General features: G+C 63.0%; 49 protein-coding genes and 1 riboswitch (2 of these 50 running past the window's edge). Of the genes, 30 read left to right on the top strand and 19 right to left on the bottom strand.

The features are described from left to right. Positions 1-1,594 carry the 5' portion of a DNA helicase RecQ gene (recQ, locus tag ACXJKE_RS16930; RefSeq protein WP_457281762.1) on the bottom strand. It extends 299 nt beyond the left edge of the window, so only the first 1,594 of its 1,893 coding nucleotides appear in the window; it begins with the start codon at positions 1,592-1,594; its stop codon lies off the left edge, out of view. A gap of 117 nt (positions 1,595-1,711) precedes the next feature. After that, positions 1,712-2,104 (bottom strand): rhodanese-like domain-containing protein, encoded by a 393-nt coding sequence (locus ACXJKE_RS16925; RefSeq protein ID WP_457281761.1) that lies wholly within the window; start codon positions 2,102-2,104, stop codon positions 1,712-1,714. Between the two features lie 179 nt (positions 2,105-2,283). Here ACXJKE_RS16925 and ACXJKE_RS16920 point away from each other — a divergent pair, with 179 nt between their 5' ends. Then, positions 2,284-3,330: a homocysteine S-methyltransferase family protein gene (locus ACXJKE_RS16920; RefSeq protein WP_457281760.1), complete on the top strand. Its 1,047-nt coding sequence runs from the start codon at positions 2,284-2,286 to the stop codon at positions 3,328-3,330. 244 nt (positions 3,331-3,574) lie between these two features. Then, positions 3,575-4,558 carry a Bug family tripartite tricarboxylate transporter substrate binding protein gene (locus ACXJKE_RS16915; protein WP_457281759.1) on the top strand — a complete coding sequence of 328 codons (984 nt, stop codon included), beginning with the start codon at positions 3,575-3,577 and terminating at the stop codon, positions 4,556-4,558. Between the two features lie 70 nt (positions 4,559-4,628). On the opposite strand, the gene ACXJKE_RS16910 is transcribed toward ACXJKE_RS16915, so the two are convergent. After that, positions 4,629-5,237, bottom strand: coding sequence for a Crp/Fnr family transcriptional regulator (locus tag ACXJKE_RS16910; RefSeq protein WP_457281758.1), 609 nt, complete (start codon positions 5,235-5,237; stop codon positions 4,629-4,631). A 93-nt stretch (positions 5,238-5,330) separates the two neighbouring features. Then, positions 5,331-5,427, top strand: a riboswitch (S-adenosyl-L-homocysteine riboswitch). A gap of 15 nt (positions 5,428-5,442) precedes the next feature. Here ACXJKE_RS16910 and metH point away from each other — a divergent pair. The 7 genes from metH to ACXJKE_RS16875 all read left to right on the top strand — a co-directional run bounded on the left by metH (position 5,443) and on the right by ACXJKE_RS16875 (position 24,896). Further along, positions 5,443-8,262: a methionine synthase gene (metH, locus tag ACXJKE_RS16905; protein ID WP_457281757.1), complete on the top strand. Its 2,820-nt coding sequence runs from the start codon at positions 5,443-5,445 to the stop codon at positions 8,260-8,262. 98 nt (positions 8,263-8,360) lie between these two features. Continuing rightward, positions 8,361-8,543 carry a hypothetical protein gene (locus ACXJKE_RS16900; RefSeq protein ID WP_457281756.1) on the top strand — a complete coding sequence of 61 codons (183 nt, stop codon included), beginning with the start codon at positions 8,361-8,363 and terminating at the stop codon, positions 8,541-8,543. A 301-nt stretch (positions 8,544-8,844) separates the two neighbouring features. Next, positions 8,845-9,645 carry a glycine zipper 2TM domain-containing protein gene (locus ACXJKE_RS16895; protein ID WP_457281755.1) on the top strand — a complete coding sequence of 267 codons (801 nt, stop codon included), beginning with the start codon at positions 8,845-8,847 and terminating at the stop codon, positions 9,643-9,645. Between the two features lie 177 nt (positions 9,646-9,822). Further along, positions 9,823-11,034: a M23 family metallopeptidase gene (locus ACXJKE_RS16890; protein WP_457281754.1), complete on the top strand. Its 1,212-nt coding sequence runs from the start codon at positions 9,823-9,825 to the stop codon at positions 11,032-11,034. 67 nt (positions 11,035-11,101) lie between these two features. Next, positions 11,102-12,427 (top strand): HdeD family acid-resistance protein, encoded by a 1,326-nt coding sequence (locus ACXJKE_RS16885; protein ID WP_457281753.1) that lies wholly within the window; start codon positions 11,102-11,104, stop codon positions 12,425-12,427. 629 nt (positions 12,428-13,056) lie between these two features. Beyond that, on the top strand, positions 13,057-20,760 hold the full coding sequence (locus ACXJKE_RS16880) for a beta strand repeat-containing protein (protein ID WP_457281752.1): 7,704 nt from the start codon (positions 13,057-13,059) through the stop codon (positions 20,758-20,760). Continuing rightward, positions 20,757-24,896, top strand: coding sequence for an OmpA family protein (locus ACXJKE_RS16875; RefSeq protein WP_457281751.1), 4,140 nt, complete (start codon positions 20,757-20,759; stop codon positions 24,894-24,896). Before ACXJKE_RS16880 ends, ACXJKE_RS16875 begins: the two co-directional genes overlap by 4 nt. A gap of 43 nt (positions 24,897-24,939) precedes the next feature. On the opposite strand, the gene ACXJKE_RS16870 is transcribed toward ACXJKE_RS16875, so the two are convergent. Continuing rightward, complete coding sequence (locus tag ACXJKE_RS16870; RefSeq protein ID WP_457281750.1) at positions 24,940-26,484, bottom strand: YifB family Mg chelatase-like AAA ATPase; 1,545 nt, start codon at positions 26,482-26,484, stop codon at positions 24,940-24,942. Between the two features lie 581 nt (positions 26,485-27,065). Here ACXJKE_RS16870 and glnK point away from each other — a divergent pair. The 8 genes from glnK (at position 27,066) to ACXJKE_RS16830 (ending at position 34,432) form a co-directional block, all read left to right on the top strand. Beyond that, positions 27,066-27,404, top strand: a complete 339-nt coding sequence (gene glnK / locus ACXJKE_RS16865; protein WP_077591625.1) for a P-II family nitrogen regulator — start codon at positions 27,066-27,068, stop codon at positions 27,402-27,404. A gap of 32 nt (positions 27,405-27,436) precedes the next feature. Further along, entirely contained in the window at positions 27,437-28,975 is a 1,539-nt protein-coding gene (locus ACXJKE_RS16860; RefSeq protein ID WP_457281749.1) for an ammonium transporter, read from the top strand. Between the two features lie 225 nt (positions 28,976-29,200). After that, positions 29,201-30,127, top strand: a complete 927-nt coding sequence (locus ACXJKE_RS16855) for an SMP-30/gluconolactonase/LRE family protein (RefSeq protein WP_457281748.1) — start codon at positions 29,201-29,203, stop codon at positions 30,125-30,127. Positions 30,128-30,208: 81 nt separating this feature from the next. Then, complete coding sequence (gene glcE / locus ACXJKE_RS16850) at positions 30,209-31,330, top strand: glycolate oxidase subunit GlcE (RefSeq protein WP_457281747.1); 1,122 nt, start codon at positions 30,209-30,211, stop codon at positions 31,328-31,330. Positions 31,331-31,333: 3 nt separating this feature from the next. After that, entirely contained in the window at positions 31,334-32,110 is a 777-nt protein-coding gene (locus ACXJKE_RS16845) for a YoaK family protein (RefSeq protein WP_457281746.1), read from the top strand. 4 nt (positions 32,111-32,114) lie between these two features. Then, positions 32,115-33,350 carry a glycolate oxidase subunit GlcF gene (glcF, locus tag ACXJKE_RS16840; RefSeq protein WP_457281745.1) on the top strand — a complete coding sequence of 412 codons (1,236 nt, stop codon included), beginning with the start codon at positions 32,115-32,117 and terminating at the stop codon, positions 33,348-33,350. Positions 33,351-33,545: 195 nt separating this feature from the next. Further along, positions 33,546-33,920, top strand: coding sequence for a VOC family protein (locus ACXJKE_RS16835; RefSeq protein ID WP_457281744.1), 375 nt, complete (start codon positions 33,546-33,548; stop codon positions 33,918-33,920). A 5-nt stretch (positions 33,921-33,925) separates the two neighbouring features. After that, a complete protein-coding gene (locus ACXJKE_RS16830; RefSeq protein WP_457281743.1) occupies positions 33,926-34,432 on the top strand; it encodes an EVE domain-containing protein in 507 nt (168 codons plus the stop codon). Here ACXJKE_RS16830 and ACXJKE_RS16825 read toward each other — a convergent pair whose 3' ends face one another. The 4 genes from ACXJKE_RS16825 to ACXJKE_RS16810 all read right to left on the bottom strand — a co-directional run bounded on the left by ACXJKE_RS16825 (position 34,433) and on the right by ACXJKE_RS16810 (position 36,816). Then, complete coding sequence (locus tag ACXJKE_RS16825) at positions 34,433-34,966, bottom strand: N-acetyltransferase family protein (RefSeq protein ID WP_457281742.1); 534 nt, start codon at positions 34,964-34,966, stop codon at positions 34,433-34,435. 5 nt (positions 34,967-34,971) lie between these two features. Further along, positions 34,972-35,556, bottom strand: coding sequence for a helix-turn-helix domain-containing protein (locus tag ACXJKE_RS16820; protein WP_457281741.1), 585 nt, complete (start codon positions 35,554-35,556; stop codon positions 34,972-34,974). Positions 35,557-35,636: 80 nt separating this feature from the next. Then, a complete protein-coding gene (locus ACXJKE_RS16815) occupies positions 35,637-36,329 on the bottom strand; it encodes a penicillin-insensitive murein endopeptidase (RefSeq protein ID WP_457281740.1) in 693 nt (230 codons plus the stop codon). A gap of 10 nt (positions 36,330-36,339) precedes the next feature. Beyond that, entirely contained in the window at positions 36,340-36,816 is a 477-nt protein-coding gene (locus ACXJKE_RS16810) for a hypothetical protein (protein WP_457281739.1), read from the bottom strand. A 55-nt stretch (positions 36,817-36,871) separates the two neighbouring features. On the opposite strand from ACXJKE_RS16810, the gene ACXJKE_RS16805 reads away from it, so the two are divergent. Next, a complete protein-coding gene (locus tag ACXJKE_RS16805; protein ID WP_457281738.1) occupies positions 36,872-37,564 on the top strand; it encodes a helix-turn-helix transcriptional regulator in 693 nt (230 codons plus the stop codon). Positions 37,565-37,581: 17 nt separating this feature from the next. On the opposite strand, the gene ACXJKE_RS16800 is transcribed toward ACXJKE_RS16805, so the two are convergent. Genes ACXJKE_RS16800 through lplT form a run of 3 tightly spaced genes read right to left on the bottom strand, consistent with a single transcriptional unit; the run spans position 37,582 to position 40,339 of the window. Then, positions 37,582-38,076: a glutathione peroxidase gene (locus ACXJKE_RS16800; RefSeq protein ID WP_457281737.1), complete on the bottom strand. Its 495-nt coding sequence runs from the start codon at positions 38,074-38,076 to the stop codon at positions 37,582-37,584. A gap of 47 nt (positions 38,077-38,123) precedes the next feature. Next, positions 38,124-39,044 (bottom strand): DMT family transporter, encoded by a 921-nt coding sequence (locus ACXJKE_RS16795; protein WP_457281736.1) that lies wholly within the window; start codon positions 39,042-39,044, stop codon positions 38,124-38,126. 14 nt (positions 39,045-39,058) lie between these two features. After that, positions 39,059-40,339, bottom strand: coding sequence for a lysophospholipid transporter LplT (gene lplT / locus ACXJKE_RS16790; protein ID WP_457281735.1), 1,281 nt, complete (start codon positions 40,337-40,339; stop codon positions 39,059-39,061). Between the two features lie 189 nt (positions 40,340-40,528). Between lplT and alr the strand changes: the two genes are divergently transcribed. The 3 genes from alr to ACXJKE_RS16775 are packed head-to-tail and all read left to right on the top strand — an operon-like array spanning position 40,529 to position 42,642. After that, positions 40,529-41,623: an alanine racemase gene (gene alr / locus ACXJKE_RS16785; RefSeq protein ID WP_457281734.1), complete on the top strand. Its 1,095-nt coding sequence runs from the start codon at positions 40,529-40,531 to the stop codon at positions 41,621-41,623. Positions 41,624-41,662: 39 nt separating this feature from the next. Continuing rightward, a complete protein-coding gene (locus ACXJKE_RS16780; RefSeq protein ID WP_457281733.1) occupies positions 41,663-42,124 on the top strand; it encodes an RDD family protein in 462 nt (153 codons plus the stop codon). A 50-nt stretch (positions 42,125-42,174) separates the two neighbouring features. Next, positions 42,175-42,642 (top strand): N-acetyltransferase family protein, encoded by a 468-nt coding sequence (locus ACXJKE_RS16775; RefSeq protein ID WP_457281732.1) that lies wholly within the window; start codon positions 42,175-42,177, stop codon positions 42,640-42,642. Positions 42,643-42,660: 18 nt separating this feature from the next. On the opposite strand, the gene ACXJKE_RS16770 is transcribed toward ACXJKE_RS16775, so the two are convergent. The 4 genes from ACXJKE_RS16770 to ACXJKE_RS16755 all read right to left on the bottom strand — a co-directional run bounded on the left by ACXJKE_RS16770 (position 42,661) and on the right by ACXJKE_RS16755 (position 46,183). Then, positions 42,661-43,554: an NAD(P)-dependent oxidoreductase gene (locus tag ACXJKE_RS16770; protein WP_457281731.1), complete on the bottom strand. Its 894-nt coding sequence runs from the start codon at positions 43,552-43,554 to the stop codon at positions 42,661-42,663. A gap of 46 nt (positions 43,555-43,600) precedes the next feature. Continuing rightward, on the bottom strand, positions 43,601-44,575 hold the full coding sequence (locus tag ACXJKE_RS16765; protein ID WP_457281730.1) for a 2-dehydropantoate 2-reductase: 975 nt from the start codon (positions 44,573-44,575) through the stop codon (positions 43,601-43,603). Positions 44,576-44,696: 121 nt separating this feature from the next. Continuing rightward, entirely contained in the window at positions 44,697-45,683 is a 987-nt protein-coding gene (locus ACXJKE_RS16760; protein ID WP_457281729.1) for a Bug family tripartite tricarboxylate transporter substrate binding protein, read from the bottom strand. Positions 45,684-45,775: 92 nt separating this feature from the next. Then, a complete protein-coding gene (locus ACXJKE_RS16755) occupies positions 45,776-46,183 on the bottom strand; it encodes a 5-carboxymethyl-2-hydroxymuconate isomerase (RefSeq protein WP_457281728.1) in 408 nt (135 codons plus the stop codon). Between the two features lie 98 nt (positions 46,184-46,281). Here ACXJKE_RS16755 and radA point away from each other — a divergent pair, with 98 nt between their 5' ends. The 7 genes from radA to waaF all read left to right on the top strand — a co-directional run bounded on the left by radA (position 46,282) and on the right by waaF (position 51,834). Next, positions 46,282-47,661, top strand: a complete 1,380-nt coding sequence (radA, locus tag ACXJKE_RS16750) for a DNA repair protein RadA (RefSeq protein ID WP_457281727.1) — start codon at positions 46,282-46,284, stop codon at positions 47,659-47,661. 20 nt (positions 47,662-47,681) lie between these two features. Next, entirely contained in the window at positions 47,682-48,470 is a 789-nt protein-coding gene (locus ACXJKE_RS16745) for a metallophosphoesterase family protein (protein WP_457281726.1), read from the top strand. Between the two features lie 169 nt (positions 48,471-48,639). Next, entirely contained in the window at positions 48,640-49,074 is a 435-nt protein-coding gene (locus ACXJKE_RS16740; protein WP_457281725.1) for a glycerate kinase, read from the top strand. A gap of 111 nt (positions 49,075-49,185) precedes the next feature. Then, entirely contained in the window at positions 49,186-50,124 is a 939-nt protein-coding gene (locus ACXJKE_RS16735) for a branched-chain amino acid transaminase (protein ID WP_457281724.1), read from the top strand. 26 nt (positions 50,125-50,150) lie between these two features. Beyond that, positions 50,151-50,378 carry a zinc-finger domain-containing protein gene (locus ACXJKE_RS16730; RefSeq protein ID WP_457281723.1) on the top strand — a complete coding sequence of 76 codons (228 nt, stop codon included), beginning with the start codon at positions 50,151-50,153 and terminating at the stop codon, positions 50,376-50,378. Positions 50,379-50,399: 21 nt separating this feature from the next. Continuing rightward, the gene (locus ACXJKE_RS16725) at positions 50,400-50,786 is read left to right on the top strand and encodes a hypothetical protein (protein ID WP_457281722.1); all 387 of its coding nucleotides are present in this window, start codon (positions 50,400-50,402) and stop codon (positions 50,784-50,786) included. Further along, positions 50,776-51,834: a lipopolysaccharide heptosyltransferase II gene (gene waaF / locus ACXJKE_RS16720; protein WP_457281721.1), complete on the top strand. Its 1,059-nt coding sequence runs from the start codon at positions 50,776-50,778 to the stop codon at positions 51,832-51,834. The genes ACXJKE_RS16725 and waaF overlap by 11 nt, the downstream gene beginning before the upstream one ends. 5 nt (positions 51,835-51,839) lie before the next feature. Here waaF and ACXJKE_RS16715 read toward each other — a convergent pair whose 3' ends face one another. The 4 genes from ACXJKE_RS16715 to ACXJKE_RS16700 all read right to left on the bottom strand — a co-directional run bounded on the left by ACXJKE_RS16715 (position 51,840) and on the right by ACXJKE_RS16700 (position 56,478). Beyond that, positions 51,840-52,463: a carboxymuconolactone decarboxylase family protein gene (locus ACXJKE_RS16715; protein ID WP_457281720.1), complete on the bottom strand. Its 624-nt coding sequence runs from the start codon at positions 52,461-52,463 to the stop codon at positions 51,840-51,842. 311 nt (positions 52,464-52,774) lie between these two features. After that, positions 52,775-53,998: an ATP-binding protein gene (locus tag ACXJKE_RS16710; RefSeq protein WP_457281719.1), complete on the bottom strand. Its 1,224-nt coding sequence runs from the start codon at positions 53,996-53,998 to the stop codon at positions 52,775-52,777. A 158-nt stretch (positions 53,999-54,156) separates the two neighbouring features. Further along, a complete protein-coding gene (locus tag ACXJKE_RS16705) occupies positions 54,157-54,873 on the bottom strand; it encodes a response regulator (protein ID WP_457281718.1) in 717 nt (238 codons plus the stop codon). Between the two features lie 192 nt (positions 54,874-55,065). Continuing rightward, complete coding sequence (locus ACXJKE_RS16700) at positions 55,066-56,478, bottom strand: AmpG family muropeptide MFS transporter (protein ID WP_457281717.1); 1,413 nt, start codon at positions 56,476-56,478, stop codon at positions 55,066-55,068. A 25-nt stretch (positions 56,479-56,503) separates the two neighbouring features. Here ACXJKE_RS16700 and ACXJKE_RS16695 point away from each other — a divergent pair, with 25 nt between their 5' ends. Further along, on the top strand, positions 56,504-57,346 hold the full coding sequence (locus ACXJKE_RS16695; RefSeq protein ID WP_457281716.1) for a M48 family metallopeptidase: 843 nt from the start codon (positions 56,504-56,506) through the stop codon (positions 57,344-57,346). Between the two features lie 20 nt (positions 57,347-57,366). Beyond that, positions 57,367-57,671, top strand: partial view of an HPP family protein gene (locus ACXJKE_RS16690; protein WP_457281715.1) — the start only. The gene runs 853 nt beyond the window's last position; the window shows 305 of its 1,158 coding nt (coding positions 1-305); its start codon is at positions 57,367-57,369; its stop codon lies beyond the right edge, outside the window.

Raw genomic sequence — 57,671 nt, 5'->3', positions numbered from 1 at the left:
CGGCGCCGGCCGACTGCTCGCGCAGCATCACGCTGACTTCGCCTTTGAGCACCTGGCGTGCATCAGGCAACAGCTGCAACGTGTTGAACGCATCGGGGTCGACCCGCACCATGCCCTTGGCGATCAATTGGCGTAACACGCCACGCCACTGCACTTCGGACAGGTCGGCGCCAATGCCGAAGGTGCTGAGCTTGTCGTGGCCGTACTGCAATACTTTTTCGGTCGCCTTGCCGCGCAGGATGTCCATCAGGTGGCCTGCACCAAAGCTGATGCCGCTGGCCTGCTGCACGCGGTAAATGCAACTGAGCATCTTGCGTGCGGCTTCGGTCGCGTCCCATACCACCGGCGGCTGCAGGCAGTTGTCGCAGTTACCGCAAGGCTGACTGTCTTCGCCGAAGTAATGCAGCAGGCTGACACGCCGGCAACGCGTGTCTTCAGCCAGCGTCAACAAGGCATCGAGCTTGCCGCGCATGACCTGCTTGAACTCTTCGCTGGCGGCTTCGCTGGTGTCTATCATGCGGCGCTGGTTCACCACGTCCTGCAGGCCGTACGTCATCCAGGCGTTGGCGGGGAGGCCGTCGCGGCCGGCACGGCCTGTTTCCTGGTAATAGCCTTCGATGTTTTTCGGCATGTCCAGGTGCGCGACAAAACGCACGTCAGGTTTGTCGATGCCCATGCCGAAGGCAATCGTTGCGACCATCACTGTGCCTTCCTCGCGCAGGAAGCGGTCTTGCCGCTGCTGGCGCAGGGCACTGTCCAGACCCGCGTGGTAGGCCATGGCCTTGAGGCCGGCGTCCTGCAGGGCCTCGGCAATTTCCTCCACGCGTTTGCGTGACTGGCAATACACAATGCCGGCTTCTCCGGCATGTTCGCTTTCAATGAATCGCAGCAGCTGGCGCGTGGCGTCGGTTTTTTCGACGATGGTGTAGCGGATGTTCGGCCGGTCAAAGCTGCTGACGAATGCGCATGCGTCTTCCAGCTTGAGCCGCTCGATCATGTCCTGCCGTGTCAGCGCATCCGCGGTCGCCGTCAGCGCGATACGCGGCACGTTCGGGAAGGTTTCGTGCAGCAGGCTCAATGACCGGTATTCGGGCCGGAAGTCGTGACCCCACTGGCTCACGCAATGCGCTTCGTCAATCGCAAACAGGCTGAGCAGGCCGCGTTCATGCAGGGAGCCGAGCAGGCCTTTCATGCGCGGGGTGTTGATGCGCTCGGGCGCGGCGTAAAGCAGCGTCAGCTCGTTGCGCAGCAATTGCTTTTCAAGCTGGCTGCTTTCTTCAAAGCTTTGTGTCGAGTTTAAAAATGCGGCGGACACGCCGGCCTCATGCAGGGCGCCCACCTGGTCATGCATCAGCGCAATCAGCGGCGAGATCACCACCGTGACCCCGTGGCCGGCGTTTTGCCGCACGATGGCCGGGATCTGGTAGCACAGTGATTTGCCTCCGCCGGTGGGCATCAGTACCAGGGCATCGCCGCCGCGAACTACATGGTCCACGATGGCCTCCTGCGGGCCGCGGAAGCTGTCGTAGCCAAAAACCCGGCTGAGCACGTCCAGGGGTGTCGGCAAAGGCGCAGAAATGGGCAGTGAAGACAAGGTGTTAAGCCGGAAAGTCGGAGTGGTGAAAATGAGCGCTATGAAAATAGGAGCTGCTTGCGCAAGATCCATAAGGGCTGGAGGCCTGTTTGATACATAAATAGCGGGGAAAACCGGCTACATCTGCTCCCAGGGCAGGCCGTCAAAGCGCCAGCCGGAAAGGGTGGAGCGCTGGAACTGTTCGTCGAGCTCACCTTCAAAGCCGTGCACCACATGCTGCACATCAGAGAAGCCGGCTGCTTCCAGTGCCTTGCCGGCGTCCAGCGTGCGTTTGCCGGAGCGGCAGATCAGCAGCACCGGCTGCGCCTTGCCGGCGGCCTCGCGCGCCACGGCGTCGGCGAACTTTTGCGGGTCCGGCTGCAGGTCGGGGTATTCGTACCACGGTACGTTGACCACGCCCGGTGGGCGGCCCACATACAGCGACTCGATCTCCATGCGCACGTCCACGAACAGCGCGTCGGGATGCGCCTGCAACCAGGTCCAGGCTTCTTTGGGTTGAAAGTTTTTCATGTTCAGGGCAATACCCCTATTGTCGTCTAACGCCCCACGCTTTTCACTTCGTGTAATGCGCTGCCCCCCAAGGGGGCGCTGCGCCTGCGGCCCGGCAAAGCCGGTTCCGCAGCCCCTGCTGGTTGAAGAGAACCCATCGAAGTCTGCTGAAAAAGCTGCCGCGCCTTAAAATCGAGGCCATGAAGCCAATCATCTACACACGCGGCCAACAACTGCCGGCCATCCTGGAACAGCGTATCGCCATCCTCGACGGTGCGATGGGCACCATGATCCAGCGCTTCAAGCTCAACGAGGCCCAGTACCGCGGCGAACGCTTCAAGGACTTCCACAAGGACGTGAAGGGCAACAACGAGTTGTTGAGCCTGACGCGCCCCGACGTGATCCAGGACATCCATGAGGGCTACCTGGCTGCGGGCGCCGACATGATTGAAACCAATACCTTCGGCGCGACTACCGTGGCGCAGGCCGACTACGACATGGCCGACCTGGCCGTCGAGATGAATTACGAGTCGGCCCGCATCGCCCGTGCCGCGTGCGACAAGTTTTCAACACCCGACAAGCCGCGTTTTGTCGTCGGCGCCCTCGGCCCCACGCCGAAGACGGCCAGCATCAGCCCCGACGTGAACGATCCGGGCGCGCGCAACACCAGCTTCGAGGAGTTGCGCAAGGCCTATTACGAACAGACGGAGGCGCTGGTCAAGGGCGGCAGCGACGTGCTGCTGGTCGAGACCATCTTCGACACGCTCAATGCCAAGGCGGCGCTGTTTGCCATTGACGAATACTTCGACAACTCCGGCGAGCGCCTGCCCCTGATCATCAGCGGCACCGTGACCGACGCTTCGGGCCGCATCCTGAGCGGGCAAACCGTGACGGCCTTCTGGCACAGTGTGCGCCATGCCGCACCACTGGCAGTCGGCCTCAACTGCGCACTGGGCGCCACCCTGATGCGCCCCTACATCCAGGAGCTGGCCCGCGTGGCCGGCGACACCTTCATCAGCTGCTACCCCAATGCCGGCCTGCCCAACCCCATGAGCGACACCGGCTTTGACGAAACACCCGACGTGACGTCCCGCCTGCTGCGCGAGTTTGCCGAGGAAGGCCTTGTCAACATCGTGGGCGGTTGCTGCGGCACCACTCCGGATCACATAGGTGCCATCGCCCATGCGGTTGCGCCGGTCGCCAGCCGCTCCCTGCAGCGCGGCGCCTTCTACAAAGAGGCCGCCTGAGGGCAGCGCTGCCCCGTATCACTTCCGGGTGATGCCGTCGGGTGGCCGAAAAAGCCGGTTCTCTGATGCGCGTGTACTTAATAAGTATGCATATGAGATGACGTGCCCGGCGATGTCCCGAAAAGTCATATTTCGCGGCTATAGTCAGGCCCCTTTGCCGAACCCTGTTTTCATTCTCCGGCGCTGCGCCCTGCAGCGTTGATGGTTCGGCAAAACAACGCAACACAACACAACCAAGGAAATCATGAAGGTGGGTTTATTCATCAAGGCCGCAGCGGCATTCACGTTGGCGATGACGGCTTTCGCAGGCCATGCACAACTGTCGCCCCAAAAACCGGTGACGATCGTCGTGCCCTATCCAGCCGGCGGCCCGCTGGACAACGCTGCGCGCATCCTGGCCGAGAAGCTGCGTCCCCTGCTCAAAACCGAAGTCACGGTTGACAACCGGCCGGGGTCCGGCGGAAACGTGGGTGCGGCCCTCGTCGCCAAGGCGCCTGCAGACGGCCATACGCTGGTGATGGGGGCGGTGGCCACCCATGCCATCAACCCATGGCTCTACCCGAACATGCCCTACGACGCATTGAAGGACTTCACGCCCATCACGTTGGTGGCGCGGGTGCCGAACGTGCTGGTCATGAATGCCGAGACGGCCAGGCGGCTGAAAATCAAGGACACCAAGGACCTGATTGCCTACGCACGCAAGAATCCCGGCCGGCTGAACTATGCCTCCGGCGGCAATGGAAGCGCCGGCCACCTCGCGGGCGAGCTGTTTAAAAGCCTGGCCAAGATCAGCGTGGTGCACCTGCCTTCCAGCGGCTCGGCCCAGGCGCAGGCTGGCCTGCTGTCCGGCCAGACCGACCTGATGTTCGACAACCTGGCCTCTGCCAGCGCCAACATCAAGTCGGGCAAGCTGGTCGCTTTTGGCGTGACCACCATCAACCGCTCCAGCAGCTTCACGGAAATTCCGACCATCAATGACGTGTTGCCCGGCTTTCACATCAGCACCTGGTTCGGCATCTTTGGCCCGGCCAACCTCCCCAAAGCCACGGCAGACCAGCTGCAGAGGGCATTCGCCGACGCGCTCAACACGCCCGATACCGCAGAAAAGTTTGCACGCATGAGCGCGACCCCCAGCCCCATGAGCTCTGCCGACTTTGCCTACATGGTGATGAAAGAGCACGCCGATTATGGACGCCTGATCAAGGTCGCCAAAATCAAGCTCGACTAAATCGAAAGGGCGGAAAGGGCGGAAAGGGCGGCTAGCCTGGCGCCTTCCCCGCTTTTCTGCCAGACGGAAATCAGCCCGGCATCAGCCGGTCGATTTCCTGCTGCATGGCTTGTACCAGCTGGCTGTACATCTTGAGTTTTTCGCTGGTGTCGCGCAGCCGTTCGGCGATGCGCAGCGAAACGGCAAACATCAGTTTGGCCGCAGTCACCGGTTGCTCTTCCCCCATTTTTTCAAGCGCTGCGCGCGACAGCACGGCGCAGCTCACGTCGCTGCTGGCAGTGCATGACGCCAGCCGCGCCTGGCCGTCGACCAGGCCCATTTCGCCGATCAGGCTGCCGGGGCCCAGCACCGTGATGGTGACCGGCGTGCGGCGGCTGACCACAATGCTTTCGACAGTGACTTCGCCTTCGAGCAGCAGCACCATATAACCGGTATCGCTCTTGTCGCCTTCGCGGATGAAGGTCGTTCCCTCGGAAATCCTGCGCGGCGTCATGTAGCTGACGACAGTGAAAGCCTCTTCGGGCGTGAGCTGCATCAGGGCGGTTGGTGCAATCAGCAGCCTGGCGGCAAGCTCGGCCGTGCTGGAGCCCTCAATGGCCCGCATGCGGTCTTTGGGACGCATGGACTCGGGCGCATCGGGCGTTCCCCGCTGTTTTCTGCCGAACAGGTTTTCAAACATGGTGGCTCCGGCTATCCCCTGGACTTTTGTTGGTATCTCTTGCCATTGGTGCAAGGATATGGCGCGGGCGGCGTTCAGCCCTTAAAATGATGGTAACCCAAGGAGCGTTGCAGCGAACACAAGCGTTCGTCAGGCTTGGGTTACAGGCGGCGGCTTCCGGCGGCCCCTGCGGCAACGACGCTCACCTTTGCCTCAAGGTGAGTCCGTGTCTGAAACTGAATCTTTACCCAATGTTCCCCCCATGAAGCTGTCCGGCCTGGAGCCGGTCGCCATCGGCGCGGGCACGCTGTTTGTCAATATTGGCGAACGCACCAACGTCACCGGCTCCAAGGCCTTCGCCCGCATGATCCTCAACGGTGAATACGAGCAGGCGCTGGCCGTGGCCCGCCAGCAGGTCGAAAACGGCGCCCAGATCATCGATATCAACATGGACGAGGCCATGCTGGACAGCCAGGCCGCCATGGTGCGCTTCCTGAACCTGATCGCCAGTGAGCCCGACATCGCGCGTGTGCCCATCATGATCGACAGCTCCAAGTGGAGCGTCATCGAAGCCGGCCTGCGCTGCATCCAGGGCAAGGGAATCGTCAACTCGATCTCGATGAAAGAGGGTCTGGAGCCCTTCAAGCAGCAGGCCAAGCTGCTCAAGCGCTACGGCGCGGCAGCGGTGGTGATGGCTTTTGATGAAAAAGGCCAGGCCGACACCTATGAGCGCAAAGTCGAAATCTGCGAGCGCGCCTACCGCGTGCTGGTCGACGAGCTGGACTTTCCGCCCGAAGACATCATCTTCGACCCGAACATTTTCGCGATCGCCACCGGCATCGAAGAGCACAACAACTACGCGGTCGATTTCATCAACGCCACGCGCTGGATCAAGCAGAACCTGCCGGGCGCCAAGGTCTCTGGCGGCGTGTCCAACGTGTCCTTCAGCTTTCGCGGCAACGACCCGGTGCGTGAAGCCATCCACACCGTGTTCCTGTACCACGCGATCCAGGCGGGCATGGACATGGGCATCGTCAACGCCGGCATGGTCGGCGTGTACGACGACCTGGACCCTGTGCTGCGCGAGCGCGTCGAAGACGTGGTGCTCAACCGCACACCGGTCTACAAGCCGGGCGAGCCTGAGCTCACGCCCAGCGAACGCCTGATTGAAGTGGCCGAGACTGCCAGGAGCGGCGCCAAGGACGACAGCAAGAAGAATGAATGGCGTGCCCTGCCGGTGCGCCAGCGCCTGTCGCATGCGCTGGTCCACGGCATGAACGAGCACATCGTGACTGACACCGAAGAGGTCTACCAGGAGATCCTTGCGGAGGGCGGCCGGCCGCTGCACGTCATCGAAGGCCCGCTGATGGACGGCATGAACATCGTCGGTGACCTGTTCGGCCAGGGCAAGATGTTTTTGCCCCAGGTCGTCAAAAGCGCCCGTGTGATGAAGCAGGCCGTGGCGCACCTGCTGCCCTACATCGAAGCCGAAAAGCTGCTGCTCGAAGCCGCCGGCGGTGACGTCAAGACCAAAGGCAAGATCATCATCGCCACGGTCAAGGGTGATGTGCACGACATTGGCAAGAACATCGTGACGGTGGTCTTGCAGTGCAACAACTTTGAAGTCGTCAACATGGGCGTGATGGTGCCCTGCCATGAAATATTGGCGCGCGCCAAGGTTGAAGGCGCCGACATCGTCGGGCTGTCGGGTCTCATCACCCCCAGCCTGGAAGAAATGCAGTATGTGGCCGCCGAGATGCAAAAGGACGATCATTTCCGCATCAAGAAGATTCCGCTGCTGATAGGCGGCGCCACCACCAGCCGCGTGCACACGGCCGTCAAGATCTCCCCGCACTACGAAGGCCCGGTGGTGTATGTGCCCGATGCGTCACGAAGCGTGAGCGTGGCGCAAAGCCTGCTGTCCGACCAGGCCGCCAGATACATCGAAGAGCTGTATACCGACTACGACAAGGTACGCACCCAGCACGCCAACAAAAAGCAGGTACCGATGTGGCCGCTGGCCAAGGCCCGCGCCAATCCCACGTCAATGGACTGGGCCCACTACACACCGCCCGTGCCCAAGTTCATTGGCCGCCGCGTGTTCAAGAACTTCGACCTGTCGGAGCTGGCCCAGTACATCGACTGGGGTCCTTTCTTCCAGACCTGGGACCTGGCCGGAGCCTTCCCGGCCATTTTGAAAGACGAGGTGGTGGGCACCGAGGCTGTGCGCGTGTACGCCGACGCGCAGCGCATGCTCAAGCGCCTGATCGAAGGCCGCTGGCTCACCGCCAACGGCGTGATGGCGCTGTACCCCGCCAACAGCGTGGGCGACGACATCGAGATCTACACCGACGAGTCGCGCAGCGAAGTGGCCATGACCTGGTACGGCCTGCGCCAGCAAACCGAAAAAACCGCAATTGACGGCGTGATGCGCCCCAGCCGTTGCCTGGCTGATTTTGTCGCACCCAAGGTACTTGCTCCTGAATTGATAGCTGCTCGCGCTGAATATGCGGGCGCTGCGGGCAAAAACATCTCAAAAATTCCGGACTACATCGGTCTTTTTGCCGTCACGGCAGGCATTGGCGCCGAGAAAAAGGAAAAGTACTTCCTGGATGACCACGACGATTATTCGTCCATCATGCTCAAGGCGCTGGCTGACCGCCTGGCCGAAGCGTTTGCCGAAAGCCTGCACCAGCGCGTACGCAAGGATTTGTGGGGCTATGTGCCGGCCGAGTCACTGGACAGCGAAGCCTTGATCGCCGAAAAATACCAGGGCATACGCCCGGCGCCAGGTTATCCGGCCTGCCCGGACCACAGCGTCAAGAAAGAAATGTTCGAGTTGCTCAAGGCCGAAGAGGTCGGCATGGCGCTGACCGAAAGCCTGGCCATGACACCGGCGGCCAGTGTGAGCGGCTTTTATCTGAGCCACCCGCAAAGCGCCTACTTCAACGTCGGCAAGATCGGCGACGACCAGCTGCAGGACCTGGCCAAGCGGCGCGGCCTGAAGGCCGGCGAGTTGCAGCGCCTGCTGGCACCGAATCTTTAAGAGCCACTAATGAAACTCGAAGCGCTGCTGCAGGGATCAGGCGCCACGATCGGCGGCTTTTGCAATAGTGGTACATGCCTTAAAAAATGAGGTGGCAGATGGACAAGCAGCTTAAAGAGTACCTTGCGATCGTGTGGAAGAAGAATTCAGACGAGCCGGGCGTGCATGAAACGTTCTACGCACATAGCTATGAAGAAGTAGAGACAATGCTTGCAGAAAAGTACGGCGACGAGACAATAGTTTCCCTTACCGATGTTGAGGCCGCTGCCCGGCCACGTTAAGGTCGATGTCATTGGGGCAAATGGGAGTGATACGGGATTCACTTCCACCGAAAACCCTCTTGGCGTTGTGCGCCGCCTTCCGCGGACCGCTTCGCTGGATTCTGTGGGCGTCTCCAGGAACAACAGGCCGCGTTACCGTTGCAATTCGCGTTTACGGCGACTTTGCCGGAAAATAACCTGCGTTTACATAAATACACAGCCGCCTGCCAAAGCGTGTTTACCTTCGCGGCATGGGAAACGTTGAACAACCATAGATGAACTCCCGCCACGGGACCGATTGATTTCACCAGAGGGAATTGCCATGAACACATCCACCGAAACTCTTCAGCCGGGCCAGCAGGCCCCGTCGGCCAGCAAGCCCTTGTGGGCCGCCGTCGGCATACTGGGAGTGGCCGTTCTGGCCATGGGCGGCACCATGATTTACCAGATGCGCAACCCGGTCACGGCGACGCCGGTGGCACTCGCAGCACCGCAAGCCGCGCCGCTAGTGGCGCCGCCCATGGCCGCGGCCAGCAATGCGGCGGACGACATGGCTGAAAAGCCGGTTGCCGCACCCGCCAAGCCCGCGCCCGTGCCGACCAAGAAAGTGGTCAAGCCGACACCAAAACCGGCACCCGCCCCGAGTTATGCGGGTATTTCGCCCGCGCCGGCTCCTTATCCTGCACCGGTCGCCGTAGCACCGGCGCCTGTGTGCCATGTGTGCGGCGCGGTGGAATCGGTGACGCCGGTTGAGCGCTCCACCAAGCCGGCCGGCCCTGGCGTAGGTGCTGTGGCGGGTGGCGTGCTGGGCGCCGTGCTCGGTAACCAGGTCGGCCATGGTGGTGGGCGTACGGCAGCCACCATCCTGGGTGCGGTGGGTGGCGGTTTCGCTGGCAACGCCATCGAAGGGCATGTTCGCAAGGAAACGGTTTACCAGGTCGGCGTGCGCATGGAAGACGGTTCTCACCGCCTGGTAGAAGTTGCCCAAGCTCCCAGTGTTGGCAGCCGCGTGACGGTGGAAGGGGCGACCTTGCGGACCCAGGACGGCGCCAGTTACGGCCCCAAACCGCCGCCGGCCCCCGTGGTCACGCAGCAGCAGTCTCCCGGCTACAGCAACCGCTGATCTAGTCAGAGACCGGAAGGCGCGCAAGCTTTAGTGCGCCTGCTTGTGTGGGCGCTTGACCCGTTGAGTCTCCCTTCTGATGCCGCGCGGGATTCCTTCGCGCGGCACGCTCCCTCTTATGCTTCGACGGTGCGATGCTTGGCGCTATGATGGCCCCGCCATCACAAGGAGGATCGCATGCGTCGTTTTTTTGTGGCCGTGCTGGTACTTGCCGGAAGTCTGCACGCCTTCGCGGCAGGACCCAAACCCGGACTGAACAACCTGGAATTTGCCGGTGCGCACGACCAGAACACACCCGTACTGCTGAGCGCCGCCTCACGCCCCGTGCCTTTTCGCGGCGCTGATGGGCGTGTGCACATCGACTACGAGCTGCAGGTCACCAATGCGCGGGCCGCGCCGGTCAAGCTGGTATCGCTGGAGGTATTGGATGCCGCTTCCGGCAAGGTGTTGACCACCGTCGCCGGGGCGGATGTTGCCGGCACTTTTTCGTTGCTGGACGGCGCGGGCGGTGACAGCATCGGCGCGGCACAGGCCGGTTTGTTCTGGATTGACGTAGTGCTGGAGGCCGGCCAGGCTCTCCCCAAAGCCCTGTCGCATCGCGTGGTGACCTCCGCACCTGAAGTCAGGCTCACGGCCGCCGTCAAACCTGCGAGTGAAGGCCTTGTCCAGACGTCGCAAACCGGTGGCACCGTGTCTGTCAGCACTCGGCCCGCGCCGTTGATCGGCCCTCCGCTTGAGGGCTCCGGCTGGGTTGCGTTCAATGGCTGCTGCAGGGAGGTTCCGCACCGGCGTGCCGGCATCCCGGTGAACGGCGTTCTCTACGTCAGCCAGCGGTTTGCAATCGACTGGATCAAGATAGACGCGAACTCGCAGCAAAGCAACGGCGACAGCAACAAGAACGAAAACTGGCCGACCTATGGGCAAAAAGCGATTGCCGTAGCGGATGCCAAAGTGGTTTCCGTGCTCGACGGGCTGCCTGAGCGGGTGCCTAACGCCTTGCCGCCCGACACGACCATGCAAAACGTGACGGGCAACCATGTGATCCTGGACCTGGGACGTGGCTACTACGCGTTTTATGCACATCTGCAGCCGGGCTCGCTGAAGGTGGGTGTCGGCGACCGCGTCAAGCGCGGCCAGGTGCTGGCGCTGCTGGGAAATTCCGGCAACACCACTGCACCGCACCTGCATTTCCATGTGTCGGACGGCATCGGCCCCTTGTCATCGCAAGGGGTGCCCTACGTGATCGACGCGTTTACGGCCAGGGGGGTTGCTACGGACGTGACCGATCAGGGCAAAGTGGTGTGGACGGCATTGCCGCAGCAGCAGGCCATTCAGCGCGCCACCCTGCCCATGAATGGCTACGTGGTTGATTTCCCCTCTTTGAAGTGAAGCTTGGGCGCTGCGAGCTACGCATTCCCTTGACGCGTGGCACGGCCCCGGCGGCCACCGTACCAACATGTTCAGACTTGCACTAACCCTTTTTGGCGGCGATGCGCTCGTGAAGCGCTGGAAGATCTTTCTGGTGGCGGGCCTGCTCGCGGTGTTGCTGGGTGTCGTGGTGCTGATAGACCTGGTCGATGGTGTGACCGACATGGCCGGCTGGGTGTTCGGCGCCGTGTTGCTGTTGCAAGGCCTGGTGGAACTGGTGATAGGCACCACACACACGCGTGCGCGGCGGCGCTTTGAAATGTTGCGCGGCGCGGCCATGGTGGTGTTTGCCTGTCTGCTGCTGGACTTCCCCTGGGACAATTCGATTGCTGCAGGCGTTCTTTTCGCCGCCGCATTTACCTTCAATGGACTGGTCCGCATTGCGTCAAGTCTTTTGATCCGGTATCCGAACTGGCGCATCTCCAACATCATCGGTTGGGGTTATCTGGTCATGGCGATATTGCTGGTGACCGACTGGCCCCTGCCTTCCGCGATGAACGTGTCTTTTTGCACCGGCCTTGCACTGATGGCGGGCGGCTACGTCGTGATGCGCGGCGCCTGGCGCCTGCAACGCTTGCCGCCGGGGTCACGGCTTGCGGCCATCGAGCTCTATAAAAGGAAAAGGGAGATGGGTGCCAGTACGCCGCTATCCCCCCCGCCCGCAGGTGCCAGCATGTCCGGCGAACAGATGGTGGTTCACATCTGGACCGCCGTGGATCAAAGCGAAGAACGCATCCGGCTTCCGCTGGTCGACCGGTACATCGCGGCCCTCTCCCGCAAGGGCAGCGTTACTACCGGCCATGTCGCGCTGGAGTGCGGGCCGCAGCTGTATATCAGCCACCATCCACGCGTGCGCCTGACCATCACGCAGCGCAATCTTGTCGACCAGGTGCGCGCCACACAAAGCAATGACCATCCAGGCATGTGGCTTCCTTCTTATGAGCAGGAAGCCGGTGCGACGCGCCCTTCAACCTTTCGCATCCGCTTTCGCCTGTTTAACCGCGGCCACCTGCAGTCATTCTGGGAAGCGTACCGTCAGGACGACACCTATAACCTGACGCACCGCAACTGCTCGGTGGTCGTGACCGAGGCTATCGACGCCGCGATGGAAGGTGTATTTGCCGACAAACCTTTCTGGCGAACCCTGCTGCGCCTGGCCTTTCACCCCGACATGTGGCTGGCCGGAAGCGTTCGGGTGCGTGCCGAATCGATCGCGTGGACACCCGGGTTGGCGCTGGATTATGCCGGCGCGATCCGGCGCATCACCCATCCGCATCAGGACTTGAGGGTGCACCTTGCGCGCTGGTGGAAGACGCGCCGGCCCCAACGTCAGCGCGCAAAAAAAATCCCTTGAAAGCTCAGCGAGAAGGTTGACCTGCGCTGTGTGAAGGTCGGACTCCCGAAGTCCGGATTTAGTGGCCGTTCCAGGGTCTGGCGACACCCATCCAAAAGGAAAAAGCATCAGGGCTGACGAACCTCAAAGGCGCAGTCCTTGCCGCAGGCAACCTGTCTGCGTTCGACAGCCGGTGCATGTACGGCGCGTGTCGCACGGGTGCTATTGGCCATTCCCGCTTGCGGGAGCTGCATGGGCCGTAGATACCGCCCTCTGTCCGTTGTGAGGGATTCCGTTCACAAAAGCCGCAGTCACGCCTGGCTCAACAGCGGTTTCTTCGGGTATTTCCGCCTGCTGCCAAAAATGTCCACTTGGTTTGCATCGGCACAACGAAAAATTACATAAGGAAACATATACAACTAATAGGGTTGTTAAAAAGTTCCACTTCTGTCACTTCAGACTAACAAAGTAGTAAATTTAGTATTAGAAAAATCGCAACATAGTTAATCTTCGTACTGTTTGTTACCTGTATGTTGTCTGACATGAGACATGCCGAGTGAACGCTGTACGTCCTCTGCCAGCGTTGACTCGGTGCTCCTGCGGACTGCCTACCGGCACGGTTCCCAAGCATTCAAAGAGTCGAACTGCCTATGTTGTCCTCGAAATTTCTGGCGAAAGCCTCTGCCGGCTCCTTGCTTCGTGCTGCGGCTCTCGGATTGGCCATTGGATTGATGCCCGTTGCGGCCCAAGCCTTGACGGCTTCGGTGACCGCGATCATTCCGGCACAGGGGATGTATCCCGGCGAGACGGCAACCTTGCGGATTACCTTGTCCAACAGCGATCCGGTGCCCGCCACCAACGTGGACTTCAGCAACAGCCTGCCTGGCCTTCTGCCCAACGGCCTCAGCGTTGCGTCTGCGGCCATAAATGGTTGCGGTGGGGCTTTGACCGCCAACCCGGGAACTCAGGCGCTTGCCCTGGCTGGCGGTACCATACCTGCCGCCGCCGGCGGGATTGACGGCCAGTGTGTCATCGATATTCCGGTGACGGTCGGCACCTCGACCGGCAACGCAACCTCCTATGCGTATCAAATCCTCAATGGCGCGGTCACCAGTACCGGCGGAAGCAACGTTGGAGACGTGTCGCAGACCTTTACGGTGCGGGCGCTGCAGCAACCGCAAATTTCGAAGGCATTCACCAGCTCGACGCTGGTACTGGGAGGCGCTTCGACACCTCTGACCATCACGCTGGTCAACCCGAACCCGGTGGCAATTTCCGGGTTCAGCATCACCGATAACTTTCCCCAGCTCGGTGGCAGCGCCATCATGAAGGTCGCGGCAACGCCCGGCGCGAATGCAACCTGCACCAGCGGTCCGGTACCGGCCTTCAATCCCGCACCGGCAGCGGGCGCAACCAGTGTGACCGGCACCGGAGATCTGCCGGCAAACGGGAGTTGCACCTTCGTTGTGAATGTGGAGGCGAACCAGACCAACGGCCAGTTCTCGACCGGTGCCCAGAACAACATCATCAACCGGAGCACCGACTTCACCAATGTGCTTGGACTGCCCGCCCAGGCCAATGCGCAGGCCAGCGTGACGGTCCGGTCTCCGCTCGGTGTGTCCAAGGGCTTTACGCCCAGCACCTCCCTTTCAAGCGGTGCCACGGGCTTTCTTACCCTCACCTTGAGCAATAGCGGCAATACGCCACTGACTGTCACCACCTTTGATGACACGCCGATCGACGGGATTGGTGGCGTCGACCCGACAAAAGGGTTAAACGTCACATCGGCGGTGACCAGCTGTGCGGGCGGCGCCGCTGCCGCGATCAACAGCAACAAAGGCGTCAGGCTGACCGGCGGGACCATTCCCGCCAATGGCAGCTGCACGGTGACAGTGAACTTCACCGCAGCTGTTCAGGTGAACGGCGTGCCGGTGACCTACACCAACAGCATCCCCCAAGGCGCCGTGGATGTGGGCGATCCCGCCATCAAGAGCCAGGCGGTATCGGCCACCATCCTGGTTGCCGACGACCTCCGTGTTCTCAAATCGGTACAACCCACGACACCTGTGGCGCCGGGCAACCCGATCCAGTACCAGATCACCGTGCAAAACTTCGGCGCTGGTGCGATCAATACCGTATCGGTGACGGACAACTTCACCAACGGCCAGACATTCCTCACCGGCACGATCAACGGCTTGAATTACACGCCGACTGTCAGCGCGGGCTGCGGCAACGTCAACTCTGCGAGCGCACTGGGCAGCAATGCGCCGGTCTTTACCATTGACACCGTCCCGGCCCGCACCAGTGTCAGCGTACCGGGTGCCTGCACCATCACCATGTGGGCCATGGCGTCCACTGTTGCGGTGGCCACCTCGAACAACGTCATCGCTGCCGGTGGGGTTTGCTACAACGGCGGCGCCACTTGCAACGGGGGTGCTTCCAACTCCACCAGCGTAGGCACCAACCCGCCCGTGCTCGCTGCAACGAAGGCGTTTGCCCAGTCCTCTCCCGGCGCCAGCACGTTTGCCGAGGGAACCATTGTCCGCATGACCATCACGCTGACGAACAAGTCGGCGAACCCACTGACCAACGTTGCGGTCTCGGATACTCTGCAATTGGCAACCAGCGGTGGGGGGCAGCTTCGCATCGCCAATCCGGCCAACGCGGCAAGCACCTGCGGCGCCCCCGCCATCACGGCGGTTGCCGGTTCCACTTCGATCGGCATCACTGGCGGCACCGTTCCGGCTCGCGCCAACAACGGCACGGGTGCGGACGGCAGCTGTAACTTGCAGGTGGATGTCGTAGGGCCGGCCGGCGTTTATAACAACACCGCGACGGTCGACGGCACCGAAACCTACGGGAACGGCACGACACACACACTGGGTACGGTATCAACCAACACCCCCCAGCTGACCTACACCTCCGCGCTGACCGCGAACAAGAGCTTCAATCCACCCAGCGTGTCCTCGGGCGGCAAATCAACGGTCACGGTTCAGCTCCTGAATTCGAGCGCGCTTGCACTGACAAACGTCAGTGTGACCGACCCACTCCCGGCGGGCATGGTGCTGGCCACCCCGCCCAATGCGCAGACGACCTGCGCGGGAAGCACATCCATCACGGCTGTTGCAGGGGCAGGCAGCGCAACCCTGACCGGTGCCAATGTGGCGGGCGGCGGAAATTGCGCCTTCCTGTTTGATGTGGTGGCAACAGGTGCCGCGAACTGGGTCAACAGCATCCCTCCCAACGGCATCCTCGCGGACGGCGGCGTGCGTAATGTCACCGCCGTTGTCGGCACGCTGCTTTTCAATGCCCCCACCGGCCTGGCCGTCAGCAAAACGACTTCCATCAGTTCCCTGGCCTTCCCCGGCCAGGTGAGCCGGCTGACGATCAACATATCCAACGGGTCCCAGGCGGTTACCAACCTGGACATCACCGACTACTTCACGGTCGGCGGTGTTGCAGGCGGCACCAACAATGGGTGGGTGGTGACACCTACCCCGGCAACCGCAACGACGTGCCCGGGCGGGGTTGTGACCGCTGCGGCGGGCGCGCGATCGGTCCGTCTGTCAGGGGCAAACCTGGCGGTAAACGCGACCTGCCAGATATCGGTCAACGTGACGTCTGCCGTAACCGGTGGCAACACGAACACCATTCCGCCCGGTGCCATCATCACCGACCAGAACCTGACCAATGCCAACCCGGCAACGACCAGCCTGGCGATCAGCACGAACATTGGCATCGTCAAGCAGTTCACGCCCAACGTGGTGGCGCCGGGTACCCGGTCCCGCTTGCGCATCACTTTCTATAACCCGCTTTCACAGCCCGTCAGCGACCTGGCGGTCACCGACACCTTGCCGGCCGGCGTGACTGTTCCCAGTGGCGCGAATCCGACGACGACATGTCAGGGTGCGACGGTCTCTTCGACGGCCAACACGGTGCAACTTTCGGGCGGCATCATCGTCGCCGCGGCCGGAAATGTGCCAGCAACCTGCCAGGTGGAAATCGACGTCTTTGTGGCGGCGCAAGGCGACTATGTCAACACCATTCCAGCCAACGCACTAACGGCAAGCGCGGGCGGCAATGCCCTGGCGAACACCCAGCCTACGAGCGATACGCTGCGCGCGAAGTCACCGGTAGTGGTGCACAAGGCCTTCAGCGCCCGCACGCTGGATGCAGGCAATCCTGTCGGGTTCACAACCGGGTCCGACACCAAGGCGCCTGGCGCGGTGTCGGTGATGACGATTCGTTTCGACAATCCCAACAACACACAGCTCAACGGCATGACCTTGACGGACGCATTGCCCGCCGGACTTGTCGTCGCGCCTACGCCAGCTGCGGCCACGACCTGTGCAGGCGGCACTGTTGTTGCCGCAGCGTCCGCCACCAGCGTTCGCCTGACCGGGGCCACACTCGCAGCCAATGGGTTCTGTACCGTCACGGTGAATGTTCTGAGCAACATTTCGGGCGTGTACACCAACACCATCCCGACCGGGAGCATTACTACCACCGAGGGCGTCACCAACCAGGAGCCCACCAGCGCACAGCTCATTACCTCCACCCCGCCGACCGTCGGCAAGCAGTTCACCCCTGCGGTGATCCCACCAAGCGGCGTATCGCGCCTGAGCATCGTCATCGGCAACACGAATGCCGCAGCAATGACCTTGAGCGCGGATTTTGACGACGTCCTGCCGACGGCACCCGGCCAGATCCGTTTGACGGCAGCTCCGGGCATGACGACCTCCTGCGGTGGAACTGTCGTGGCTGCCGCCAACGCCACCAGCGTGAGGCTCAATAGCGGCGGCACGATCCCCGCAGGTGGCTGTACGATTGATGTCAATGTGACGGGGCTGACGGCTGGCGTACACACCAACAACATTCCCGCCGGTGCCCTGCAAACGAATCTGGGCAACAACCAGGCGCCTGCCAATGCGACGTTGACGATCAGCACCCTTGGCTACATCTCCGGCAAGGTTTTCAGAGACAACAACGTCACGCCCAACGGCACCTTTCAGAACGGCACCGACACGGGGATCGCCGGGGTCGGCATTGAACTGCGCAGCGGCGCAAACTGCAGTGGCGCACTGCTGACGACAGGAACCACCGATGCGCTCGGCAACTACCTGTTCTCCTCACTGGCAGCCGGCAGCTACTCCGTTTGCCAGCCAGCGCAGCCCGCGGCAACCACCAACGGCATCACGACCGCCGGCCCCATCAGTGGCATCAATGGCAGTACGGGTTCAGCCGGTGCGGCATCCAACCCCACGGCTACCACCAGCCAGATCACCAACGTGGTTCTCAATGGTGACGGCGCAGCCGCCGAAATTTCGGGCTCCGCCAACAACAACTTTGCCGAAGTCGTTCCTTCGACCATTTCAGGCAAAGTGTTCAAGGACCTGAACAACAACGGCGCACAGGACGGCGCAGACGATCCGCTCGCAGGCGTCACCATCGAGCTCAGGGACGCAGGCAATGCACTGATCGCGACCACGGTCACCGACGCGACGGGCAACTATTCGTTCGGCAATCTTTTGCCTGGAACTTACAGCGTGGTGGAGCCCGCACAACCCGCCGGCACCTCCAACGGCATTACCACCGCGGGTGCTGTTCCGAATGGCGGAACACCCGGAACGGCGACCACACCGGCCGTCACACCGAGCCGGATCAGCAGCATCGTGCTGCCGCCCAATACGGTTTCGAGCGGCAACAACTTCGCCGAGGTGTCCAATGGCGGCACGATTTCCGGCAAGGTCTTCCTGGACTATGACAACAGCGGCCTGATGAATGGAAGCGATCACGGCATCGGCGGACAGACGATCAATCTGACGGGCACCGACATCAATGGGCTCGCTGTCTCCAGGTCAACAGTCACGCTGGCCGACGGAACCTATAGCTTCACCGGGTTGGCCCAGGGTACCTATACCGTGACACAGCCGTTGCCCCAGGCGACGGGCACGACCAATGGCCAGACCATTGCCGGTAGCACGGGTGGAACGGCGACCTTGCCAGTCAATCCGGTGTCCTCGATCTCGAACATTCCGCTCGCCACCGCTAACGCCGTGTCGGCTGACAACAATTTCGCTGAAATCCCGGGCAATGCGCCTGATCTTGCGATCGCCAAAACGCACGCGCCGGTCAGCTTCGCCCAGGGATCCAGCACGGGCTTCTACACCATCACCGTCTCCAACGTCGGTGCAGCGGCGACGTCCGCCACCGTGACGGTGGTCGACACCTTGCCCGTGGGTATGACTGTAGCTGCCGTCAATGGCGGCGCAACGTGGTCTTGCTCCAACACCGCCACAACCGTCACCTGCAACACCAACAGCGTGATCGCATCCGGGGCGACGGCGCCCGTTATCACGGTGCGTGTTGCGGTGGCTGCCGGTTTGTCCGGACAGGTCCTGGTGAACACGGCTGTGGTTTCCGGCGGCAATGAGCCCAGCGGCTTTTCCGGCAACAACACGGCAACCGACCCCACGGCGATCTCCGATGTGGCGGCGGTACAGGGCAGCGTGTGGCGCGACCTCAACCATGACCGCATCAAGGACCCAGGTGAACCATTGGTCCCGGGCTGGATCGTCGAGCTGACACTCGGCGGCGTGGTGGTGGGTACCACCACCTCCGACGCAAACGGCGCTTACAGCTTTCCCAGCGTGGCGCCGGGCTCGGGTTACCAGATCCGCTTTCGGGAGCCCACAAGCGGGCGCATCTATGGACGCCCAGTGCCCAATGAGACCGGATTGCCCTATACGAATGGACAGGTGAATTCGACCTCCAACCCGGCCGGTGCGAACAATACCGACGGAACGTTAAGAGGCCTTACGCTAACCGCTGGCACCACGACCTTGGCCCAGAGCCTGCCGCTGGATCCGAGCGGGGTGATTTATGACGCGGTCAGCCGTCAGCCTGTACCCAACGCCATCGTCACACTCTCGGCCCCAGGCCTCACCGCAGCCGACGTGATTGGCGGCAGCCTGACGCAGACCACCGGTGCTGATGGTTCTTACCAGTTCCTGTTGCTGGGCGGCGCTCCGGCAGGCGCGACCTTGTACACGCTGACGGTGACGTCGCCACCGGGCTACCTGCCCGGTCCGTCGGCGATTATTCCGGCCTGTACCGCGACCCTGGGCGTGGGCCTGGCGCCTCCGAGCCCAGACCCGGCATTGGTGCAGAACAGCAACTTCGCACCCACAGCGGGCGTGCCGCTGCACAACCCCGCAGCTTGCCCCAACAACACCCTGGCCCTTGCGGGCGGTGCGGCCACGACCCAGTACTTCTACACGTTCACCTTCGCCGCAGTTCCAGGCTCTGCCAACGTGTTGAACAACCATATCCCGCTGGACCCGGTGTTGGGTGGCGCGATTGTGATGACAAAGAGCACACCGCTGGTCAACGTGGTCCGTGGCGACCTGGTGCCGTACAACATCACGGCGACCAACACACTGAATGCGGTGCTCGGCAACATCAACATCGTGGATGTGATTCCGGCGGGCTTCAGGTATCGCACCGGCTCGGCATCGCTCAATGGCGTGGCACTTGAGCCCACGGTGAGCGGACGCAACCTCACCTGGGCCGGCCACACGTTTGCCGCAGGTGAGCGCAAAACACTGCGCATGCTGCTGGTGGTCGGCAGCGGTGTGTCGGAAGGCACTTACGTGAACCAGGTTGCAGCGCGCAATGCGCTGGTCAACGCCCAGGTGTCCAACACGGCCACAGCGACGGTGCGTGTGGTCCCCGATCCCACCTTCGATTGCTCCGACATCATCGGCAAGGTCTTTGACGACAAGAACGCCAATGGTTACCAGGACGAGGGGGAGACGGGCATCGCGAATGTCCGCATTGCAACTGCGCGCGGGTTGCTGGTTACCAGCGACCATGATGGACGCTTCCACGTGGCTTGCGCGGCAATCCCGAACGCTGACCGCGGTTCCAACTTCGTGATGAAGGTGGACGAAAGAACCCTGCCTTCGGGCTATCGGTTGACAACCGAAAACCCGCGTGATGTCCGGGTGACACGCGGCAAGATGGTGAAGCTCAATTTCGGCGCGACGGTCCATCGTGTGGTCCGGCTCGAACTCTCCGGCGCTGCATTCCTGAACGACGGCACGGAGTTGCAGCCTGCGTATCTCGCGGTGCTGGAAAAGCTGCCTTCGCAACTGGCGACACGTCCATCCATCCTGCGCATTGCCTATCACCGAGGCGCCGAGGCGGCAGGGCTTGCGGAAAAACGCGTGTCGGCGATCAGCGACCGGATACAGGCCTTGTGGAAGGAAAGGCGAAAGAAGGAGCGCGCGGAAACAGACAGTGAACCCCTCCATCCCTTGATGATTGAAACCGAGCTGGAGTCGGCGAAATGAATTTCCGTACACACACCATTGCAGTAGCCGTCAGCGTCCTTTGTGCAGGGTCTTCTGTATGGGCCGCTACCGAAGTCAGCGGCAAGCGAATTGACAATGGCCGCATCGACCTGTTCTCGGCGCCTCCGCCTTCGGAGGTGCAGCCGGCCATCAGCTACCCGTTGCCTTCGGGCGTTACGCGGGAAGAGGCGGCAGGCATGCGCAGCCGCGCCGCACAGGTGCCGCAGAGCGTCGCCTCCGTCAACAAGGCGCTGGAAGAAGCCAGCGGCCTGAGCCTTTTTGTATCGGGCAAGGCCGAGTTGCTGCCCGCCGCCAAAGCGTCCATCGAAGCGCTGGCCGCCGAGATACGCGCCAGGGGGGCATCGTCTCCAGGCATGCGCATTGCTGTTGTCGGGCACACGGACAACCAGCGTCTGGCGCCTGAAACCAGGCGGATCTTCAGGGATAACCAGGGGCTCTCTGAGGCCCGTGCTCTGGCGGTTGCAGCCTATCTCAAGCAGCAGCTGAACAATCCCGCCATCACTTATTCGATCGAAGGTGCAGGCGAGAACAAACCGTTGGCATTGAACGCAACGTCTGAAGGGATGGCCCGCAATCGCCGCGTCGAGCTGCGCGTGTGGTTCGATGCCGCAGCGCCGGCGGGCGTTCCTGTTCCGCTGGCGGCCGCCAAGCCCTGCACGCCACAGGCCGTGGGGCAGTCTACCGTGCCGTTTCGCATCACGATTGATGGCGAGCCGATCAATGCCTCCGAGATTCCCAATGAGGCAGATGGCCAGCGGTGCGCCGACGTCGCGCTCGAGAAGGCTGACATCCAGGTGCGTTATGACAGCCTGGCCATTGCGCCGGTGATGAATGCCTGGGCCACACCCAATGCAGCGGTCAAGGGCGAGGTGGCGGAGTTTCGGGCCTGGTCAAACTACATTCCCTGGATCAAAAAGGCCGAACTGCGGCTTTTCCGTGCAGGGCAGAAGACACAGGAGCATCCTTTTGAGGTCGTGCCCATCACATGGTCAGGCGCGCTCAACTGGACCGTTCCGGCCAACACAGCCGGCGACCAGGTGTTCTACCTCCTGCGTGTTTATGACGCCCAGGGGCGTTTCGACGAGACCAGTCTGAAATCCCTGAACCTTCTGGCGCGCGCCATGCCGGTCAATGAAGATGCGGAGAAGCTCGAGCGCGAGCGGCTGACGGGGTATGGCGAAAACAGCCTGGCTTTGCGCAATATTCCGGTCACCGGGGGCACGGTCACGGTCAACGGTACCAATCTCAAGCCGGGCCAACGTATCGAAGCGCTGGGGCTGGAGCTGCCGATCGATGCGCAGGGCAAGTTCGCCATGAAACAAATCATGCCGGCAGGTCCGCAGTCTGTAGAGGTGACGCTGAAAGAGTCGGACGGGCGCGCAAGCACCTTTCGCCGCAACCTCAACATCGCCGCGGATGACTGGTTTTACCTGGCACTAGGGGATTTGACGGTCGGGAAAAACAATGTCTCCGGGCCTGCGAAACTGGTGACAGGTGACATGAGTCACTACGAAGACAAGGTGTATGTCGATGGCCGCGCCGCTTTTTACCTCAAGGGGAAAATCAAGGGCGAATGGCTGCTGACGGCTTCGGCCGATACCCGGGAAGGTCCTGTCGAGGACCTGTTTTCCAACTTCTCCAGCAAGGATCCCAAATACCTTCTGCGCAGTATTGACCCCAACCTCTATTACCCCGTCTACGGCGATGACAGCACAACGGTGGATGATGCGCCGACGCAGGGCAAGTTTTTTGTCAAACTGCAAAAAGGCGACTCGCACGTCATGTGGGGTAACTTCCAGACCTCGTGGAGCGGAACGGAGCTGATGCAATACTCACGCGGCCTATATGGCGCACAGGTACGCTACCGCTCTGAAGATGCCACGACCTATGGCGAAAAACAGACCCAGATTGATGCTTTTGCCGCCGATCCGGGAACGCTGGCTTCGCGCGAGGAGTTTCGCGGCACGGGAGGCTCGCTGTACTACCTGCGCCACCTCGACATCACACAGGGCTCGGAGCGCGTCTGGATCGAGGTCCGCGACAAGGACTCCGGCATGGTGATCGAGCGCCGCGAGCTCGCACCTACGCAGGATTACGAGATCAACTACCTTCAAGGCCGTATTCTGTTGCAGTCGCCCTTGTCCGCGACTGGCGCCGGCGCCGGCCTGATCATGGCGTCTGCGGTAGGCGGCCAGCCGGTCTACCTCGTGACGACATACGAGTTTGCGCCCGGCGTCACGGCCATCAACAACCTGTCGACCGGCATTCGCGCGAGCCAATGGCTGAACGACCATGTGCAGCTGGGCGCCAGCAGCTACCACCAGGGCGAAACAGGATCCAGCCAGACGCTCAAGGGAATCGACGGGACGCTGCGCTACAAGCCTGGCACCTGGCTGAAGTTTGAGGCGGCACGCTCAAAGGGGCCGGGCAATGGGGCCCAAACCTCTCTTGATGGCGGCTTTGGATTTAACACGCTGAACAACGGCGGCATCCAGTCGGCCGGCGCAGAACGTCTGGAAGGCTCGGTGGATCTCGCCGAAGTCACCGACAGCATGAAGGGGAAGATCACCTCTTATGTCCAGAACCGTGACCGCGGTTATTCGGCCCCAGGGCAGATTGGCATAGGCGGCGAGGCGGTCCGGCAGGCCGGTGCCGCTGCCGATGTGGAGCTTGCTCCGGGCACGCGCGTGCTGGTCAAGGCAGACAAGCGCGACGGCGATCTGCAGAATAACCAGAACGCCGAGCTTGCGGTGCGGCAGACGCTGAACAGCGAATGGGAAGTCGCTGTCGGGGTCCGTGCGGACGATCGTTCCAATGTCACGCCGAATGCCAGTCCGTTGCTTTCCCAGACCGGATCGCGCACGGATGCGCAGGTGAGGGCGGATTACCGGCCTGATCGTGCGGGTGGAAAACCCGGCGAAAAAGAAAACTGGGAAGCTTACGGTTACGTTCAGGGGACGCTGGAGCGTGACGATACGCGCGACCCCAACAACCGCGTCGGCCTGGGTGGCGCACTGCAAGTCAGCGAACGCGTGAAGCTCAGCGGCGAAGCATCCGGCGGCAGCATGGGCGCCGGCGGCAAGCTGGGCGCCGACTACCGCATCTCCGACCGGAGCAATGCCTATCTGGCGTACACGATGGAAACAGAAAGCCCGGATGTCGCGTGGCGCGGCCGCCAAGGGACGCTGGTCTCTGGTGCAAGCACCCGCGTGTCCGATCAATTGCGGGTGTTCGGCGAGGGCCGTGCAGTCAATGGGGCCGGCCCGCAAAGCTTGACGCAAGCCTTTGGCATGGACTGGTCGCCCAATGACCGCTGGAACTGGGGCGCCAAGGTCGAGTTCGGAACCGTGTCCGACCCATTGGCTGGTGACCTCAGGCGCCGTGCGCTCGGTGGCTCTGTCGGCTACAAAAAGGACAGCCTGAAATACGGCGGTAATCTTGAGTGGCGCAACGACCGGAGCAATGTGTCCGGCGAACGTACCACCTGGCTGATGCGCAACACGGTGGGCATGCAGGTGGACCCTGCCTGGCGCGTGCTGGGCAAGCTCAATGTCTCGCGTTCAAGCAACAGCCAGGGGGCCTTTGTCGACGGTAACTACCATGAGTTTGTGCTGGGCAGCGCCTACCGGCCGGTTGACAACGACCGCTGGAACACCCTGTTCAAGTACACCAATCTGCACAACGTGCCGACCGCGGGCCAGCTGACCCCTTCGGGCCAGGCGGCCGACTACGCGCAGCGCAGCCAGGTGTTTTCCGTCGACACGATTTACGACGTGAAGCCGTGGCTTTCCGTCGGCGCCAAATACGCGTTCCGCATCGGCGAGCTGAAAATGCCGGTTGCCGGCGGGGAGTGGTTCTCCAGCCGTGCTGATCTTCTGATCTTCCGGGCGGATCTTCACCTGGTCAAGGAGTGGGACGCCCTGATTGAATGGCGCAACCTGCGCGCCACGGAGGCGCAGGATGCAAAAGCCGGCATGCTCCTCGGTGTCTATCGCCACCTTGGCAAGGGGGTGAAGGTTGGGGTGGGATACAACTTCACCAAGTATTCCGATGACCTGACCGACCTGTCTTACCGCAGCCGGGGCTGGTTCCTGAATGTGCTTGCCACCTATTGAACGTTTGAAATTAACAGGCCTTCGCGCGGTTGTGCGGCGGCGGTCAATGGGCTGCCTTGAGCGCCCGGCGGTACTGCACGGCTTCCGCGACGTGGACGACCTGGACGGCCTGTGCGCCTGCGAGGTCGGCAATCGTCCTGGCCACTTTCAGGCAGCGATGAATGCTGCGGCCTGACCACCCTAACCGCGCTGCTGCTGTGTTCAGGAATTTCGCGGCCGCGTCATCGAGCTGGCATTGCGCATCAATGGCCTGGCCTTCCAGTGCCTGGTTGGTGGTGCCCTGCCGGGCAATAGCACGATCACGTGCCGTGGCAACCCGGGCCCTGATAACGGCGGTGGCCTCGCCCGGCGCCGCGTTGACCAGTTCATCGGCTGCGAGCGCACCCACCTCAACATGCAGGTCGATGCGGTCCAGCAGCGGGCCGCTGAGCTTGCCCTGGTAACGCGACACCTGTTCGGGCGAACAACGGCAAGCCCGCAAGCTCGAGCCGAGGTAACCGCAGGGGCAAGGGTTCATCGCTGCAACCAGCTGAAAGCGCGCCGGGAACTCGGCGCGCTGGGCGGCTCGCGAAATGGTGATGGTGCCGGACTCCAGCGGTTCACGCAGGGCTTCCAGGGCTGCCCGCGGAAACTCCGGAAGCTCATCCAGAAACAGGATGCCGCGGTGCGCCAGGGAAATTTCACCAGGCCGCGGCGGGGAACCACCACCGACAAGCGCAACGGCGCTGGCCGTGTGGTGAGGCGCGCAGGTGGGGCGTATCGCCCATTTGTCCAGCGTGAACCGGCCGCCCAATGACGCCACCGCTGCGCTTTCCAGCGCTTCTTCGGTGGTCATGGCCGGCAGAAGGCCCGCAAAGCGCTGTGCCAGCATGGATTTTCCGGAGCCTGGGGCGCCCATCATCAGTACGCTGTGCCCGCCGGTCGCGGCAATTTCCAGGGCGCGTCGGGCCGCCGCCTGGCCTTTGACGTCGGCCAGATCAGGATACGGGGACTGCCCCGAAGGCACGATCGGCTTGACGCGAGACCAGCCTTCCCCTGCTTCGATGGGGGTGTCGCCCGGCAAAAATTGCCTCACCACATCGAGTAAATGGTGCGCCTGAAAGATTTCGGCGCCGGGGACCAACGCTGCTTCCTGGGCGCTGGCCTCCGGTAGCACCAGCTTCGGCAGCTTCTCGGCGGCCAGCCGTTCCGGGCGTGCCAGGGCGAGGCTCATGGCAAGCGCTCCCCGAATGGGCCGCAAGTCGCCGCCCAGCGACAACTCGCCGGCGAACTCATAGCCTTCCAGTTTGCGGGCGTCGATCTGGCCGCTGGCCGCCAGGATGCCGAGCGCGATGGGCAGGTCGAACCGGCCGGAATCCTTGGGAAGGTCGGCGGGTGCCAGATTGACCGTAATGCGTTTATTGGCGGGAAATTCCAGTCCGGCGTTCTGGACGGCCGAGCGCACGCGTTCACGCGCTTCCTTGACTTCCGTTTCCGCAAGCCCGACCAGCGTAAAGCTGGGCAAGCCGTTGGCAAGATGCACCTCCACCTGCACCGGCCTTGCTTCCAGGCCCAACAAGGCGCGGCTATGCACTAAAGACAAGCTCATTCGAAACTCCCTCCCTCAGAGGCGGCATCACAACTGAACCCGAGGCCATCCCGGGTTGCAGGCGCACCAGACCTTCACGTAAGACGAGTATCGCCTAGCGAGAGAAGCCACCCGCCGGTTCACCAGAAAGGTGTGCCCCACTGCATCCGATAGCGGCACTCACTTTCGTCCCGCGCATTTGCCTGGTTGTGTCAGTGCCGGGATCCGCCGTGGCATTCTTGCCGCCGATCTCCTGGTGCTGACCATCCCAGAAACGAACGTTGCAGAAGACCGCCGTGCACTAAAGACAGGCTTGGTGATGCTTTTTTGGTTTTATGCTCCAAAATTGTGCGCTTGAATGCCCTTTATTGGTGCATCGTATTCGGCGCAATTCGCGGAGGTTCGCTCGAAGTTCAAGGGCAGGCCGGTCATCCATGCAAAGCGTCTTTGGCACGTTACCTGCTAAGAAGTCCACGCAAGTTGCCAACCTTTGGAGCTTCTACGGAGACTCCATCAGCAATGACTCGTACAAAAGCCTTAATCCGGCTGAGGTGGTGCTTGACGATGCTGCTTCCCTATTCATCCCTGGAGGAAACCTGAAAATGAAACTCGTAACGGCCATCATTAAACCGTTCAAGCTGGACGAAGTGCGTGAAGCGCTTTCCGGCATTGGCGTGCAAGGCATTACTGTGACTGAAGTCAAAGGCTTCGGCCGCCAGAAAGGCCATACCGAGCTGTACCGCGGCGCCGAGTATGTCGTCGATTTTCTGCCCAAGGTCAAGATCGAAGCAGCAGTCTCCGACGAGCTGGTGGATCGCGTGATTGAAGCGGTTGAGGGCGCCGCCCGCACCGGCAAGATCGGCGACGGCAAGGTTTTTGTTTACAACCTCGAGCAGGTCGTGCGCATCCGTACCGGTGAAACCGGCAAGGAAGCGCTGTAAGGCTTACCCCAAAAAACGAAGAGAACATAGACATGAAAAAACTACTTGCCTCCCTTGTACTGGGACTGAGCCTGCTGACGACCGGCGCCGTGATGGCGCAGGCCCCGGCAGCTGCACCCGCCGCTTCCGCCGCAGAAGCCAAGCCGGCTGAAGCTGCTGCTTCCGCCGCCGCGCCTGCCGCAGCGACAGCACCCGCCGCTGCAGCAGCAGCCTCTGCACCGGCTGCCGCTGCGCCCGTTCCCAACAAAGGCGACACCGCCTGGATGATGGTTTCCACGCTGCTGGTCATCATGATGACCGTGCCCGGCCTGGCGCTGTTCTACGGCGGTCTGGTCCGCAGCAAGAACATGCTGTCGGTCCTGATGCAGGTCATGGTGACGTTCTCGATGATCGTCGTGCTGTGGTTTATCTATGGCTACAGTCTGGCCTTCACCGAAGGCAACGCCTTCTTCGGCGGCTTCGACCGGCTCTTCATGAAGGGCATCTGGGACAACGTTGCGGGCACCTTTGCCAATGGCGCCACCTTCAGCAAGGGTGTCGTGATCCCCGAGATCGTGTTCGCCGCCTTCCAGGCTACATTTGCCGGCATCACCTGCGCGCTGATCGTCGGCGCCTTTGCCGAACGCATCAAGTTCTCCGCAGTGCTGCTGTTCATGGCAATCTGGTTCACCTTCAGCTACGCACCTATCGCCCACATGGTCTGGTTCTGGATGGGCCCTGACGCCTACACCGGCAAGGAAGTCGCCGACGCCATGAGCGCCAAGGGCGGTTATATCTGGCAAATGGGCGCCCTGGATTTTGCGGGCGGTACTGTGGTGCACATCAACGCCGCTGTCGCCGGCCTGGTCGGCGCCTTCTGCATCGGCAAGCGTATCGGCTACGGCAAGGAAGCCATGGCCCCTCACAGCCTCACGCTAACCATGGTCGGTGCCGCATTGCTGTGGGTGGGCTGGTTCGGCTTCAACGCCGGCTCCGCCCTGGAAGCCAACGGCTTCGCCGCCCTGGCCTTCATCAATACGCTGGGTGCTACCGCTGCCGCTGTGCTGGCATGGTGCGTCGGTGAGGCGCTGATGCGCGGCAAGGCCTCGATGCTGGGCGCAGCGTCCGGCGCCGTCGCCGGCCTGGTGGCCATCACGCCCGCAGCCGGCAACGTCGGCATCGGCGGCGGCCTGATCATCGGCCTGATCGCCGGCTTCGCCTGCCTCTGGGGTGTGAACGGCCTGAAGAAACTGCTGGGCGCCGATGATTCGCTCGACGTGTTCGGCGTGCATGGCGTGGGCGGTATTCTGGGCGCGCTGCTCACCGGCGTTTTCAACTCGCCAGCCCTGGGTGGCCCAAGCTTCGTGGGTGACTGGGTGACCGCCACGGCCGTGACGCCTGACGCTTACACCATCGCCGGCCAGGTCTGGATCCAGGCCAAGGCCGTGCTGATCACCATCGTCTGGTCCGGTGTGGTTTCCTTCATCGCCTTCAAGGTGGTTGACCTCACGATCGGCCTGCGCGTCAGCGAAGAAGACGAACGCGAAGGCCTGGACATCACCTCGCATGGTGAGACCGCCTACAACCGTTAATTCATAGTCAGACGAATTCGGGCTGCCCCAGGGCAGCCCCCTGATTGAGTATCTCCTTTGGATGTTCAGCCCGCTGGCGCAAGCCGGTGGGCTGTTTTTTTTGGCGCGTGCCTTGTGGGCGTTGCATGATCGCCGGGATTGGGTTGCGGGGGCGTTTCCGGCTGTGGCCCTGCCGGTGCTAACCTTGGGTGCCTATCCACTTTTCAGCCTTTCAAGGAACGCCGCATGACATGGCAAACCGTTGTTGCACAACCCAGTGAACTGGGTGAATCGCCGTTCTGGCATCCCGACGAGCAAATGCTGTATTGGGTTGACATTCCAGGCCGGCAGATTCACCGCTGCAACGTCTTTATGGGGACGGTACAAAGCTGGCCCATGCCGTCGGAGCCCGGCAGCATTGCGCCGGCCCGTACACAGGGGCAAGGCAGTGGCCTGGTGATCGCATTGCGCGACGGCATTTACCGCGCCCGCGAGTGGGGCGCCGAGCTCCAGCAACTCATGCGGGCCGGCCATGACACTGCCACGACGCGGTTCAACGACGGCAAGGCCGATCCGCGCGGCCGCTTCTGGGCCGGCACGATGTACGAACCACGGGACAAGTCCGTGGCCGAGCTTTTTTCCATCGACTGCCGCAATAGCCTTGTGCCTGCGGTAGAACGCAAGGCAGGCGGCGCCATCATCGCCAATGGCCTGGCGTGGTCGCCGGACGCCGCAACCGTGTACTGGACGGACACCCCCACGCACACCACACATGCCTGGGACTGGGATGCCGACAGCAACGCCATGGCAAACCGCCGCGTTTTCCACCAATGGCCCGGCAAACCCGCTGGCTGGCAGTTCGGCATGCCCGGTTACGGCGGGCGGCCCGACGGCGCTGCGGTGGATATCCAGGGCAACTACTGGGTGGCCATGTTTGAAGGTGCGCGCCTTCTCAAGCTGTCGCCGGCAGGAGAGTTGCTGGCTGAAATTCCCGTGCCGGCGCAATGCCCGACCATGCCGTGTTTTGGCGGCGACGACCTGCAAACGCTTTACATCACCACGGCACGCTACAACCGGCCAGCTGCCGAGCTGCAGGCCTATCCCGAGTCGGGCTGCGTGTTTTCGATGCGGGTGGATGTGCCCGGCTTGCCGGTGAATTTTTTCGAGGATTGAGCTTCGCCTCTGAAAAAACCGAACAGGCGGCATGCAAAAAGATCAACTCCCCAGGCGCGATACCCACGTACCATCCCAGCCATGCCTTCAGATACCGATGATGTGATGGAGTCCCTGCGCGGGCGAATACGCACTGCCGCTGCCGCCGGTACGCCGCTGCGTATTCGGGGTGGCGGCACCAAGGACTTCTACGGCCAATCCCTGGAAGGTGACATCCTCGACATGACGCCATACGCGGGTGTGATCAGCTACGAACCCAGTGAACTGGTCGTGACTGCGCGCGCCGGCACGCCGCTGGCTGAACTCGAAACCTTGCTGGCGGCCCAGGGCCAGTGCCTGCCCTTCGAGCCGCCGCGTTTTGACGATTCTGGGGCAAAAGCCACCGTGGGCGGCATGGTCGCCAGCGGCCTGAGCGGGCCGGCACGCGCCAGCGTGGGCGCGGTGCGTGATTACATGCTGGGCCTCAAGCTCATCAACGGGCGTGGCGAACTGCTCACGTTTGGCGGGCAGGTCATGAAAAATGTGGCGGGTTATGACGTCTCACGGCTCATGGCGGGTGCCCTGGGTACCTTGGGCGTGCTCACTGAAGTGAGCCTCAAGGTGCTGCCGGTGGCGCCTGCCGAGGCCACCCTGCGTTTTGAATGCAGCCAGGCGCAGGCGCTTGACTGGCTGAACGCCTGGGGCGGCCGGCCCTTACCGCTCAACGCGAGCTGCTGGTCGGAAGAAGCCGACATCGGTACGCTCTATCTGCGATTGCGCGGCGCTGTCGCCGCCGTCGAAGCCGCCTGCAAGGTGCTGGGCGGCGAGAAACAAGGCAGCGCCGAAGCTGCCGGCTATTGGCAGGACTGTCGCAACCAGCAGCACCCGTGGTTCCGGGCACGCCAGGCCGACCAGGACTTGTGGCGGCTGTCCTTGCCGCAAACGGCCCATGTTCCGGATTTGCCCGACTCGCCGCTGGTGGAATGGCATGGCGCCCAGCGATGGGTACGGGCAGGCGCCGGGCAGGCAGAGGCACTGCGCGCGGCCGCTGCTCAGGCCGGCGGGCATGCTACTCTTTTTATAGCTGTCAGCGCAATGCCAGCGGGAGCTACAGCCCGATTTGATGCATTAAAGCCGCCGCTGGACCGGATCCACCGGGACCTCAAGCGCGAGTTCGATCCCGCCGGAATCCTTAACCGCGGCCGCATGGCGGCGGGCTGGTAGTTCATGCGTCGCCTGCGCCATCTCACCGGGCAGCACCGCACGCCCACCATCAACCGCCTGCTCGGCGGCGTGCTTGCGTTCAATGCCGGAGCTGTCAACGCGGGGGGCTTCCTGCTGGTCAGCATGTACACCTCGCACATGACGGGGTTTGTCTCCATCGTGGCCGACAACCTCATCCTCGGGAACCTGACGCTGGTGCTCGGTGCGGTGGGCGCCTTGCTGGCCTTCACCCTGGGTGCGGCCGTGACGGCCGTGCTGGTCAATTGGGCGCGCCACCGGCACCTTCGCAGTGAGTTCGCCCTGCCGCTGTTGCTCGAGTCAGTTCTTTTGCTGGTCTTCGGCCTGCTTGGCGCAACGCTGAACCGGCAGACGCCGTTCGCCGTGCCTCTGACCGTGCTGGTGCTGGCCTTCACCATGGGCCTGCAAAACGCACTGGTCAGCAAAATCTCGTCCTCCCAGATCCGCACCACGCATATGACCGGTGTCATCACTGACCTCGGCATCGAGCTCGGCAAGATGTTTTACTGGAACCGTACCGCCAGCTCCATGGAGTCCCGTGTGCGCGCCAACCGTATCAAGGTGCGGCTCTTCGGCACCTTGCTGGCCATGTTCATTGCCGGCGGCCTGGTCGGTGCGGCCGGCTTCAAATACGTCGGTTTCATCTGGGTCGTGCCCCTGGCCCTCATGCTGTTGACCTTGTCCTTGCCGCCGCTGTATGCGGATTTCCGGCGCGCTGCCCGGCGCAAGGCCCTCGCTCTGGCCCTGAAAGAAGGGTCCTGACACCATGCAAACCCACCTCGCCCCTGAATTCAAAAACACCGCTGACGGCCTGGAGGCTGAAGCCATCTTGCGCAAATGTGTGCATTGCGGTTTTTGCACGGCCACCTGCCCCACCTACCAATTACTGGGCGACGAGCTTGACGGCCCGCGTGGACGCATCTACCTCATCAAGCAAGTGCTGGAGGGTGAAGCGCCCACGCGCAAGACCCAGCTGCACCTGGACCGGTGCCTCACCTGCCGCAACTGCGAAAGCACCTGCCCCAGCGGGGTGGAATACGGCCACCTCGTGGATATCGGCCGCAAGCTGGTTGACGAGCGCGTGCCGCGCCCGGCCGGTGAGCGTGTCGTGCGCTGGGCTCTCAAGGAAGGCCTTCCGTCGCCGCTTTTTGCGCCCGCCATGAAGGCCGGGCAAGCCGTCCGCGGCCTCTTGCCCGCATCGCTCAAAAACAAGGTGCCGGCCAGGCAGGCCGCCGGCCCATGGCCCGCGCGCCAGCACGCCCGCAAGATGCTCATGCTCGAAGGCTGCGTGCAACCCGCCATGATGCCCAACATCAATGCCGCCACGGCGCGTGTGCTCGACGCCGCCGGCATACAAACGGTGGTGGCGCAAAAAGCCGGATGCTGCGGCGCCGTCAAGTTTCACCTGAACGACCAGGAGGGCGGCAAGGAAGAAATGCGGCGCAACATCGACGCCTGGTGGCCGCACGTGGACGCTGGCGAGGGCGCCGGTGTTGAAGCCATCGTCATGAATGCTTCGGGCTGCGGCGTCACCGTGAAGGAATACGGCCACCTCCTCAGGGACGATCCCGCCTACGCGGCCAAAGCCGCACGCATCAGCGGGCTGACACGCGACCTCAGCGAGCTCATGCCGGAGCTGGTCGGTGAGCTGCAGGGCAAGGTCAGGGCGCAAGCCGGCACGCTGGCGTTTCATCCGCCCTGCACGCTGCAGCACGGCCAGCAGCTGCGCGGCGGTGTCGAGACGCTAATGGGCGCACTCGGCTTTAACGTCAAGCTGGCGGCCGGTGAGTCGCACCTGTGCTGCGGTTCGGCTGGCACCTACTCCGTGCTGCAGCCCGACATCGCGTATCAACTGCGCGATCGCAAGCTCGGCAACCTGCAAGCCACTGCACCCGAAACCATCATCTCAGCCAATATCGGCTGTATTACGCACCTGCAAAGCGGCACGGCAACGCCGGTGCGGCACTGGGTCGAAGTGCTCGACGCTGCGCTGAAGTCCTGAAGGGGAGCGAACACCAGCCAGCCGGGGCCGCGGAACCGGCTTAGCCGGGCCGCAGGCGCAGCGCCCCCTCGGGGGGCAGCGCATTACACGCAGCCGAAGGCGAAGTGAAAAGCGTGGGGGCCAACACCCTCCTGACACCACGTTGTCAGTAGCCCCTCGGCACCATCAAGGCTTCTTCAACACAAGGAGCCTCCCATGAAAAACGCCATCACCTGGTTTGAAATCCCCAGCACCCAACTCGACAAAGCCCAGGCCTTTTACGAAGCCGTGCTCGAGTGCAAGATGCGCCGCGAGCCCATGGGCCCGTCCGAAGGCGCGGTGTTTCCCTATGAGACGAAGGAGGGCGTGGGTGGCGCGATCCTGACCGGCCCCACAGCGCCTGCTCCGGCGTCCGGCGGCACCTTGATTTACCTCGATGCTTCGCCTTCGCTGGATGCCGCACTGGCGCGCGCCGTCAAGGCCGGCGGCAAGGTCGCCTTGCCGCGCCAGGCGCTGCCGCCCGGTCTGGGGTTTTTTGCGCACATCACCGACCTGGACGGCAACCGCGTCGGCCTGCACGCCGCGGCTTGAGCGTGATGGGCCGCAAGAACTGGATAGCCGTCGCCGGTGCCGAACATGCGCGGCGCGGCTGCGCAGATCCGCACAACGGCTACATGCAGGTGTGCCATGGCAAATGCGCTCCGCTTAAACGGGTGCTGGCTGGGGATCGCGTGGCTTATTACTCGCCCGCACTGACCATGGGCGGCAAAGACAAATTCCAGCGCTTTGTTTCCATCGGCGTGGTGCGGGCCGGCGAGCCGTATGCCTTCGACATGGGCGGCGGCTTTGTACCCTTCCGCCGCGACGTGACCTATGCGGCCGCGCGGGAGGTGTCCATATTGCCCTGGCTGGACGAGTTCGAGTTTGTGGAAAGCCGCCAGCACTGGGGCTACAAGTTTCGCTTCGGCCTGTTCGAGGTCAGCGACCACGACATGCGGCTGGTCGCGCGGGCCATGCGCGCGGACCTCGCGGCGCTGGACTTTGAGGCGGCTGGTACAGCAGCTGCGCCTATGCGCCCCATGGCACTGTTCCCGGACCTGTAGTTACCAGGTCAGCTCGCGATAGAACACCGTGGTGCCCACCAGGCCGCCGCGCGGCAACAGCGCATAGCCGGGAATCACGCCCACGCGCTGCCAGCCCAGGCGTTGGTACAGGCGCTCGCCGTTATCGCCGGTCACGGTGTCCAGCACCAGCAAGGTCTTGCCGCAGTCGCGCGCCATGCTTTCGGCGGCGCGCATCAAGGCCTCGCCGAGGCCCTGGCGCCGGCAGCGGCGGTGCACCAGCATCTTGGCCAGGTCGGCGCGGTGCGGCTGGTTCTCGGGCTGGGCCAGCACCAGCTGCACCGTGCCGCAGATACCCTGTGCATCCTCGGCGACCAGCAGCGCACGTTCGCCCGCGGCAACGCCTTGCGCTACATCGCGCCAGAAGCCCGCGGCACGTTCGCGCGACAGCGGGTGCATAAAACTCACCGAGGCATCGCCTTCGACGCAGTCGATCAGCACATCGACCAGTCCGGCAATCTGTTCGTCATTGACGGCAGGCAGGCGCCGCAGCGACCAGGGTGTAGTGTTCATCATGGTGTTCAAGCCGCTTCGGTGGCGATCACCACCGCATAGCGCGCGGGCTTTCGCGTGGGATTGTGGAACATGGTGGGCCGGTCCAGCTGCATGGCCAGGCAGTCGCCCTCGCGCAGCGCGTGGCGCTCGTCGCCTATGGTGATGTCGATGGCACCTTCGAGCACCCATACCTGCTGGTGCACACGCGCATCGCGTACGCCGGTTTCAAACGCCACGCGCCCGCCCGGCGGGAAATGCACTTCGACGATCTGCATGGGCTGCGGCACGCCGGGCGGCGAGATGTTGCGCCGCAGGTAGCCCGAAGCCGGGTCCTGCCACTGCAGTTGCTCAGCGTGGCGCGCCACCGGGCTGGCGGGCGCCTGGGCGGCGGGCGCATCGAACAGTGAGGCCAGCATCACGCCCAGACCGGTGGCCAGACGCTCCAGCACCACGGCGGTGGGGCTGCTTTCGCCGCGCTCTATCAGCGAAATCATGGAGCGGCTCACACCGCTTTTGGCTGCCAGCGCGTCAAGCGACAGGCTTTTGGCGGCGCGCAGCTCGCGTACGCGCTCGGCGATGCGCTGGTTCAGGCCGGAGGGGGCTTCTGTCATGATGGAATTTATTTTCCATCATATTGGAGGTCATGTCCAGTGCCTATGACGCTTGCCGCTCTGCGCCAGCTGCCGTTTTGCTAGCCCGCGCCGGATTTGCACGGAATGGCGAAGTCCACGTGGTAATGCTCGTCGTGGCGAACCCAGGGCTTGCCTTTCATGAAGTTCAGGTTCTGCTTCAGGTAGAGGCCGCGCGGCGTGGCGAACAGCCGGGGCAAAAACGGTGCGTCAAAGATGACCAGGGCAATGCCGACGCCGTGCGCCTTCGAGGCCAGGTGCAACTGGTACAGGTGCTCGGCGGTCGCGGGGAAGTCGATGACGTACTCGCCGTACCGGGCGTCGGCATTGAACTCAAGGTCATAGCCGAAGCGGTTGCCGATGCTGCTTGGTAGCGGCACGGACTTTCCCTGCGCGTCGCGGACCGGCACAAAGAAGTCCACGGACAGGCCGTTCTGATGCGTACGGTGCGGCCGGAAACGCCCGCCGGAAGGCCAGCCCGTTTCGCCATAGACATAGGTGGTCGATGGGCTGGTGGCGTGGAGCGCCGCGTAGGACGCGGTGATGACGTCCGCGACCTTGGTATGCACATGCGTGCGGCCTGCCGTGGCGGCCATCGCGCTGTACACCGAGAAGTTGGGGCCGCTGGTCGGCAGCTTGACGCTGCCTTCGATGCGGCCCTTGCTGACCGTGCCGAAGCATTGGCTGTCGGCGGCAAGGGCTCGGACGGACAGGGTCGCCAGCATTGCGGCGATCAGGCAAGTGAGCTTATGCATGGAAGATCGGTTACCAGGCCCCGCGACCATACGAAACAGCAAGCGCTCCAAGAGTAAGTGAGCCGGCCACAAGGACTCCCAGCGCCAGCCACTCAGCGGTGTTGAAATCCTTGAACGGAGGATCGAATGGGTTCAGGGCCTGCCACCATTTCTTCCCGAGCCGCCTGCGGTTCAGATAGAGCAGTAAATTTCCGCCGCCGACCCAGAGCACCGCTATGAGCGAGAGCAGGATCAGTTGACCGGGTGGCATGCTTGCCAGGACATCCTCAGCCGTCGGGATCGCGGATGGCGGTGCTGAGGCTTCCGGTATGAGACCGGAAGCCTTGGCCAGGAGGAAGGTCAACAGCATAGGCGCCACAAAGAGCGCCATGTTCTTCCAATAGACCGACTGCGTCTGGGCTCGCACCATGCGGAACCATGCGATGGGCGCTATCACCAGGGTCGCCACGATTGCGACGCAAGCGAGAATTAGAAGAAGCAGTGGCATGGTGATCACGGTTTGCACTATAGCCGGGTGGGCGCTCCCCTATCATCTGCAAACCATGCGCCGCGCCGATCGCCTTTTCCATCTCGTCCAGCTGATTCGCGGCCGCCGCCTGAGCACCGCGGAATTCCTCGCCAAGCGGCTCGAGGTTTCCGAGCGCACGATTTACCGCGACGTGGCGGACCTGCAGCACCAGGGTGTGCCGATCGAGGGCGAGGCCGGCGTGGGTTACCGGCTGGGCGCGGGTTTTGATTTGCCGCCGCTGATGTTCACGCAAAAGGAAGCCAATGCGCTGGCTGCGTCGGTGCGCCTGGCGCAGGCCTGGCTGGACCCGGCCATGGCGGGTGATGCGGAGGCCGCTTGGGGCAAGATTTTTTCGGTGCTGCCGCCCGCGGCGCGCACGGCGGCCGAAGGCGTGCCGCTGTATGCGGTGGTGATCAATCCCGATGAGGCCACGCAGCGCCGCCTGCAGCTTTTGCGTGAGGCGATTCATGCGCACTGCAAGGTGGGCTTGCGCTACCTCGATGCGGCCGGGCGTGAAAGCCGGCGCGTGCTCTGGCCGCTGGGCTGTTTTTACTGGGGCAGCGTCTGGACGCTGGGCGCCTGGTGCGAAGCGCGGCAGGACTTCCGCAACTTTCGCGTGGACCGCATGGCCGCGATCGACGTGCTGGACGAACGCATGGGCCATGAGGCCGGCCGTACGCTGGCGGATTATTTGCGCGCTGTCAAAGCCGGCCCCAAACCCCCTTGATGCGGGGCGCTGGCGGCTCAGGCCGCTAGCGCAGCCTCGATGTCCTTGGCCAGGTCTGCGGGCTTGTCACTGGGCGCATAACGTCGTATGACTTTCCCGTCCTTGCCGACCAGGAACTTGGTGAAGTTCCATTTGATGGACTTGATGCCCATCAGGCCGGGCGCCTCGGCCGACAGCCACTGGTACAGCGGGTGGGCGGCGGGGCCATTGACGTCGATCTTGGACATCATAGGGAAACTCACGCCGTAGTTGACCTGGCAGAACTCGGCGATCTGGTCGTCGCTGCCGGGGTCTTGGGAGAGAAACTGGTTACTGGGAAAGCCCAGCACCGCCAGGCCTTTGCCTGCATATTGTTTGTACAGCTCTTCCAGACCCGCGAACTGCGGAGTAAAACCGCATTTGCTGGCCGTGTTGACGATCAGCATGACTTTGCCTTTGAAGGCGCCCAGTGCAACATCCTTGCCCGTGATGTCTTTGGCCTGGAAGTCGTAAACCGTTTTTTCTGCGCCCATGGTGTGTCTCCTTGTGAATCGCTATCGGAAAGCGTGAGGCTTGTTCCTTAGTGCGATTTTGCGCCATTCGAAGACGACGGTGCTGTCGCCGCCAGTACAGCAGCCAGCACGATCAGGCTGCCACCCAGCAGCACGCGAGGAGTCAGTTCGGCAGCGCCCATCGCAGCCGACGAGAGGCTCGCAAAGAGGATCTCGGTCAACATCACGATGGCGGTGGTGCCTGCCGCCAGCCGCGCCGCGCCGTACTGCAGGCCGGCGTTGCTGGCCATGAAGGCCAGCGCCAGCCCCAGCACCACCGGGACGCCGGCCAGCGCCAGCGCCGGTGCGGGCACCAGGGCCTGCGACATACCCATCAGCGCCGCTGCCGCCGCCATCAGGCCGCTGCCGCCAAACATGGCCAGCATGCGCGATTCGCTGGGGGTGTGGTTGTATTTGCGCAGCACGGCGTTGGTCACTGCAAAACTGAAGCCGCCCATGATGGCCAGCCAGTCGGCGCCACCTTGGGGTACGGGCCAGGGCGAGTCGGGCGATTTGAGCACGATCAGCACGCCCGTCATGGCCAGCAAGAGGCGCAGCAGCGAGGCGGCCGAGGGCTTTTCACCTAGCATGACCCAGGCCACCAGCACCGACCACGCGGGCATCAGGTAAAACAGCAGCACCACGCGCACCACATCGCCCACGGTCACGGCCCAGTTGAAGCCGACGTTGGTCAGGCCCGAAGCCGCCGCCAGGAACCACAGCTGCGGGTGGGCCACAAAGCCGCGCCAGGCGGCGGGGCGCAGGGTGAGCAGGCCGGTAACCACCACTGCATAGACGAGCGCCGTGGTCCACAGCGGGTGCAGGCCATGGCCCTGCAGCTCGCGCAGCGGCCACCAGGACACGCCCCAGACGAGGGCGTTCAGTGTGAGGGCGAGAACGGCTTTGGAGGTGCCCTTCGCAGCGGCACCGTGTGTCGCATCAGACTGCACAGTGTTAACAGTTCCTAGTGCGAGTTATCGCTGCGGGCGATGTTCAGCAGGTGGTCGACCTGCTCTTTGTGCTTGATGCAGTTGTTTTTGTGCCACCGCTGGATCACCCACATGAAGCCGGCCACCACCACACCAAAGGCGGTAATGGCACCAAAGGCCGACAGGCCCAAGCCGGTAGAGAGGCTGTAGAAAGCCCCCAGGCTCAGGATGCAGGCCTGTTCGTTGAAGTTCTGCACGGCGATCGAGCGGCCCGCGCCCATCAGGTTGTGGCCGCGGTGCTGCAGCAGCGCGTTCATGGGCACGACCAGGAAGCCGCCCAGGCCACCCAGCAGGATCAGGAAAGGCGCGGCCACCCAGACATTGCCGATGAAGTTCATCAAGATGACCAGAAGGCCCATGGCAATACCCAGCGGCATCACGCTGGTGGCCTGGTCCAGCCGCATGCGCATGGAGGCCAGTACGGCACCGACGGCGGTGCCGATGGCGACCACGCCGACCAGGGAAGAGGCTTGTGTCGTGCTGTAGCCCAGGGCGGCCGCGCTCCAGGCCAGCACGATGTAGCGCAAATTACCCGACACCCCCCAAAACAGGGTGGTGGTGGCCAGGGAAATCTGCCCAAGCTTGTCGCGCCACAAGGCTGAGTTGCAGTTCCAGAAATCGGGCAGCAGCTCAAGCTTGTTGCGCGGCATGGGCCGCATCTCCACGCCGGTGTCGGGGATACGGGTGTTGAACCAGGCCGCGATGATGTAGAGCAGGATCAGCACGGCAATCGCGGCTTCAGGGGCGGTGTCGATGCCGGTAGTAAAAATGGGAAAGTCAAACGAAAGCAATAGCGACGACACCGAATGACCCACCAGCTGGCCGCCCAGCAAAACACCCAGGATGATGGACGAAATCGTCAAGCCTTCAATCCAGCCGTTGGCCTTGACCAGCTGCGAAGCCGGCAGGAGTTCGGTGAGGATGCCGTATTTGGCGGGCGAATAAGCCGCCGCCCCGAGTCCGACGATGGCATAGGCCAGCAGCGGGTGGGAGCCAAACAGCATCATCAGGCAGCCGATCACCTTGATGGCGTTGCTGACGAACATGACGTTGCCCTTGGGGCGCGCATCGGCAAAAGCGCCTACAAAAGGCGCCAACACCACGTAAAAGAGCGCAAACATGGGCACCAGCGCCGCCGGCTGCCATTTGGGCGCGCCGCTGGTTTTCAGCAGCTCCACGGCGGCCACAAACAGCGCGTTATCAGCCAGCGAGCTGAAAAACTGGGCCGCCATGATGGTGTAGAAACCGCGCTTCATTAAACTGTTGTGGTCACTGCATCAATGCATCAGCGGATCTGATGCGGCAAGATATGGGTGAATGTCTCCAGACGATTCCGGTTTATAGCATGGGGGGCGGTGTCAGAATGCAAAAGACCTCATCCAGAGGCCTTTCGTCCCGACGGGCCCGCCAGCCTGCCACGCTCCCGGAAAACAATTTACTGCGCCATGCCACGTCCCATTCTTGCCACCATTCACACCGCCGGGCTTGCCCACAACCTTGCCCGCGCGCGCGCTGCCGCGCCCGATGCGCGGGTCTGGGCCGTCGTCAAGGCCAATGCCTATGGTCACGGCATCGAACGTGTTTTTGATGCGCTGCGCAGTGCCGACGGATTTGCGCTGCTGGACCTGGCTGAAGCGCAGCGCCTGCGCGCGCTGGACTGGCGCGGCCCCATCCTGTTGCTGGAAGGCTGCTTCGAGGCGCGGGATCTCGAGTTGTGCTCCCGCCTGGGCTTGTGGCATGCCATTCACTGCAACGAGCAGATCGACATGCTGGCTGCCCACAAGACGCAGCTGCCGCACCGTGTCTTCCTCAAGATGAATTCGGGCATGAATCGGCTGGGTTTCGCGCCCGAACGCTACCGTGCGGCGTGGACGCGCCTGAATGCATTGCCCCAGGTCGAAGAGATCACGCTGATGACGCATTTTTCCGATGCGGACGGCCCTAAAGGCATCGCCGCGGCGCTGAAGGCCTTTGACGCCGTCACGCACGACCTGCCGGGTGAACGCACTCTCAGCAACAGCGCCGCCACCTTGCGGCACGGCGATGTGCTGGCCGGGCGCTCCGACTGGGTGCGGCCCGGTATCCTGGTTTACGGCAGCGCGCCCGACTTCCCTGAGCACAGCGCGGCCGACTGGGATTTGCAGCCCACCATCACGCTGTCATCGAAAATCATCGGCATCCAGGAGCTCAAAGCCGGCGATACCGTGGGTTACGGCTCCTGTTTCACGGCCGACGGCCCGCTGCGCATCGGCGTGGTGGCCTGCGGTTACGCAGACGGCTACCCGCGCCACTGCAGCACAGGTACGCCGATGCTGGTGAATGGCGTGCGCACCCGCATGGTGGGGCGCGTCAGCATGGACATGATCACGGTGGACCTCACTCCCGTGCCCGGCGCGGGCATCGGCACCGAGGTGACGCTGTGGGGCCGCGCCTCCAGCGGCGCGGTGCTGCCGATCGACGAAGTGGCGCACGCCGGCGGCACCGTCGGTTATGAGCTCATGTGCGCGGTGGCACAGCGTGTGCCGGCGGTGGCGGACTGAATCCGCTGTGACTGCAAACTTGTTCAGGAAAAAAGAACCATGGAAACATCAGAACTTGAATATGCCGGCTTCTGGATACGCGTCTGGGCATCGCTGATTGATACCGTATTGTTCTGTGTGCTGATCTTCCCGCTACTGACGGTCATTTACGGCACCGCTTACTGGAACAGCACAAAGCTGGTTCAGGGACCGGCGGATTTCCTGATCTCATGGGTTATTCCGGCTGTAGTGGTCGTGGGCTTCTGGATCGTTCGGCAGGCGACACCCGGGAAAATGGCGATTGCTGCCCGCATCGTGGACGCCAGGACCGGCCTCAAGGCCACGCCAGGCCAGTTCGTCATCCGCTACATCGGTTACGTGCTGTCCACCATTCCCTTTTGCCTGGGTTTTTTCTGGGTGGCTTTCGACGCCCGCAAGCAGGGCTGGCACGACAAGCTCGCCGGCACGGTTGTCGTGCGCAACAAGGCCGGCACTACCCAGCCTGTCGCGTTCAACGACTGATACCCGCTCTCTCCGGCATCAACCCTGCCTGCCATCATCAAGAGGTGTCCATGCCAGTGGCTTCATCCATCACCGTTCGTCCCATAGCGCCGCAGGATTTCGAGGCCTGGTTGCCCCTTTGGCTGGGCTACAACAAGTTCTACGGCCGATCCGGTGAGACGGCGCTGGCTGACGACATCACCGCCATGACCTGGTCGCGCTTTTTTGATGCGTATGAGCCTGTCCACGCCCTGGTGGCGGAGTCTGACGGCGAACTTGTGGGCCTCACGCATTACCTGTATCACCGCAGCACTACCCGCATTGCGCCGGTCTGTTATTTGCAGGATCTGTTCACCGCCGAAGCCGTGCGCGGCCAAGGCGTTGGCAAGGCGCTGATTGAAGCCGTGTACGAGAAGGCCCAAGCCGCCGGTTCTACCCGCGTTTATTGGCAAACCCACAAAACCAACACCGCGGCCATGAGGCTGTATGACCAGGTGGCGGAAAACTCCGGCTTTGTCGTGTACGCCAAGGCGCTTTAGGCGCCGTCGAACCGCGGCTCACTGCGGCGTGATTTTGGCGCCTGTGAGTTTTTCCTGCGCCGTCACAAGGGCGGTGACAAATTTCTTGCCCTGGCCCAGCGCGCTGGCGGTGGCCAGGCTTTGGTGCACGGCCTCGCCCACGAGAGAAGGAACATTCACCATCTCGGCCAGGTGGGTGTAGTAGCGCAGGTCCTTGCGGGCGTTGTCCAGCTCAAACTTCAGGCCGTTGAAGTCACCGTTCAGTGTCTTGGCCATGGCCTGGAAGAGGCCCGAGTTCACCGCGCCGGCCGAAATCACTTCCACCAGCTTTTGCGGCTGAATACCCGCCAGCGCGCCCACGGCAAAGGCCTCGGCGGTAGCCGTGCAAATCGCCTGGCCGATGAAGTTGTTGAGCAGCTTGATGATGTGGCCGGCACTGGGGCCGCCCACGTGAAAAATGTTTTCGCAATAGGCCGCCAGCACCGGTTGAATTTTGTCGAACACGGCCTGCTCGGCGCCCACCATGGTGTTGAGCTTGCCGAGCTCGGCTTCGACTGGTGTGCGCGCCAGCGGTGCGTCTACCAGCGTCGCGCCACGTTCGGCGCAGAGGGCGGCCAGGCGGCGTGTGGATTCGGGTTCGCTGGTGGAGGTATCGATCACGATCAACCCTGCGCGCGCCTTTGACAGTACGCCATGGGCCCCGAGTAGGGTCTCCTCGACCTGCGGCGATCCCGTCACGCAAATGATCACCGCGTCGCACGCGCCCAGCTCGGCGGGGCTTGCGGCCTGCTTCGCGCCGGCGGCCAGCAGGTCGGCCACGCGTTCCGTATTGCGGTGCACGGTCAGGCTGACGTTGAATCCCTTGGCCTGCAGGTTGCGTGCAATACCGTGTCCCATGAGGCCCGATGCGCCGATAACGCCGATGTGTTTCATGCTGTCTCCTGAAAAGTGGTTGAGAAAAATCCGGAAAATCTTTGGGTCAATAAAGACCTTTGACACGCGCCTGCAGCCGGGCCAGCCCGAGCAAAGCGTCGGTATAGGGTGTGGGTACCGCCGTCAGTTGCCCCAGCTCGCGCACAGCCGTCACCAGCGCGTCCAGCTCGACCGGTTTGCCGGCTTCCACATCCTGCAGCATGGATGTCTTGAAAGCACCCAGCTTGCGCGTGACGACATGGCGCTCCGCAGGGGTCTGGTTGATCGGGATGCCGATGCGCGCGCCGATTTCCTTGGCCTCAAGCATCACGCTGTGGGTAAAACCGGTCACCAGTTCGTCGTCAAGAACAAGGTCCATGGTTGCACCGGTCAGCGCGCTGATTGGGTTGGCGGTCATGTTGCCCCAGAGCTTGAACCAGATGTCTTTCTGGATCTGCTCCGACACCGGCGCTTCAAAGCCGGCTTTTTCAAGCAGGGCCGCAAGCTGCTGCACCCGGGCGGTTTTCTCGCCGGAGGGCTCGCCGATGATGAGCTTGTTGCCGAAGTGGTGGTGCACCTGTCCGGGCTCATCCAGCGAGCAGCTGGCATGCACCACGCAGCCGACGATGTGCTTTGCCGGAATGGCCTGCGCCAGTTCGCCGCCGGGGTCCACTGAAGTCAACTGGGTGCCTTCAAGCGTCCCGCCGAAGCCTTGCAAGAACCACCAGGGCACGCCATTCATGGCGGTCAGGACCATCGTTTCCGGGCCAATCAGCGGCGCGATCCGGCGCACCACCTCGGGCAGAGAAGGCGCTTTGACGGCCAGCACCACCAGGTCCTGCACGCCGAGGTCGGCCGGCGCGGCGCTGGAGGACACAGCTTGCGACGTGATCTTGCCGCCCTGGTTCAGCCGCAGACCGTGCAGCTGCAGGGCATCGAGCGTGGCGCCGCGCGCCACCACGCTGACGCGGCAACCTGCGTGAGCGAGCCCGTGGCCTATCCAGCCGCCAATGGCGCCAGCGCCATAAATACATACCTTCATCGTTTCATGTCTCCATTTCCTAATCCCAAAAGCGAAAGGCCAGCAGGGGCCGCAGGCGCAGCGCCCCCTCGGGGGGCAGCGCATTACACGCAGCCGAAGGCGAAGTGAAAAGCGTGGGGGCTCAACCCTCTGGTGTGAAACCCACCGCCTTGACCAGCGGGCCCCACAACTCGGTATCGGCCTTGAGCATGGCGGCCAGCTGTGCGGGCGAGGTCGGGGCCGCTTCCAGGTACGACACCGCGAGGCCGTCGATCACGTCCTGCGAGGCCAGCGCGGAGCGGATGCCGGCATTCAGCCGCTGCACCACATCCTGCGGCGCTTTGGCGGGCAGGAAGAAGCCGAACCATTCGGTGAACGCCATGTCCTTGAAGCCTTGCTCCAGCAGCGTCGGCGTGTTGGGGGTAAAGCGGCTGCGTTTGGGGCCGCTGGTCGACAGCAGGCGGCACTTGCCCGACGCGACATGCTGGGTGAACTCGCCGGTCGGCCCCGACACGGCGGCAATCTGGCCGCCCACCATGTCCAGCACGGCGGGCTGGGTGCCGCGAAAAGCCACGTGGCGCAAGTCCACGTTGCCGGCACGGCCCAGCAGCGCGCCGATGAAGTGCGGCGATGAGCCGGCGGCCGGTGAGCCGAAGTTGGCCTGGCCTGGGTTGGCCTTGCACCAGGCAAGAAAATCCGGCACGTTTTTGACGCTGGCCGGCACCATGGGGCCGACGGCGAAGCCGTAGTCGAAGATCGCGCCGGCAGATACCGGGGTCAGGTCGGCTACCGGGTCGTACGGTAGCTTCTTGTAGGTGTGCGGGTAGATGCCCAGCATGGACATGGGCGTCAGCAAAACGGTGGCGCCGTCGGGCGCGGCAGATTTGACGAACTGCACGGCGATTTGCCCGCCCGCGCCGGTCTTGTTCTCCACCACGGCGCTTTTGGCATAACCGGGGTGCAGCTTGTCGGCGACGCGCCGCGACACGATGTCGGCGGTGCCGCCGGGCGCAAAGCCGACGATGACTTTGGTGCTGTCAATGGCCTGGGCCCAGGCGCGCTGGCCGATGCTTGTGAGCAGTGCTGCAGCGCTGGATGACTGGATGAGCTGGCGGCGCGAAATGTTCATGGTGTGACCTCGTGGAATGGGTGGGGGCTGCTGTGGCGCCGCTGGCGGGCGCGAAAAAGCCATTGTTGTGCAAGATGCGATTTTGTGCAGGATCAGGCGGTATCCAGATGCGCGGCGAGGTTGTTGCGCTTGCCTTCATACACGGGGGCGCCTTCGTCGATTTGCAATGTCATGCCCACGGCGTGCTGCGCGAACACCCCATCCAGGTGTGCGCTGGCGCTGGCCAGCAGGGCGTCGCCGGCCCGCTTTTTCATGGCTTCGCTGCGGCCGGGGGTGATCAGGAGGTTCAGGTAGATAAAGGCGCGGTCGGGCTGGCCGTCCGCCACCGCAAAGTGCGGCGCCGGCCAGGCCATGACCCGCGTACCGGCCACCGGGAAAAGCGGCGCCACGCCGTCTTCGCCGCGCAGGGCCACCAGTGTGGCGGCCAGCGTGTGGCACATGGCGTTCATGTCGGTGAGGTTATCCAGGTTGGCGGTGTATTGAATGTTCAGGTGAGGCATGGCGGAGTTTGGTGGGGGTTGGCAGGTTGCGCGGATGAACAGGACCCGCCATCATTACCAAAACGCAAAAGCTGGTTATTTATACAGTAATATCGCGCATGGCCAAAGACAAAACGATTTACACCTGCACCGAATGCGGTGGCACCAGCCCCAAATGGCTGGGCAAATGCCCGCACTGCAACGCCTGGAACACGCTGATCGAGTCGGCCGCGGAAAACAGTGCGCCGGTCAAGAACCGCTACAGCAGCCAGTTCCAGTCACTGGCCAAGGCCTCTGACGTGACCGCCCTGGCCGACATCGAAGCCACCGACATGGAGCGCACGCCCACCGGGCACGAAGAGCTGGACCGCGTGCTGGGCGGCGGCATCGTCGAGGGCGGCGTGGTGCTGATTGGCGGCGACCCTGGCATCGGCAAGTCCACCTTGCTGCTGCAGGCGCTGGATTCGCTGCAACGCGCCGGGCTCAACACACTTTACGTGACCGGCGAGGAAAGCGGCGCGCAGGTCGCGCTGCGTTCACGCCGGCTGGGGCTGGACGGCTCGCAGGTCAAGGTGCTGGCGGAAATCCAGCTAGAAAAAATCCTCGCCACGCTGGAGGCCACGCAGCCGGCCATTGCCGTGATCGACTCCATCCAGACGGTGTATTCCGACCAGCTCACGTCGGCGCCCGGCTCGGTCGCGCAGGTGCGTGAATGCGCGGCGCACCTGACGCGTGCCGCCAAGTCCAGCGGCGTGTGCATCGTGCTGGTCGGCCACGTCACGAAGGAGGGAGCACTCGCCGGCCCGCGTGTGCTCGAGCACATGGTGGACACCGTGCTGTACTTTGAAGGCGACACGCATTCAAGCTTTCGCCTCGTGCGCGCCATCAAGAACCGTTTCGGTGCGGTCAACGAGATCGGTGTGTTCGCCATGACGGAAAAAGGCCTCAAGGGTGTGGCCAATCCGAGCGCGATCTTTTTGAGCCAGCACAGCGAGCCCGTGCCCGGCAGCTGCGTGCTGGTCACGCTGGAAGGCACGCGCCCCATGCTGGTTGAAATCCAGGCGCTGGTCGACAACGGCGGGCCCAGCCCGCGGCGCCTTTCGGTGGGTCTGGACCGCGACCGCCTGGCCATGCTGCTGGCGGTGCTGCATCGCCATGCCGGTGTTGCCTGCATGGACCAGGACGTGTTCGTCAACGCCGTGGGCGGCGTGCGCATCAGCGAGCCGGCGGCCGACCTGGCCGTGATGCTGGCCATCACCTCCAGTTTGCGCGGTAAACCGTTGCCCAAGGGTTTCATTGCCTTTGGTGAGGTCGGGCTGGCCGGAGAAGTGCGCCCGGCCCCGCGCGGCCAGGAGCGCCTGAAGGAAGCGGCCAAGCTGGGCTTTAGCGTTGCCGTGGTGCCCAAGGCCAATGCGCCCAAGAAACCGATTGAAGGCCTCACCATCCACGCCGTCGAGCGCGTGGAAGAGGCCATGGAAGTGGTGCGCAGCCTGAGCTGAGGCATTGCACAATCAGGGCCATGAAACTCGCCGTCATCTCCGACATTCACGGTAACCTGCTGGCGCTTGAGGCCGTGCTGGCGGACATTGCCGGGCAGGGTGTTGACCAGACCGTGAACCTGGGCGACATCCTGAGCGGCCCGTTGCAACCCGCGGAAACGGCCGACCTGCTGATGGCCCGCAACTTCACCACCATTCGCGGCAACCACGAGCGGCAGGTGCTGGAATTGCTGGACCAGGGCCAGCACCTCGACCCACTCGGCACTGACGGCTACACCGCGGGCCAGCTGACGTCGGCGCAGGTGGCGTGGATCAGGGCGCTGCCCGCGCACCTGGAGCTGGCGGGCGGCGATGTGCTGCTGTGCCACGGAACGCCCGGCAGCGATTTGATCTACTGGATGGAAACTACGGTGCCCGGTTTTCCTGACGCGCATCCGACCGGTATCCGGCCCGCCACGGGCGAAGAAGTTTTCCTGCGGCTTGGCGGCGAGAGCCCACAGGCGCATTCGCTGGTCCTTTGCGGCCACACCCATGTGCCGCGCATGGCCCAGTGCGGCAACCTGCTTGTCGTCAATCCCGGCAGCGTCGGCCTGCAGGCCTATGACGACGACCATCCTCACCCGCATGTGGTGGAAAACGGTGCGCCGCACGCGCGTTACGCGGTCGTCGAAAAAACCGCCCAGGGCTGGCGGGTGGACCTGCGCGCCGTGCCCTATGACCACATGGCGGCATCCAAAGCGGCATTCGGGCGAGGCCGTCCTGACTGGGCGTATGCGCTGGCGACCGGTTGGGCACAACGCGGCAGTTAACAAGCGCTATTAAAAACATAGCTGCTGGCGCAATATCTGATTGGGTAGCAGCCGCTTTTGGCTTAAAAAGAGCTCTCCACGCTGCCTGGAGGCCGCTTTCGGCGGTTTTTTCATGCCGCTACGCACTCCCCGCAACGTTGGCGTCCCCGGTGGCTGCGAAAATACGGCCATGAACTTCCAGAAAATCATTGTTCCCGTGGCCGGCATCGCCGGGGTCTTGCTGGCGTACCGCTTTTACGGCTGGGCCGGTGTAGCCGCCGCTGCCAGCGCCCTCGTGATGTGGGTGCTGCTGCATTTCACCCGCATGATGCAGGTTTTGAAGCGTGCAGCCAACCGGCCCATCGGTTATGTCGACAGCGCGGTCATGCTCAACGCCAAGCTCCGGCCCGGCATGACATTGCTACATGTGGTGGCGATGACGCGGGCGCTGGGCCTGCTGCAGTCGGCCAAGGACGAACAGCCCGAAATCTTCCGCTGGACAGACGGTTCCGAGTCGCATGTCACCTGCACCTTTGTGGGCGGCAAACTGTCGCACCATGAACTCTTCCGCCCCGTGCCCGCGGATTCGCCTGAGGCCGGGGGCGCAGCGCCGCCCGCACCGTAAAATCAGACTTTCGGGTTTTGCCCGGCCTGGCACCGCATTTCCGGCTGCTGCTGCCGGCGGCGCGCCGATACAGCACAACCATTCCACGACATTCACCACAGGATCAGCACCATGTCCCCAGTTATTCCTTCCATGGCAGACCGCGACGGCAAAATCTGGATGGACGGCCAGATGGTCGACTGGCGCGACGCCAAGATCCACGTGCTGAGCCACACCCTGCATTACGGCTGCGGCGCGTTTGAAGGCGTGCGGGCCTACAACGCCCAGGGCGGCACGGCGATTTTCCGACTGGAAGAGCACACCGAGCGCCTCTTCAACAGCGCCAAGATTCTGCGCATGAAGATTCCTTTTACCCAGGATCAAGTCAACGAAGCCACGAAAGCCGTCGTGCGCGAGAACAAGCTGGAGTCCTGCTACATCCGCCCGCTGACCTGGATCGGCTCGCAAAAACTCGGCGTCAGCCCCAAGGGCAACCAGATTCACCTGATGGTCGCGGCCTGGGCCTGGGGCGCCTACCTTGGCGAAGAAGGCATGAAGCGCGGCATCCGTGTGAAGACCTCCAGCTACACCCGCCACCATGTCAACATCACCATGACGCAGGCCAAGGCGGTGAGCAACTACACCAACTCCATCCTCGCCAACATGGAAGCGCTGGATGACGGCTACGACGAAGCGCTGCTGCTCGACGCCTCAGGTTTTGTCAGCGAAGGCGCGGGTGAAAACATTTTTGTGATCAAGGGCGGCGTGGTCTACACGCCCGACCTGTCTGCAGGCGCGCTCAACGGCATCACACGCAACACCATCCTGCACATCTGCAAGGACCTGGGCCTGGATCTCGTGCAAAAACGCATCACGCGCGACGAGGTGTATATCTCCGACGAGGCCTTCTTCACCGGCACGGCCGCCGAAGTCACGCCGATTCGCGAACTCGACCGCATTGAAATCGGCGCCGGCTCGCGCGGCCCCATCACCGAGAAAATCCAGAGCGCGTTCTTTGACATCGTCAACGGCCGCAATCCTAAATATGCCCACTGGCTGGCTAAGGTCTGAGTGCCCCCTGAATAAGAAAGCCGAACATGAACACCCCCACGACGACTCTCCATTCATCCTCTGTCGAACTGCTGGCCTCCGACCTGAATGCCCAGGGCGGCGTCTACTGCCCCAGCCCCAAGGCCGACATGAAAATCTGGAATAGCCACCCCAAGGTTTACCTGGACGTGGCCCGAACCGGCCAGGCCAAGTGCCCGTATTGCGGCACGGTTTACGCGCTGAAAGCCGGCGAGCACTTCGGCGGACATCACTAATCGCGGTCGCCTTTCATTCTGATGGGCAGCTTCAAACATCACAGCTATTTTGTAAAAGAGAAACACGTTCAAGGTGTTCTCTTTCCGCACGCCTGCCTGGACTGCCGAAAGACATTCAAAAAACCGCGGAGTGTGACCGCCCGCTTATGCCCAGAATGTGGCGGCCAGCTCGTCGTTTTGAGCCGCAAATTCTCGGCACCTAAATCCCGCGATACCCGGCAGTGGGAAAAAGTAAGATTCCTGGTAATCAACGGATTTCTTTTTCAGCCCGTTCGGGAAGGCAACGAAACTGTCCGTTATCCAAAGACATTGGACGAGGCGAGAGAATTTGTCGCCAAGTATCGCAAGCAGGCCATCCCGTGCGCTCGCAAAGATTTTGATGTTGCCATCCTTCGCAATGAGCCATAAATCCGACGACAGATCTGGCTCACAGGGTGCAATTCACTCGCTCGTGATCGCACCTCAGTGGATTGGTGACGCCGTCATGACCGAGCCGCTCATGCGCCGCTTGCATGCGCGCGGCGAACGCCTCACGGTAGGTGCCTTGTCCTGGGTGGCGCCGGTTTACCGGGCGATGCCGCAGGTGGCCGATGTCATTGAATTTCCCTTTGCACACGGCGGCTTGCAGTTCCGCGAACGTCGCGCGCTTGCCAGGCGCATCGAGGGACGTTTCGACAAAGCTTATGTCCTGCCCAATTCGCTGAAAAGCGCACTGCTGCCTTTTCTGGCCAGCATCCCGGAACGCATCGGTTATTTCGGTGAAGCGCGAGTGGGCCTGCTCACGCACCGGCTCAAGAATCCGAAGAACAAGCCGCCCATGGTGGCGTTTTATTCAGCGTTGAGCGGTGGGGCGGACCTCGACAAAGACCGGCCGCAACTGCAGATGGCACCCGCTGAAATTGAGCAGGCGCTGGCTGAACTGGGCCTGCAACGCGGCGGCTATTACGTGTTTGCGCCCGGCGCCGAATACGGTCCTGCCAAGCGCTGGCCCGCCCGTCACTTTTCAGAACTCGCCGCGCGGCTGGCTTTGCCGGTAGTGTTGCTGGGCTCCGGCAAGGAGGCGGCGCTCTGCGAAGAAATCGCCGCGCCCGTGAACGCGGCGCAGCCCGGCAAATGCCTGAACTTCGCGGGCAAGACCTCATTGGTGCAGGCGCTGTGCCTGATCGCCGCAAGCCAGAGCACGATCAGCAATGACTCGGGACTGATGCACGTGGCTGCGGCCTTCGGTGTGCCGCAAGTGGCGATTTTCGGCTCGTCCAGCCCCCTGCATACGCCGCCGCTAAGCGACAAGGCCACCGTGCTGTGGCTCAAAGCTGATGCCGCCTACCAGCCGCCGCTGGACTGCGCACCCTGCTTCGAGCGCGAATGCCCGCTGGGCCATACGCGCTGCCTGAACGATATGGGCGCCGAGCGGGTGCTGGCGGCGCTGCCACCGGTTCCCCGGGTGGGAAATTAGGCCGGTCAGGCGGGGAAGGCCGCCAGCGGCGAAAAACCCGGTTTGCCCTGGGTCGGCGTACGCGCCACGTTCATCACCCAGCACACCATCACAAAATAGCCGGCGAGGCTGACCAGCTCGACCACACCCTGTTCGCCGAAAGTTTTCACTGCCGCGGCGTAGGTGGCGTCGCAGCAGCCGTGCTGGCGCAGCACTTCGAACGTGAGGTCCAGCGCGACGGCCTCATCGGCGGCCAGTTCGCGCGGCTGCCTGCCTTCGGCGATCGCGTCCACAGTGGCCTGGCTCACGCCCGCAGCCACCGCCAGCGGCGCATGCATCAGCCATTCAAACTGGTTGGCGGTATGGCGGGCCGCCACGCAGGTAACGAGTTCGCGGATGCGCGCGTCCAGCGCGCTTTCAAAGCGCAGGTAAGCCCCCACGTCGCCGATGCGGCCCATGAGCTGCGGGCTGCGCAGCAGGGGAATGAACGGGCCAAACACGGCCTTGCGCGGGCCGGCGATCAGTGTGTCTGCAGCGGCCTGCTGCGCGGGTGACATGGCCTCCCGCGGCATCAGCGGCATCCGGTCTTCGGCAAGCTGGAAGAAGCCCTGGGGGACGGCGGGAGCTGGGGGTGTGGTGGCAAGGCTCATGGGGTTCCTGTGGGTGGCTGAATCCCTGAGCGTATCAAAGGGCGCGCCGCCATGTCTTCAGGCAAAAAAAAGCCACCGCGAGGTGGCTTTTGCAAACTTCTTCCGTGAGGAAGATGTCGTTGGGAATCATTGAAATGTTTCACCGACGTTTTGGTTTTTAGTCCCTTTTAGTTCCCCTTTTCCCCTATCCATTGTTGTGACAGCAACGGGAAGAAATGTCGGCGATTACACGCTGTCTGACCATTCTCCAAATAGAGGAGACCGCGCGGTTTAGTGTTGCTGGAGGCCGTACTTCGTGATTTATTTCACGTTTATGGGTGGGCGACCGGCAATTCAACAACAAAAGTCGCGCCGCCGCCAGGCCGGGCTTCGCAACGAACGCTGCCGCCATGGCGCTGGCTGATCGACTTCACCAGGGCCAGGCCGAGCCCCACGCCGCCTTCGCGTTCACTGGCGCCGGGCAACCGGTAAAAAGGTTCGAAAATGCGCTCCCGCTGCTCGGCGGGCACGCCCGGGCCGCGGTCATGCACCTTGATCACGGCCCGCTGTTTTGCGCCGGCCCGGGCCTGTGCCAGCTCGAGGTTAATCTCGCCGGTGCTATAGCGCCGCGCGTTTTCCAGCAGGTTGCGAATCAGCCGGCGCAAGAGGCGTGGAGAGCCCTGTACTGTCAGGCTGTGGCTATCGGCATCAATGCCAAGGCCGGCGCCGCTGGAATCCTGGCTCAGCTCTGCGCTCAACTCCGCATTGACGCGCGAGCATTCTTCGGCCGCCAGGCCCGTGAGGTCCAGGGTTTCAAAAGGCTCCGCGTCGGCCTGCTTGGCGTCGAGGCGGCTGGCCAGCAATATCTCGTCGATCAGCTGGTCGAGTTCGGAGATGCTGCGGGAAATTTCCTTGCGCTGCGGTGATGCGGCGTCGGTGCCCATGAGTTCCAGCCCCATGCGGATACGCGCCAGTGGTGAGCGCAATTCGTGTGACGCGTTGGCCAGCAGCGATTTGTGCGACTCCATCAGGGTTTCGATGCGCTCGGCCGCGTGGTTGAAGCGCCTGGCCAGGAAGGCCACCTCGTCCTTGCCGTCTGCGTTAACGCGGGCCGACAAATCACCGGCGCCCCAGCGCTCTACGCCGCGCTGCAGGGCTTCCAGCCGCAGCGTCAGCCTTCGCATCACGGGGTAGGCGCCCAGCGCCACGGCCAGGCCGACCACGACCAGCATCCAGCCAAAACCAAACGGAGGGCGGTTCCACGGGTTGTTGCCGGGTGGGCGTTTGGGCCGCGGCAACACCAGGTTCAGGGTCTGGCCGTCTTTGGTCAGCACGTCAAATTCCAGGCCGTCACCGGGTTTGCGGTCGGGCTTGGTTTGCGCTGTGCCGATGACTTCGCCCTTGTCGTTGTGCACCAGCACTTCGCGTATCGGCAGCTGCGGCGGGTCGGCGCTCAGGCGCCACGCCGCGCCCACCAGAAAAGTGAGGACCAGCACTGTAGCGACAACAGCCAGCCAGATTCGCACATACAGGTGCGAGGTAAAACGTCCCCACATATGGAGCTCCTATAAGTCCAATTTTCGGGCGGATGGCATCGTTGCGCGGTGCTCGGAATCCTCATGTACCCAAGTGCATTCCGGTGTCCTGCGCTCCGGGCGCCTCGCCCTGCATCCCGACAATTGCATTTCTAGGAGCTCCATAGCCATTTCCCTCCTTAGTCCTGCTGTTTGGCAAAAACGTAGCCGACGCCCCGCACCGTCAGAATGCGTTTCGGGTCTTTTGCGTCGGCCTCGATGGCGCTGCGGATGCGGCCCATGTGCACGTCGATGGAGCGGTCAAAGGCCTCGAGTTCGCGGCCGCGTACGGCTTCCATGATCTGGTCGCGGCTTAGCACGCGGCCGGCACGTTCGGCCAGCGCCACCAGCAGGTCGAACTGGTAAGACGTCAGCTCGCAGGGGTTGCCGGACACCGATACGGTGCGTGCATCGCGGTCGATCTCCAGCGAACCGAAGCGCATGACCTTGTGGCCGCCGCTGGAGGCTGCCGCACCCGTTTCGCCGCCGCGGCGCAGCACGGCCCGGATGCGCGCCAGCAACTCGCGCGGCTCGAAAGGTTTGGGCAGGTAGTCGTCAGCGCCAATTTCCAGGCCGACGATACGGTCCATCGGGTCGCCCTTGGCCGTCAGCATCAGCACGGCGGTATTGGCGTTTTCGCTGCCCTGGCCCTTGATGCGCCGGCACACTTCCAGTCCATCCATGTCGGGCAGCATCAGGTCCAGGATGACCAGGTCGGGCGTTGCGGCTTCCAGTGCTGCCAGACCTGCCGCGCCGTCGGCTGCGTGGGTAAAACCGTAGCCCGACTGGCGCAGGTATTCGCCCACCATATTGGCCAGGCGGGTATCGTCTTCAATCATCAAAAGCTGTTGGGTCATGGCTGGTCCTCGTGTGCAGGTGTTCCCCTTGGGGTGGGATCACAATGAAATTCATGGTGCGCCGGGCGCAACAATCCCGCTTGAAGCCACCGTAAAGTTACGGTAAACCGGGGCAGCGAGCCTCCAGCATACTCCGTGCACGGCACGTCCGCCACGGTGCGGAATTGCTATTGAATTAATAGCTGCTTGCGCTTATTCCTTCTGGGTTTGCGGCGTTTTAAGTCTTGAGGCAAAACCCACCAGAAGTAGCACCGGCAGGCCCAGCAGGGCCGTTGCGGTGAAGAAGTTGCTGTACCCGAAAGAGTCCACATACTTGCCCGAATAGCCGGCCAGAAACTTCGGCAGCAACAGCATCATGGAGCTGAAAAGGGCGTATTGGGTGGCCGAATAATTGATGTTGGTGAGGCTCGACAGGTAGGCGATGAAAGCGGCTGAAGCAATGCCGCTGGAGAGGTTGTCGGCCGAGATCACGAAGATCAGCGCGTTGACGTCGTGGCCCCGCGTGCCCAGCCAGGCAAACAGCAGGTTGCTGGCGGCACTCAGCACGGCGCCCAGCATCAGCACGCGCATGACGCCGAAGCGCATGGCCAGCGCGCCGCCCACGAAGGCACCGACCAGTGTCATCACCACGCCGTAAATTTTGGTCACTGCAGCTACTTCGTCTTTGGTGTAGCCCATGTCGACATAGAACGGGTTGGCCATGATGCCCATGACAACGTCGCTGATGCGGTAGACCGCGATCAGGGCCAGGATCAGCAGCGCCTGCTTGCCGTAGCGGCGCAGGAAATCGGCGAACGGGTCGACCAGCGCGGTTTTAAGCCACTCTGCAGCGTTGCGCGACGGCGCCAGCGGGCGCGGCGCTGGTTCAGGCGACAGCAGCACCGTCGCCATGCCCAGCAGCATGGACGCCGCCATGACCAGGTAGGCCACTTGCCATGCGCCGTGCTGGTAAGTGACGGCGTCGCCTGCGACTTCGGCACGCGCTGCAATCCACAACGCCCCGGCGCCGGCCCAGATCATCGCGATGCGGTAACCCGTTTGGTAGGCGGCAGCCAGTGCGGCCTGGCGCTGGATGTCGGCCGACTCGATGCGGTAGGCGTCCAGCGCGATGTCTTGTGTAGCCGACCCGAATGCCACGGCCAGTGCACACCACACGACGGGTTGCAGTGCCAGCTTGGGGTCCGTCAGTGCCATGCCGACAAGCGCCGCCACGATGACCAGCTGCGACAGCAGCAGCCAGCTGCGCCGGCGCCCAAGCAGACGCGTGAGCAGCGGAATGGGCATGCGGTCCACCAGCGGCGCCCACACCCACTTGAAGCCGTAAGCCAGCCCGACCCAGCTCAGGTAGCCGATGGTGGTGCGGTCTATGCCGGCTTCGCGCAGCCAGAAGCTCAGCGTGCCAAACACCAGCAGCAGGGGCAGGCCGGCGGAAAACCCCAAAAACAGCATGCGCAGCGTGGCGGCTTCGGCATACACGCGCCAGACATCGCGCCAGGCGGGTTTGGGTGCGGCTTTAACAGTGGGGGCTGTAGATGCCGCGCTGTGCGCAGCGACAGGGGCGGATGATGGCAGTTCGGAGGAGGGGGTTTTGTCTGACATGGGCATTTTGATTTGTGACTATTATTCACCCATGTGCTTTTTATGCGAGGCCAAACACTCTGCCTGGGCTGGCCGCCGGGCGTTCCTGCTGGCTGCCGGCGGCGCCGCAGCGACGGCCGTCACCACCCCGCTGCTTGCGCAGGTTGATGTCGGGCCGTCATCGGGGCTGCGCAAGCTGATCCCTGCCGAGGAACTGGAAAACGCCGCCACGCAGGAATATGCCAAGCTGCTGGCGGAGGCAAAGTCCAAAGGGGCGCTGGCGTCGCCGGGCAATCCCCAGCTGCAGCGCATACGCGGCATCGCTACCCGGCTGGTGCCGCAGGCCGCACAGTGGAACGACCGTGCCAACCAGTGGCGCTGGGAGGTCAACCTGCTCGGCAGCAAGCAGATCAACGCCTTCTGCATGCCCGGAGGCAAGATTGCGTTCTACACGGGCATCATCGATCAGCTCAAGCTCACCGACGATGAAATTGGAATGATCATGGGCCACGAAATGGCCCATGCGCTGCGCGAGCATGCACGTTCCCGCATCGCCAAGAGCGCGGGAACCGGGCAGCTGCTCTCGCTGGGTGCGCAATTGCTCGGCCTGGGCCAGCTCGGCGACGTAGCTGCCAACATCGGCACCCAGCTGCTGACGCTGCGCTTCAGCCGCGAAGACGAGACGGACGCCGACCTCGTGGGTCTGGAGCTGGCCGCGCGCGGCGGCTATAACCCGCAGGCATCCGTCAGCCTCTGGGAAAAAATGGCGCAGGCTGGTGGCGGTGCCGGCGGTCCGAGCTTTCTTTCTACCCATCCCTCCGGTCCTGAGCGCATCCAGCAACTGCAGGCCAATGTGCCCAAGGTGCAGGGTCTTTATCAACGCGCGCGCGGCTGATCTGGCCCCTGGTGACCGGTTTGACGCAGCGCGCCGCATTCTTCACGCGCGCCTGGTGGCGGGGCTTCCGGCCGGGACGCACCCGCATCAACTCTCGCGAGCGACTGCGCATTGTCGTTGGGTCGCTGCTGGGTATTTTCGTGACGGGGCTGCTGTGCCACCTGGCTGACCGGATGATGCCGGGCCTGCCCTGGCTGGTGGCGCCGCTGGGCGCCAGCGCCGTGCTGGTGTATGCCGTGCCGGCCAGTCCTATGGCGCAGCCCTGGAATGTGGTGGGCGGTAATACCCTGTCGGCGCTTGCCGGCATTGCGGGCGTGCATGGCAT

It is taken from the genome of Polaromonas sp. P5_D5 (genome assembly GCF_054049435.1).
Note: the sequence above shows the minus strand (reverse complement) of the source record. Positions and strands in the feature narration are given on the sequence as shown.

Coding starts and splice junctions, on each gene's coding strand:
- ACXJKE_RS16925 (WP_457281761.1), bottom strand. CDS start 2,104: ATGAAAAACTTTCAACCCAAAGAAGCCTGGACCTGGTTGCAGGCGCAT.
- ACXJKE_RS16920 (WP_457281760.1), top strand. CDS start 2,284: ATGAAGCCAATCATCTACACACGCGGCCAACAACTGCCGGCCATCCTG.
- ACXJKE_RS16915 (WP_457281759.1), top strand. CDS start 3,575: ATGAAGGTGGGTTTATTCATCAAGGCCGCAGCGGCATTCACGTTGGCG.
- ACXJKE_RS16910 (WP_457281758.1), bottom strand. CDS start 5,237: ATGTTTGAAAACCTGTTCGGCAGAAAACAGCGGGGAACGCCCGATGCG.
- ACXJKE_RS16900 (WP_457281756.1), top strand. CDS start 8,361: ATGGACAAGCAGCTTAAAGAGTACCTTGCGATCGTGTGGAAGAAGAAT.
- ACXJKE_RS16895 (WP_457281755.1), top strand. CDS start 8,845: ATGAACACATCCACCGAAACTCTTCAGCCGGGCCAGCAGGCCCCGTCG.
- ACXJKE_RS16890 (WP_457281754.1), top strand. CDS start 9,823: ATGCGTCGTTTTTTTGTGGCCGTGCTGGTACTTGCCGGAAGTCTGCAC.
- ACXJKE_RS16885 (WP_457281753.1), top strand. CDS start 11,102: ATGTTCAGACTTGCACTAACCCTTTTTGGCGGCGATGCGCTCGTGAAG.
- ACXJKE_RS16880 (WP_457281752.1), top strand. CDS start 13,057: ATGTTGTCCTCGAAATTTCTGGCGAAAGCCTCTGCCGGCTCCTTGCTT.
- ACXJKE_RS16875 (WP_457281751.1), top strand. CDS start 20,757: ATGAATTTCCGTACACACACCATTGCAGTAGCCGTCAGCGTCCTTTGT.
- ACXJKE_RS16870 (WP_457281750.1), bottom strand. CDS start 26,484: ATGAGCTTGTCTTTAGTGCATAGCCGCGCCTTGTTGGGCCTGGAAGCA.
- glnK (WP_077591625.1), top strand. CDS start 27,066: ATGAAACTCGTAACGGCCATCATTAAACCGTTCAAGCTGGACGAAGTG.
- ACXJKE_RS16860 (WP_457281749.1), top strand. CDS start 27,437: ATGAAAAAACTACTTGCCTCCCTTGTACTGGGACTGAGCCTGCTGACG.
- ACXJKE_RS16855 (WP_457281748.1), top strand. CDS start 29,201: ATGACATGGCAAACCGTTGTTGCACAACCCAGTGAACTGGGTGAATCG.
- glcE (WP_457281747.1), top strand. CDS start 30,209: ATGCCTTCAGATACCGATGATGTGATGGAGTCCCTGCGCGGGCGAATA.
- ACXJKE_RS16845 (WP_457281746.1), top strand. CDS start 31,334: ATGCGTCGCCTGCGCCATCTCACCGGGCAGCACCGCACGCCCACCATC.
- glcF (WP_457281745.1), top strand. CDS start 32,115: ATGCAAACCCACCTCGCCCCTGAATTCAAAAACACCGCTGACGGCCTG.
- ACXJKE_RS16835 (WP_457281744.1), top strand. CDS start 33,546: ATGAAAAACGCCATCACCTGGTTTGAAATCCCCAGCACCCAACTCGAC.
- ACXJKE_RS16830 (WP_457281743.1), top strand. CDS start 33,926: ATGGGCCGCAAGAACTGGATAGCCGTCGCCGGTGCCGAACATGCGCGG.
- ACXJKE_RS16825 (WP_457281742.1), bottom strand. CDS start 34,966: ATGATGAACACTACACCCTGGTCGCTGCGGCGCCTGCCTGCCGTCAAT.
- ACXJKE_RS16820 (WP_457281741.1), bottom strand. CDS start 35,556: ATGACAGAAGCCCCCTCCGGCCTGAACCAGCGCATCGCCGAGCGCGTA.
- ACXJKE_RS16815 (WP_457281740.1), bottom strand. CDS start 36,329: ATGCATAAGCTCACTTGCCTGATCGCCGCAATGCTGGCGACCCTGTCC.
- ACXJKE_RS16810 (WP_457281739.1), bottom strand. CDS start 36,816: ATGCCACTGCTTCTTCTAATTCTCGCTTGCGTCGCAATCGTGGCGACC.
- ACXJKE_RS16805 (WP_457281738.1), top strand. CDS start 36,872: ATGCGCCGCGCCGATCGCCTTTTCCATCTCGTCCAGCTGATTCGCGGC.
- ACXJKE_RS16800 (WP_457281737.1), bottom strand. CDS start 38,076: ATGGGCGCAGAAAAAACGGTTTACGACTTCCAGGCCAAAGACATCACG.
- lplT (WP_457281735.1), bottom strand. CDS start 40,339: ATGAAGCGCGGTTTCTACACCATCATGGCGGCCCAGTTTTTCAGCTCG.
- alr (WP_457281734.1), top strand. CDS start 40,529: ATGCCACGTCCCATTCTTGCCACCATTCACACCGCCGGGCTTGCCCAC.
- ACXJKE_RS16780 (WP_457281733.1), top strand. CDS start 41,663: ATGGAAACATCAGAACTTGAATATGCCGGCTTCTGGATACGCGTCTGG.
- ACXJKE_RS16775 (WP_457281732.1), top strand. CDS start 42,175: ATGCCAGTGGCTTCATCCATCACCGTTCGTCCCATAGCGCCGCAGGAT.
- ACXJKE_RS16770 (WP_457281731.1), bottom strand. CDS start 43,554: ATGAAACACATCGGCGTTATCGGCGCATCGGGCCTCATGGGACACGGT.
- ACXJKE_RS16765 (WP_457281730.1), bottom strand. CDS start 44,575: ATGAAGGTATGTATTTATGGCGCTGGCGCCATTGGCGGCTGGATAGGC.
- ACXJKE_RS16760 (WP_457281729.1), bottom strand. CDS start 45,683: ATGAACATTTCGCGCCGCCAGCTCATCCAGTCATCCAGCGCTGCAGCA.
- ACXJKE_RS16755 (WP_457281728.1), bottom strand. CDS start 46,183: ATGCCTCACCTGAACATTCAATACACCGCCAACCTGGATAACCTCACC.
- radA (WP_457281727.1), top strand. CDS start 46,282: ATGGCCAAAGACAAAACGATTTACACCTGCACCGAATGCGGTGGCACC.
- ACXJKE_RS16745 (WP_457281726.1), top strand. CDS start 47,682: ATGAAACTCGCCGTCATCTCCGACATTCACGGTAACCTGCTGGCGCTT.
- ACXJKE_RS16740 (WP_457281725.1), top strand. CDS start 48,640: ATGAACTTCCAGAAAATCATTGTTCCCGTGGCCGGCATCGCCGGGGTC.
- ACXJKE_RS16735 (WP_457281724.1), top strand. CDS start 49,186: ATGTCCCCAGTTATTCCTTCCATGGCAGACCGCGACGGCAAAATCTGG.
- ACXJKE_RS16730 (WP_457281723.1), top strand. CDS start 50,151: ATGAACACCCCCACGACGACTCTCCATTCATCCTCTGTCGAACTGCTG.
- ACXJKE_RS16725 (WP_457281722.1), top strand. CDS start 50,400: ATGGGCAGCTTCAAACATCACAGCTATTTTGTAAAAGAGAAACACGTT.
- waaF (WP_457281721.1), top strand. CDS start 50,776: ATGAGCCATAAATCCGACGACAGATCTGGCTCACAGGGTGCAATTCAC.
- ACXJKE_RS16715 (WP_457281720.1), bottom strand. CDS start 52,463: ATGAGCCTTGCCACCACACCCCCAGCTCCCGCCGTCCCCCAGGGCTTC.
- ACXJKE_RS16710 (WP_457281719.1), bottom strand. CDS start 53,998: ATGTGGGGACGTTTTACCTCGCACCTGTATGTGCGAATCTGGCTGGCT.
- ACXJKE_RS16705 (WP_457281718.1), bottom strand. CDS start 54,873: ATGACCCAACAGCTTTTGATGATTGAAGACGATACCCGCCTGGCCAAT.
- ACXJKE_RS16700 (WP_457281717.1), bottom strand. CDS start 56,478: ATGCCCATGTCAGACAAAACCCCCTCCTCCGAACTGCCATCATCCGCC.
- ACXJKE_RS16695 (WP_457281716.1), top strand. CDS start 56,504: ATGTGCTTTTTATGCGAGGCCAAACACTCTGCCTGGGCTGGCCGCCGG.